The organism is Vibrio hepatarius (genome assembly GCF_001274785.1).
Taxonomy (GTDB): Bacteria; Pseudomonadota; Gammaproteobacteria; order Enterobacterales; family Vibrionaceae; genus Vibrio; species Vibrio hepatarius.
The window spans coordinates 1-57,671 of sequence record NZ_LHPI01000035.1 but is presented as its reverse complement, the minus strand read 5'-3'; the positions used below and the strand labels follow the sequence as shown (position 1 = coordinate 57,671).

The window sequence follows — 57,671 nt, the reverse complement described above, 5'->3', positions numbered from 1 at the left end:
GATACTCAACATTACTTTGAAGATAAGCGTCGTGCGTATCTTCAGTGCTTGCAGTGTGAGCTAGTATTCGTCAGTCCAGACCAAAGACTGGATGCGACGGAGGAAAAAGCGCACTACGACATGCACGAAAATGATCCAAATGACGAGGGCTATCGACGCTTTTTATCGCGGGTGGCTGACCCCATATTAGAGCGTATTGAACCTGCATCTCACGGGATAGATTTCGGTTGTGGTCCGGGACCAACGTTATCCATAATGTTGGAAGAGCAGGGTCACACAATGAGTTTGTACGATATCTACTATCATCCTGATAAGAAGGTGTTAGAAAGAGAGTACGACTTTATGACGTCCACAGAGGTTATCGAGCATCTTTATGATCCTGATAGCGTGTGGCAACAATGGTTAAATTTGGTTAAGCCAGGTGGCTGGATTGGTCTGATGACCAAACTGGTTATCAATGTCGAAGCGTTTGCCAATTGGCACTACAAGAATGACCCGACGCACGTGGTGTTCTTTAGCCGAAACACGTTTCAGTACTTGGCGGAGCGGGATCAGCTCGAGCTTGAATTTATTGGTAATGATGTAATTTTACTGAGGAAGCCCCAGTAATGAGCCGTAGTAAGAAAGCAAGATCAGGCGGTAACGGCGACGTAGTCGTTGTTCGTAACCGTACACAGTCAGACGTTGAAGGACGTCTGCGTAAAAGAGAGAAAAAGCGTAAAGGTCTAAAGACAGGTACGCGTAACTCAGAAGAAAAAGCGCAGAAGCAGCGCAGTGCTGCTCAAAAGCTAGACCCGCGTTTAGGTAGCAAGAAGAAAATTCCTCTCGTGGTTGAAGCTGCGAAGAAGCCAAACAAGGCTGAGCGCCGCGTAAACGCGGAGAAAGAGCTAGAGATGCTAGAGAACGACGCGCAACTAAACGTATTGCTTGACCGTCTAGACAACGGTGAAAGCTTAGGTGCTGGTCTACAAAAATATGTCGACGAGAAGCTTGAGCGCATCGAAGTTCTGATGAAGCAGTTAGGTCTTTACGAAGAGCCTGCGGAAGAAGAGTTTGAAGAAGAAGTCGTTGTAGAGCCAACCGTGAAAAAAGCGAGCAAAAAAGCCGCGACGGATGATGACCTACTATCGCAATTTGAAGACTTGGATCTGAACCAATTTAAAGGATAAGAGCCCGTTATGAACGTAACCGTGTTAGCCATTGCTGGTGGAATCATTATTCTCGGCTTAGCGTCTTATGCAGGTTACCTTCTGCTCCAGCTGAAAAAGCAAAAGGAGTTGCAAGAGCAGCATAAGCAATTAGCGATCGAAAAACGCAACGCGAACATCTTCGAGAGCGTTCATGTGTTGTGTCTCGCGGGCATTCAAGGTCAATGTGACTTATCAGAGATCAGCATTCGTCTATATAACATCATGGATTATGTCCAAGGTGACGACCGAGTGGATTTCGATAAAGAGTACCCAGCGACAGCTGAACTGTTTCATATCGTAAAAGACATGGCGCGCGGCGAAGACCGTCAGCAGCTAGTGAAAAAAGAACGCATGAAGCAGACTCTGGAGCGTCAAAAGGCAGAATCTCGCCTGCAAGACGCGATCATTGAAGAGCTTACGCAGCTACAAAAAAAGGTTCAGCCTTTAAATAATCAGATCAACATTCAAATGATCTAGCGAAACCCCGATTACTTCCTATGATCAGTAAGTGATCGGGTTATCAATTCCGAGCATTGTTACTCAAAAAGCGAACTGTCTGGCAACGAGCGCCATTTTGCTGTGGCAAAATACGCGGCGATACGTAAGGCTTAGCCGCCAGACAATTATTACAGCCCAAATGGAAAAGCATCATGTCGCAGCAAGTTGTCGCCAGTCAGCAAATAGTGTGGGACCAAGCAGTTCTCGATAAATACAACTACTCAGGCCCTCGTTATACCTCGTACCCAACCGCGTTGGAGTTTCACGAGGCGTTTACTATTGCCGATTACGATATGGCGTGCACGGAATACCCAGAGAGACCACTGTCTCTGTATATCCACATTCCATTCTGCCACAAGCTTTGCTACTACTGCGGCTGTAATAAAGTCATCACTCGTCATTCGCACAAGGCGGATGAGTACTTAGATGTATTGGAACTTGAGATCCGTACGCGCGCAGCGCTGTTGCACGGTCGTAAAGTGACACAATTACATTTTGGCGGTGGCACACCTACTTTTCTGAGTAAGCAGCAAATTAGCCGTTTGATGGCGATTTTGCGCGGTGAATTCGCTTTTGAACCGGATTCTGAAATCAGTATTGAAGTTGACCCGCGTGAAATCGAGCTGGATATGCTCGACCATTTGCGCAGCGAAGGCTTTAATCGCCTCAGTATCGGTGTGCAGGACTTCAACAAAGAAGTGCAGAAGCTGGTCAACCGTGAGCAAGACGAAGAGTTCATTTTCGCTATGGTTGCGCGTGCTAAGCAGCTCGGTTTCCGCTCGACAAACCTCGATTTGATTTACGGTCTGCCTAAGCAAACCAAAGAGTCGTTCGCCAAGACGTTAAGCCAAGTGCTGGAAATGCAGCCAGGTCGTTTGTCGGTGTTTAACTACGCCCACATGCCACAACTCTTCGCTGCCCAGCGCAAAATCAAAGATGAAGATTTGCCTCAAGCGGAAGAGAAAATGGCGATCCTGCAAGACACCATCAGCACGCTGACTGGCGCAGGTTATCAGTTTATCGGTATGGACCACTTTGCTATGCCGGACGATGAGTTGGCAGTGGCGCAGCGTAATGGCGTTTTACACCGCAACTTCCAGGGTTACACCACACAAGGTGAGTGTGACTTGGTTGGCTTTGGCGTCTCGGCGATTTCTATGATCGGTAACGCGTACGCGCAAAACCAGAAAGAGCTGAAGAAGTACTATGCACAGGTTGGTGAACAGCGCCACGCTTTATGGAAAGGTGTTGCACTTGATAGTGATGACTTACTTCGTCGCGAAGTTATCAAACAATTGATCTGTAACTTTAAGCTGGATAAAACCGCGATTGAAGCTGGTTTTAACGTCGAATTTAACCACTACTTCAAAGAAGATTTAGGCTTGCTACAAACCTTTATCGACGACCAGTTGGTCGAAGTGGATGAAAATGAAATCCGCGTGACGCTGCGTGGTCGACTGCTGATCCGCAACATCTGTATGTGTTTTGACAAATACCTTCGTGCCAAAGCGCGTCAGCAACAGTTCTCTCGCGTCATTTAACCGAACGCCAAATTGAAAAAGCCACCGATAAGGTGGCTTTTTGCGTTAAGGGGCAATGTAAGTCGATTGGGCAACTTGCCACAGCGCTTTGACGAGTGGGTTATCGAGCTGAGCACGTTTGCAGCAAACCCCAAGCTTAAACGGGCGAATCGACGCGACTTTAAGGCGTTGTATTTTCTCTTTGACCGGACTGTTGTTGATCACCACATCCGGCGCGATACCCACCCCGCAACCGAGCGCCACCATACTGACAATCGCTTCGTGCCCAGACACTTGGGCGTAAATATTCGGTTTAATCTTCATTTTCTTAAACCAAGTATTCGCACGTTCTCGCGCGGTGCCAGATTCCGGGACGATAAACGGAATATTTGACCAATCCGGCTTTTCTTTTTGCAGCTCTTCGACAAAGTTACTGACGCCAACGGGCGCGATCACTGACAGTGGAATTTCACTGATGGTTTCGAATTCGATGCGTGAAGGCAGTTGCTCGGGCAGGGCAGAGATTGCTACGTCCACATCGTCGGCCAACACTCGCTCAATCGCGGTTGCTGGATCGCCAGTCTGTAGTTTGAATTCGATAAATGGATGCTGAATGCGGAATTCGGTCAACAACTCGGGTAAATGGCTATAACTCGCGGTGACCGAACAGAACAGGCGAATTTCCCCTTTCAGCTCCTCTTCTATTCCTTTGAGTTGCGCGTTGTAGCTCTGCCATTCACCCAGGATACGCAATGCCACTGGCAACAGCTTCTTTGCTGCGGGAGTCAGTTCGACGCTGCGATTATCGCGAACAAACAAACCTTGCCCAGTCTCGGCTTCCAGCTTCTGGATTTGGCGGCTCAGCGCCGACGGGCTGATGTGCATTGCTGAGGCCGTTTTGGCAAAGCTCTTACTATCACACAGGTGAATAAATACCTGCAGACTTTTAATGTTCATGAAAGCGTCATTTCCTTGTTGCACTTTTTGCAATAACTAATTGTGAATATATCACTTTAAGCAACCTGATGTCTGTTTTAGTATCAGTTCATTCGATAGAGAAATATCGACCAGATGGAAAAATTCTTATAAGGAGAGCCCTGCTATGGCTAACTATTTCAATACCTTAAACCTACGTGAGCAACTAGACCAATTAGGTCGTTGTCGTTTTATGGACCGCAGCGAATTCGCAACAGAAGCCGATTACCTAAAAGGTAAGAAAGTGGTTATCGTAGGTTGTGGCGCGCAAGGTCTTAACCAAGGTTTAAACATGCGTGACTCTGGTCTTGATGTGGCATACGCACTTCGCCAAGCAGCGATCGACGAGCAGCGTCAATCTTACAAGAACGCAAAAGAAAACGGTTTTGAAGTAGGCAGCTACGAGACACTCATCCCTCAAGCAGACCTAGTGGTTAACCTAACTCCGGACAAACAGCACACCAACGTAGTAGAAACTGTCATGCCGCTAATGAAAGAAGGCGCGGCTCTAGGTTACTCTCACGGCTTCAACGTGGTTGAAGAAGGTATGCAAATCCGTAAAGACCTAACAGTAGTCATGGTTGCACCTAAGTGTCCGGGTACCGAAGTACGTGAAGAGTACAAACGTGGTTTCGGTGTACCAACGCTAATCGCAGTTCACCCAGAAAACGATCCTAAAGGTGAAGGTTGGGATATCGCGAAAGCATGGGCAGCAGCAACAGGTGGCCACCGTGCAGGTTGTCTAGAGTCTTCATTTGTAGCAGAAGTTAAATCTGACCTTATGGGCGAGCAAACTATCCTATGTGGCATGCTGCAAGCGGGTTCTATCGTATGTTACGAGAAGATGGTTGCAGAAGGCATCGACCCAGGTTACGCAGGTAAGCTACTTCAGTACGGTTGGGAAACAGTGACAGAAGCACTGAAATTTGGTGGCATCACGCACATGATGGATCGCCTATCAAACCCAGCGAAAGTGAAAGCATTTGAGCTTTCTGAAGAGCTGAAAGAACTGATGCGTCCGCTTTACAACAAGCACATGGATGACATCATCGAAGGCGAATTCTCTAGCACTATGATGGCTGACTGGGCAAACGACGACGTGAACCTACTAGGCTGGCGTGAAGAAACAGGCCAAACGGCGTTTGAAAACTACCCAGCGTCTGACGTAGAAATCCCAGAGCAAGAGTACTTTGACAACGGTATCCTAATGATCGCGATGGTGCGTGCAGGTGTTGAGCTAGCGTTCGAAGCAATGACAGCGTCAGGCATCATTGATGAGTCAGCGTACTACGAATCACTACACGAGCTACCGCTAATCGCAAACACTATCGCTCGTAAGCGTCTATACGAGATGAACGTAGTAATCTCTGATACAGCAGAATACGGTAACTACCTATTCGCTAACGTAGCAACACCACTATTACGCGAGAAGTTCATGCCGAAAGTAGGCACTGACGTTATCGGTAAAGGCCTAGGCGAAACGTCTAACCAAGTAGATAACGCGCGTCTAATCGAAGTGAACGATGCTATCCGTAACCACCCAGTTGAGTACATCGGTGAAGAGTTGCGTGGGTATATGACGGATATGAAGCGCATCGCGGTAGGCGGCTAATTTTCTTCGCTGTAGAGCTTAATCTCTTTGTCGGAAATACTCATTTGCTAGCGCAAACTCCGTGTTTCCTCCGCGACCTTAAGCTTTACAGCATTGAAAACGTAAAATGAACTCCAGGCAGACTGGAGTGATAAATACAAAATAATACCAATCACAGTAAGTAAATGGTCAGAAATAGCGTAGGAAAAATGCTTGAGAACAAGGCAAGATTTTTCGGTAAGTAGTTATTCTACAATCAAAAATTTTAACGCAGTTATCGAGTATTTTAACAAGCTAGAATGAGCAGTTATTTACTACGATTGGTATAAACACAACATCTAATTAAAAGGCTTGGTCTCCGTTGACCAAGCCTTTTTGTTTTTAGTGTGTTTGGCTTTAGAAGAGAAATAAAAAAGGCTGTCACCTAAGTGTCAGCCTTTTGAGTCTTGTCGAAGTTGATGCTTACTTGTCGGCTAGCTTCGCTTCAAGTTCTGCCAGTTTTGCTTCCATTTCAGTTAGCTTTTGGCGAGTGCGCAGTAGCACTTGTGTTTGTACGTCAAACTCTTCGCGGCTTACCACGTCCAGCTTGTTTAGCTGGCCTTGGATGACTTGGCGAACTTTTTGGTCGACGTCTGCACCCAGCTCTTTTACAGGTGCTGGCATAGAGTCGTGAATTTGTTTAGCGATTTGCTCTAGTTTCTTTGGGTCAAACATGGTGACTAAAACTCCTGTCTCTTTGGCTACATTCTATGTAATTGATACGGGAAAGTCGCTAGTTAGATAGCAAAAAATCGAGCCAGGCACGCCTGACGCCAGGCAATAAAAAAGGCCACCGAAGTGGCCTTTTGCGTTTTTAACTCTTAGTGATTGTCAGCGAGTTCGCGTTGAGCGGCTTTTGCCTCATCAACGCGTGCCAACTTTTCCAGGTCTTTGTCCTCGACAAAAACAGGCAGTGGCTTGTGCTTCTCAGCTAAGTAGCTGTAGATCACTGGTAGTACGAATAGGGTAAACAGAGTACCAATCGCTAGACCAGCAACGATTACGATACCGATACTAAAGCGCTGAGCCGCACCTGCACCTGTCGCATACATCAGTGGGACAAGACCCGCGATCATCGCTGCTGTTGTCATTAGGATAGGGCGCAGACGAACTTTCGCCGCTTCCATTACCGCTTCTGTCTTACCAAGTTTGTTGTGCAGTTGCTCTTCTTTCGCCACTTCACAGATCAAGATACCGTGCTTGGTAATCAGACCGACTAGAGTGATCAGACCAACCTGTGAGTAGATGTTCATCGACGCGGCACCCCACGCCAGAGCGATTAACGCACCACATACTGCCAGTGGAACCGACACCATGATCACGATTGGGTCTTTCAGAGATTCAAACTGAATCGCCAGAACCAAGAAGATGATCGCCAATGCTAGACCAAACGTTGCGTACAGTGCGCTACCTTCGGTAACAAACTGACGCGCTTCACCCATGTAGTCATGGTTGTAGCCGCTTGGCAGTTTCGTTTCAGCGATGTTCTCGAACCAGTTAATCGCATCACCCATTGCCGTGCCCGGTGCTGGTACCGCACCGATAGTTGCTGAGTTCAGCTGGTTGAAGTGAGGCAATGAGCGTGGCTCAGCAATCACGTCAATCTTAACTAGGTTGCTCAGTGGAACCGCGTTGCCGTCTGCAGCACGCACGTAGTAGTTGTTCATCGACTCAGGGTTTAGACGCCATTTACGCTCTACCTGAGGGATAACTTCGTACGAACGGCCATTCAGGTCGATACGGTTAACGTAGCCATCCGCCATCATCGTACCCAGCGTCACACCGATGTCTTGCATCGTAACGCCGTATGCACCCGCTTTGTCTTTGTCGATGTTGATTTTCATCGTCGCCGAGTCGTAGTTCAGGTCTAGGTCTGAGTATACGAACATCGGGTTAGACTTCACTTCGGTCAATACGTCCGTTGCGATAGCAAATAAGCTTTCAAACGCGTTTGGCGTAGTGAGAACAAACTGAATTGGCAGACCACTACCTGCACCTGGTAGTTCAGGCATTTGGAACGCCGTTACCGCCATTCCCGGTACGTCTGCAACCAATCCACCCACACGACCTGTTACGTCTGCTTGGCTTGCTTCACGCTCACTCCAAGGAACCATCGAAGCGATACCGAATGCTTGGTTTGAGTTAGGCACACCTGAGAACACCTGAGCGAATTGCACTTCTGGTTGCTCAGAAAGGATGCGGTTTACGTCACCCATAGTGTTCTGGATAAAGTCTAAGTTTGTGTTTGATGGCGCTGTACCCATCAGTACCACTACACCTTTATCTTCAGACGGAGCCAGTTCGCTCGGGATGAATTTGAACAGCATTGGTAGGCTGGCAAATACAATCAAAGCAAAACCGATAACCACTGGGCGATGTTGCATTACTGCACCCAGCATCTTCTCGTAACGACCCGTCATGCGGTCTAACACGCTATGCACTTTTTGCTCAAACTTGCTCGGCTCTTGGTGAGCTTTCAGCATTTTTGAACACATCATTGGTGATAGGGTCAGCGCGACGATACCCGATACGAATACCGCACCTGCTAGGGTTAACGCGAACTCTTTAAATAGCGAGCCAGTGATACCACCCATCAGCGCGATCGGCGCGTATACCGCACCCAGCGTCAGTGTCATCGCGATAACCGGTACCGCAATTTCACGTGTACCAATGATCGCCGCACGGAACGGAGATTCTCCGAGTTTGATGTGTCGGTCGACGTTCTCCAGTACAACGATCGCATCGTCCACCACCAGACCGATTGCCAGTACCATCGCCAGTAGCGTCATTAGGTTCCAAGAGAAGCCCATTGACTGCATCACCATCGCTACACCAATCAAAGAGAGTGGGATAGTGACGATCGGGATGATTACCGCGCGGAATGAACCGAGGAACAGTGTGATTACTACTAGTACGATGATCGCCGCTTCAACGATAGTTTTGATTACTTCGCTAATCGATTCGTTGATCGCAATGGTTGAGTCGTACAGCACGTCCATTTTGATCGTGCTTGGCAGGTTGCGTTCTAGTTGTGGCAACAAGTCTAGGACATCTGCGGCGATGTTGATCGGGTTAGCACTCGGCGCTGCGTTGATTGCTGCTACCACCGCTTCCTGACCATTCGCACTTGCACGGTACAAGTCGTGGCTCTTCTCTAGCGTCACTTTTGCAATGTCGCTTAGACGAGTCACGTTACCGTCATCAGTGCTGACAACTAGGTTCTTCAGCTCATCAACGTTTGATACCTGCGTATCGGCGCTGCCGTTGTAAAGTACGAACTCACCGATAGCCTGACCCGTTGCAGACTGGTAGTTGTTGGCACTTAGTACGCCCATTACGTCTGTCGCGGTCAGGTTAAACGCTGCCATTTTCGCTGGGTCTAGCCATACGCGTAGTGCGTATTTCATACCACCATACAGGTCAACTTTCGACACACCGTTAACGGTAAACAACTGCGGGTTGATTACGCGTTCTAGGTAGTCGGTGATCTGACTTGAAGACAGCTCGTCACTGGTGAAACCAATGTACAGTACCGCGGTTGTCGAACCGGTCGACATGGTTACTGTCGGGTCTTCCGCTTCTTTAGGAAGCTGAGAGCGAACCGAGTTGGTTTTAGCCAGTACGTCTGACAGTGCCGCGTTCGGGTCAGTGTTCAACTTCATTTTTACCGTGATAGTTGAGCTACCGAGTACCGATTGAGACGTCATGTAGTCGATATTGTCTGCCTGCGCGACGGCTTGCTCCAATGGCTGAGTAATAAAGCCTTGGATAAGGTCGGCACTGGCGCCGTAGTAACTGGTTGAAACCGTTACTTCCGTATTCGTCATTTCAGGGTATTCACGGACCTGCATTTTGAAGATTGCTTGTAGACCAAGCAACGCGATCAAAAAGCTGATCGATACCGCTAAAACTGGACGTTTAATAAAAACATCAGTAAAGCGCATGAAGCCTCCGGTTACAGCATTGGTGTTTCAGCTGGTGGAGTAGTTGCATTGCTTTCTACTACACGAACTTTGGCGTGGTTACTTAAACGAACTTGGCCCGACGTTACAACCACATCACCAGGCTTAACGCCTTCAAGGATGTGTGCGATGTCTTTAGTACGTTCACCCACTTTAACCACTTGCTGTGTTACACGCTTTTCACCATCTTCTTCAGATACGATGTAAATGTTGTCACCGTATAGCGTGAAGGTAATGGCGGTTTGTGGAAGAGTGACTTGGTTTTCAAGTTTTGGCAGGATGATGTTCGCACGTGCAAACATACCGCTACGAAGTTTACCGTCGCTGTTCGGGATATCTGCTTGAACTTGAATCAAACCACTTTGAACATTAACCGCAGGTTCGATTGCTGTGATTGAGCCTTTGAACGCCATCTCTGGGTAAGCATCAACAAAAATGTCGACTTCTTGATCCATATGGATACGAGAGATATCGGTTTGCGGCACGGTGAAACGTAGACGCATCACGCTAGTATCTTCAAGGCGTACAATGTCTGTACCCGCTTGTAGGTACTGACCTAGGTAAACGTTACGGATACCAACCACACCTGAGAATGGTGCTTTGATTTCACGACGGTCAATCGCTGCTTTCAAGCTCTCGATATCTGCGCGAAGAGAGAAGTAGTTCGCTTCTGCTTCATCGTAAGATTCTTTAGAGATAGAGCCTTTTTTGTACAGGCCTTGGTAACGCTTGTACTTCGCTTCTGCTGCAGGCAGTTTTGCTTGCGCGCTCTTTAGGTTAGCTTTTTCGACTGCTGAGTCCAGAAGCACTAAGTCTTGACCTTCTTTCACTTGAGTCCCTGACTCGAATGCGATCTTGTCAATCACGCCACTGGTTTCGTTAGCAACAGTGACACCTTGGTTTGGCTCGATAAAACCAATCGCCTCAATCACAGGCACCCAGTCCACCGCTTTAACTTCAGTGACGGTAACTGGGAACTCAGCTTCTGGACGATTCGCCATATACTCGGCAATCTTCTGTTGTTTGAAAAGATTGAAACCTATCACGCTGCCGAACAGCAGTATCGCGATAAGTAACATAAAGAAGGTCCACTTTTTCATTCTGGTCAGAACTCCAATTAGTGTTGAATGATTGCGTCCCAACTGGCTTCAATCGCAGCTTCTATGGCTGCTTCGTCCAGTTGATAAAATCCCATGGCATGGCTTCGAGCGAGCGCAACGGTCGCTTCGAAACTTAGCCCGGAAAGAATTCGGTTATCGAGTGGTTTAAACACCCCTTGCTCTTTGCCTTGAGTAAATAGTCTCTCTACTTGGTCAAACATTTTCCGCTCGAGTTCCAGCGTTGTTCTATTGTTTGCACATGGCAGAGATTCATATTGAACGCGATTGTGCAAGGTGTCTACATTTGAACCAGCTAAACGCCAAATGTTGAGCCACATTTTCCGGTAACGCGCTTTTAAAGGCATATCGTCGCTCACGCCTGCTTGAACTGCTGTCGCAATGCGCTTCGCTACGTTCAATCTCACTTCGTCTAACAAGTGGTCTTTATCTGTGAAATAACGATAGATGGTTCCCGTTGCAACATCGGCTTCGTTGGCCAGTTTTTGCATCGAAAAACCTTGAAGTCCCAGTTCTGCGATAAGCCTTTCGGCGGCACAGAGTATCTGCTCTTTCTTATCTAAAGCTGGATTAATAGACATAGTTACACTCTAAGTGAATGAACGTTCATTCATTATAGACTGAAAGCTGCACAGGTGTGCAATAAAAATTTTGGCTATTTTAAAATTTCTTGGAAAGAAGACTAAAGCGCGCGGATGACAGGAGAATGATAAACGTGGTAATCGCCCCAACTCGCCATTATTATAAGCGCCACCCTTTTTTTGCTTAGAGACACGTATGAAGCTGAACCCAAGACAAGATGAAGCCGTTAAGTATGTATCGGGACCTTGCCTCGTATTGGCCGGTGCTGGTTCAGGTAAAACACGTGTTATCACCAATAAAATTGCGTATTTGGTTCAGCAGTGTGGCTACAAAGCACGCAATATCGCCGCGGTGACGTTTACCAACAAAGCTGCGCGAGAAATGAAAGAGCGTGTGGGTCAGACGCTTGGCAAAAATGAATCCAAAGGTTTGATGGTGTCGACGTTTCATACCCTCGGCCTCAATATCATCAAACGCGAGTACAAAGCGCTGGGATTAAAAGCGGGTTTTTCACTGTTTGATGACCAAGACCAGATGGCGCTGCTGAAAGAGCTGACAGAAAAGCAGCTCGACGGTGATAAAGACCTACTCAAGCAACTGTTGAGTACGATCTCTAACTGGAAAAACGACATGCTGTCGCCAGAGCAAGCCAAAGCCGCGGCAAAAGGTGAACAGCAACAGTTATTTGCTTTCTGCTTTGAGATGTACCAAAAGCAGATGAAAGCGTACAACGCGCTCGATTTTGACGATCTAATCCTGATGCCAGTACTGCTCCTGCGTAATAATGAGGAAGTGCGTCAACGTTGGCAAAATCGCATCCGCTACTTGCTGGTGGATGAGTACCAAGATACCAACACCAGTCAATACGAGCTGGTAAAGCTAATTGTGGGTGAACGTGGGCGTTTGACCGTAGTAGGTGACGACGACCAATCCATCTACTCATGGCGTGGCGCGAAACCCCAGAACTTGGTGCTGCTAGGTGAGGACTACCCAAATCTACGGCTAATTAAGCTTGAGCAGAATTATCGCTCGACCAGCCGAATTTTGCGTGCGGCGAACATCCTGATCGCCAACAACCCACACGTGTATGAGAAATCACTGTTCTCAGAAATTCCGGATGGGGAAAAGCTCAAAGTATTGATGGCGAAAAATGAAGACCATGAAGCGGAGCGCGTGACTGGTGAATTGATCGCCCATAAGTTCCTTAACCGTACCGACTATAAAGACTACGCGATTTTGTATCGTGGTAACCATCAGTCGCGTTTGATTGAAAAGTCGCTGATGCAAAACCGAGTGCCTTATAAGCTCTCTGGCGGCACGTCCTTTTTTGCTCGCGCTGAAATCAAAGACATCATGGCTTATTTACGTGTGTTGGTGAACCCAGACGACGACAATGCCTTCTTACGTATTGTGAATACGCCGCGCCGTGAGATTGGTCCGGTAACGTTAGAAAAACTGGGTAGTTATGCCAATATGCGTAGCAAAAGTCTGTTTGAAGCCAGCTTTGAAATGGGGCTTGAGCAACACCTGACAGGCCGCGGATTGGAAAACTTACGACGTTTCACCTCTTGGTTGGTGAAGATTGCAGACCAAGCAGAACGTGGTGATACGGTTGAAGCGGTACGTTCATTAGTACGCGACATTAACTATGAAGATTGGTTATACGAAACGTCGCCGAGCCCGAAAGCGGCTGAGATGCGAATGAAGAACGTCTCTGACCTTTACTCTTGGATTGTCTCTGACCTAGAAGGGGACAATTACGACCAAGAAGAAAAGACGCTTAAAGAAGTAGTTCAAAGACTGACGCTACGAGACATGATGGAACGTGGTGAAGAAGATGACGACAGCGACGCGGTCCAGTTGATGACGTTGCACGCATCAAAAGGTTTGGAATTTCCTTACGTCTATTTGATCGGTTCTGAAGAAGGGATCTTGCCGCACCAAACCAGTATCGATGAAGATAATGTCGAAGAAGAGCGACGCCTAATGTACGTGGGTATCACTCGTGCCCAGCGAGAGCTGACGTTCACTATGTGTAGAGAGCGCCGTCAGTTTGGCGAATTGATTAAGCCAACTCAAAGTCGTTTTCTTGATGAGCTGCCTTTTGACGATGTTGAATGGGAAGTGAAGAAAAAGCCGCAGAGCCAAGAAGAGCGGATGGCAAAAGGGCAGGCGCACATCGCAAACCTTCGCGCGATGTTCAACAAAAAATAAAAAAAAAGGGCTTGGTGATGTTACCAAGCCCTTCTTGTAATCTGTATTATTCTGCGGTTACAGACCAGCGATCATGTGCTCAATAGCGGCAACGATTTCATCGTCTGAACAATCCATACATGAACCACGCGCTGGCATCGCGTTGAAGCCGTTGATAGCGTGGTCTTTTAGTACGTCTTTACCTTGTGCAATACGAGGACCCCAGTCGTCAGCGTTACCAGTTTTAGGCGCGCCACTTACACCAGATGCGTGACAAGCAATACAGAAAGTACCGTATACTGTCGCACCATCGCGTGGGCCTGTTGGTTCAGCTGCAACTGGCTCAGAACCTGCTAGGTATACATCACCGACAGGTTGAATACGTTTTGCAATCGCGTCATGTTCTTCTTGGCTAATATTGGCTGCAAAAGAAGCGCTAGAAAAAGTAATTGCAGCGACCAAAGCGGTTAAGATTTTTCGAGACATATCCATTAAACTCACTTTACATTCCTGAAGGTAAGTTCGTGCTTACCTTTTATTAGAGTGTGGCGTTGATGAAACAGGCGACTTCCTGTTAAATCAATGTAAATAATGGGTGATTATATCCTGATAACTTGTTGCAATAAACAGCAAGATACCCCCTTCATATCAGTTATCTAATGGGAAATAGGGGTTTATCACACTTTAATTGCCCAAAAAGGCGCCAAACGATAAAAAAAGTTGAAAAAGTACTAGACGACCTAGTGTGATATACGTATTATTCCACTCCGCCGATAGGGCATGCGCCCGTAGCTCAGTTGGATAGAGCGTTGGCCTCCGGAGCCAAAGGTCGAAGGTTCGAATCCTTTCGGGCGTACCATTCCCCGGAGGATAAGTCGGTAAAACTCAGTGGTGGCTATAGCTCAGTTGGTAGAGCCCCGGATTGTGATTCCGGTTGTCGCGAGTTCAAGTCTCGTTAGCCACCCCATTCTTTTGGTAGCTTTGCTTCCAATCTTGATGAAAATCGAGATAAAACATAAGTCGGTGAATACTACGTTTGGTAGAGCATCGAGGTCTTGGAATCGCGGGACCAGAGGGTTACTCTCAGGTAAAGCTAGTAAAAGACTAAATATCGTCGGTGAATAGCGCAGTTTGGTAGCGCATCTGGTTTGGGACCAGAGGGTCGGGGGTTCGAATCCCTCTTCACCGACCACTATTTCGTTTCTCGCTCAAAGCGGTAAACAACAAAATTTGATGGTGGCTATAGCTCAGTTGGTAGAGCCCCGGATTGTGATTCCGGTTGTCGCGAGTTCAAGTCTCGTTAGCCACCCCATTCTTTATTAAAGAATATGCTCGGTGAATAGCGCAGTTTGGTAGCGCATCTGGTTTGGGACCAGAGGGTCGGGGGTTCGAATCCCTCTTCACCGACCACTATTAAAGCCTCAGTCGAAAGACTGGGGCTTTTTTACATTCTGAGTTTATCAATTTAACTCTTTTAGGGTCGGGGGTTCGCCTGATATTCAAGATCTGGCTCTTCACCGACCACTATTAAAGCCTCAGTCGAAAGACTGGGGCTTTTTTATATTCTGCATTTATAGATTTAACTCTGTTTATGGTCGGGGTTCGCCTGATGTTCAAAATCTGGCTCTTCACCGACAACCATTGAAGCTTCAGTCGAAAGGCTGGGTCTTTTTTACATCCTAAAATTATCGATTTATCCCAATACTAAATGTCGATCTTCTTCGATAGTGAATCACTAATCGCCGCTTCTTGTTACTTCATTTTTCTTTTATGCCTTAGAGCAAATTTGCCGAATTTTCGTGAGTTGTGAGCGTTATTGCTTCTCGAGTTTCCGGCCTCTCATTGACTCACATTAAGACCATTTTCATTCGGTAGTCAGCAAGGACTTTTCGGTCTAGTGGCACATTAGGTTTGTGGTTGAAGCGGATGGTGAAATGCTAGCCGCGAGCTTGTAGCTAAAAAATTTTTGAACAGCACCAGATTCTTGGTCTATACATAAATGTATAGACAGATAATAACTCTAAGGTAATGGTTGTTTTCTGGTTGTATGTTTTGCAATTTCACTTTAAATATAGGTTTTTGTTTTATTTTTGTTAATTAAAATTTCGTTTGTGACTTGAATACTTATGCTTTTTCTTTTGGATGATCTATATAACTTGTAGCGCTAATTAATAACGCTTTATTCGGTATTTAGGCGATATTGCAAAGTGGTCTGATCAATTTTTACTTTCGCGTAATTGCATATTTATTTTGTTAAGGTGCTTGCTTTTTGCCCGATATCGAATTTTTATCCTATCTTTGTTGCTTTTTTGTGAATTATTTGCCAAATTGATGAGCTTATAAATTGTCAGGTAATAGACTGACTCGAATGGATTCACTTTTCAGACAGGGCAGAAAACTGCCGAAGCAGTAGAGGTCTGGTTAATGTCACTTTTAGAAGTTAAAAATCTTCGTATTGAGTACCCGTCTCGCCACGGTGTGCATGCTGCAGTTAAATCTCTATCGTTCAATATTGAGCGAGGAGAGATCGTCGGTGTGGTCGGCGAATCAGGTGCGGGTAAGTCAACCGTTGGTAACGCAGTTATTGATCTGCTTAGCCCTCCAGGGCGCATTGCGAGCGGCGATGTGTATCTAGATGGAGAGCTGATTTCAGGCTTGTCTCCTGAAAAGATGCGCAAAGTTCGCGGCTCGAAGATTGGTTTTATTTTCCAAGACCCGATGACGTCTCTTAATCCACTGTTCACCGTTGAACAGCAACTAAAAGAGACCATTCACGCCAATATGAACGTTTCTGATGAAGAAGCGTACAAACGTTCTCTTGCGCTGATGCAGCAAGTGGGGATTCCACAACCAGAGAACCGTTTAAAACAATATCCACACCAGTTTTCTGGTGGTATGCGCCAACGTGTGGTGATTGCTATCGCCCTCGCGGGTGAGCCAGACCTAATTATCGCCGATGAGCCGACGACGGCGCTCGACGTCTCTATCCAAGACCAAATCCTGCAATTAATTCGCGACTTGTGTATCAAGAACAATGTCGGCTGTATGTTGGTGACCCATGACATGGGTGTGGTATCCAATGTGACCGACCGTGTGGCGGTTATGTACCGCGGTGATTTGGTGGAATTTGGTCCAACTCAGAAAGTGCTGGGTACGCCAGAACACCCTTACACCCATAGCTTGATCTCTGCGGTACCGCGCTCAGACGTCAAACTCGATCGTTTCCCATTGGTGAGTTACATCGAAGAAGCAACCGAGATGGAACCGCTGGATGTAAAAAACCACTGGCTGGGTCAAAGCCAAGATCAGCGCAGTTACACAGGTGCTTTGCTTAACGTTGAAAACGTCAACCTGCGTTTTACCACTAAAGACTCTCTGTTTGAGAGCCGCCGCGAATACGTGCAGGCGTCAAATAACGTCAGCTTTGAAGTGTTTGAAGGTGAAACCTTCGGTTTGGTGGGTGAGTCAGGTTCAGGTAAGTCGACGATTGCTCGTGTTATCGCTGGTCTGTATCAGCCTAACTCTGGCCGCGTGACATTTGAAGGTATTGACCTAACCGCGCTGAAATCTGAAAAAGAGCGTCGCCCGATGCGCCGTCAAATGCAGATGGTATTCCAAAACCCTTATTCATCAATGAACCCGCGAATGAAGATTGCTGACATCATTGCCGAGCCAATTCGTTTCCACAAACTGACCAATAGCGAAGCCGAAACGAGACAGATCGTTAACGATCTACTTGATCACGTTGGTTTGGGTCGTATGGCAGGGGTGAAGTACCCGCACGAATTCTCTGGTGGTCAGCGTCAGCGTATCTCTATCGCTCGAGCTCTGGCAACGCGTCCGCGTCTGCTGATTTGTGATGAGCCTACTTCGGCACTGGACGTATCGGTTCAGGCGCAGATTCTGAACCTGTTGAAAGATCTCCAAGACGAGCTGAACCTAACCATGCTGTTTATCAGTCACGATTTACCGGTTATCCGCCAAATGTGTGACCGAGTCGGTGTGATGCAGATGGGCACACTGCTTGAAGTGGCGCCAACTGAGCAACTGTTTAAGTCACCTCAGCATGAGTACAGCAAGCAACTTATTTCGTTGATGCCTGAATTCACAGGCTTACGAGAAGAAGTAAAAACGGCGTAAGTCGTAACACTTTCCCAATGCTTGATTGGGGCAAAATAAACACAAGCAAATACAACAACTAGGGATAAATCCCGCATAAGGAGTTATGCAATGAAAACCATGAAAAGCAAACTAGCAGTGGCTTTAATGGCAGCAGGCTTAAGCTTTAGTGCAGCTGCAGCAGATATCACCATCGCGTATGATGCAGATCCAGTATCTCTTGACCCGCATGAGCAGCTATCTGGCGGCACACTGCAAATGTCTCACATGGTGTTTGATCCACTAGTGCGTTACACGCAAGATTTAGATTTTGAACCACGTCTAGCAGAGAAGTGGGAACGCGTTAACGACACTACTTTCCGTTTCCAACTACGTAAAGGCGTGAAGTTCCACTCTGGCAACGAAATGATGGCTGACGATGTGGTTTGGACATTTGACCGTCTAAAAGACTCGCCAGACTTTAAAGCTATCTTCGAACCGTACGAGAAGATGGTAAAAGTTGACGACTACACGGTTGAGCTAGTGTCAAAAGGCGCTTACCCGCTTGTTCTACAAACCGCGACTTACATCTTCCCAATGGACAGCAAGTTCTACTCAGGTACAACGGCTGACGGCAAAGATAAAGCGGAAGTTGTGAAGCACGGTAACTCTTTTGCTTCAACTAACGTTTCTGGTACTGGTCCATTTATCGTGACTGCGCGTGAGCAGGGCGTAAAAGTGGAATTTGAGCGTTTCGACGGTTACTGGGACAAAGACACAGGTAACGTTGATAAGCTAACACTCGTGCCAATCAAAGAAGACGCGACTCGTGTTGCTGCTCTTCTATCTGGTGACGTAGATATGATTGCTCCAGTAGCACCAAACGACCACCAGCGTGTAGAAAGCGCGAAAGGTGTGGATTTGGTAACGTTGCCTGGTACTCGTATCATCACGTTCCAAATGAACCAAAACAGCAACGAAGCTCTGAAAGATGTTCGCGTTCGTCAGGCGATTGTTCACGCAATCAACAACGAAGGTATCGTGAAGAAAATCATGAAAGGCTTCGCGACAGTTGCGGGTCAGCAAGGTCCTGAAGGTTACGCGGGTTACAACCCAGACCTAGTGCCACGCTACGATCTGAAGAAAGCAAAAGAGCTGATGAAAGAAGCGGGCTACGAGAAAGGCTTCACGCTGACTATGATGGCGCCAAACAACCGTTACGTGAACGATGCGAAAATCGCTCAAGCGGCGGCAGCAATGCTATCTAAGATTGGCATCAAAGTTGACCTGAAGACTATGCCGAAAGCTCAGTACTGGCCAGAGTTCGATAAGTGTGCAGCAGACATGCTTATGATTGGTTGGCACTCAGATACTGAAGATTCAGCGAACTTTACTGAATTCCTAACCATGACTCGTAACGAAGAGACAGGTAAAGGTCAGTACAACTGTGGTCACTACTCTAATGCAGAAGTGGACAAGCTAATCGAGCAGTCAAACGTAGAAACGGATCCAGCAAAACGTGCAGCGATGCTACAGAAAGTAGAAACTACGCTGTACAACGACGCGGCATTTGTTCCTCTACACTGGCAAAACCTAGCGTGGGGCGCGAAATCTAACGTTGATATCGCACCGATCGTTAACGCGATGAACTTCCCATACCTAGGTGACCTAGTTGTTAAATAACAATTAGTTAAAAATGTAATACTGGCATCCGCCCGATGCGGATGCCAGCCTCATTTTTGGTGCTTAACTTTGTTTCAGTCGGGTTAGGTGCCATTTTTAAGACTGAATATGCAATTTGAGAATCTCTCAGTTGCAGGCTGAAAACTATGGAAAGTTAAGGGGCAAGGAATGTTTTCGTTTCTGGTCAAGCGCCTGTTTCAGGCACTGATAGTGATGTTTGTGATCAGTTTAGTGGCGTTTGCCATTCAGGATAACCTGGGTGACCCGCTGCGTGAGCTTGTTGGTCAGTCTGTTTCTGAAGCGGAGCGTCAAGCTTTGCGTGATGAACTGGGCCTAAATGATCCCTTTATTGCTAAATACACTCGCTTTGTAGGCGCTGCGCTACAAGGTGACCTTGGTACATCATACTTCTTCAAACGTCCAGCGGTTGAAGTTATCTTAGACAAATTGGTCGCGACACTGGAACTGGTGTTTGGCGCTACCATCATCATTATCTTTCTCTCTATCCCACTTGGTGTCTACTCTGCGATTCATCCAAAAAGTTTCTTTACCAAAGTGGTCATGGCACTGAGTAGTGTCGGTATTTCTATCCCCGTATTCTTAACCGCCATCATGCTGATGTATGTGTTCTCGATCGAACTCGGCTGGCTGCCGTCTTATGGACGAGGGGAAACCGCCAACTGGTTGGGTTGGGAGTCGGGCTTCTTTACCCTCGATGGCTTAGCGCACCTGATCCTACCGTGTGTGGCTCTTGCTTCTATTATGTTGCCGTTGTTCATCCGTCTGGTTCGTTCTGAGATGCTGGAAGTGCTGAGCTCGGAATACATCAAATTCGCTAAAGCGAAAGGTTTGGCGCTAAACAAAATCTATTACCAACATGCACTGAAGAACACCATGCTGCCGGTACTTACCGTCGGTGGTGTACAGATCGGTACAATGGTGGCTTACACCATCCTGACTGAAACGGTATTCCAGTGGCCAGGTACTGGTTTCCTTTTCCTTGAAGCGATCAACCGCGTTGATACGCCTTTGATTACCGCTTACGTTATTTTCGTTGGCCTTATCTTCGTGGTTACCAACACGATTGTTGACTTGCTATACGGATTGATTAACCCAACGGTGAACCTAACAGGAAAAGGAGCATAACCATGAGCCAATTAGCTGCAGCTCCTTCTCGTTGGGAGCGTTTTAAACAATCAGATTTTCTTTACTACTTTAAGCGCGATAAAGTCGCGATGGCGAGTTTTAGCATCTTTATGATGTTCTTGGTGATGGCGTTAGCCGCGCCTCTCATCGCACCGACTGACCCGTATGATCTGGTTTCTATCGATATTATGGATTCTGAGCTGCCACCATCTTGGATGGAAGGCGGTGACGAACGCTTTGTACTAGGTACCGATGAGCAAGGTCGTGACATTCTTTCGACGATTCTTTATGGCTCACGCCTGTCACTGACGATTGGCTTCTTAGCGGTAGGTCTACAACTGCTGTTAGGTATCGTGATCGGTCTGTCGGCGGGTTACTTTGGTGGCCGTATCGATAGCTTCCTAATGCGCTTTGCCGATGTTCAGCTATCGTTCTCAACCATGATGGTCGCGATCATTGTATCGGCTATCTTTAAAGCGAGCTTCGGTAGTGATTTCTACAGTCAGTACGCGGTGGTGATGTTGGTGGTGATCATCGGTGTGGCTGAATGGCCGCAATACGCGCGTACTATTCGTGCGTCCGTATTGGCTGAGAAGAAGAAAGAATATGTAGAAGCGGCGCGAGTAATGGGCTTTAAAGCTCCGCGCATCATGTTCCGCCATATTCTGCCAAACTGTTTATCACCGATCTTGGTTATCTCAACCGTTCAGGTAGCAAACGCGATCATGTCAGAAGCGGCACTTTCTTTCCTCGGTTTGGGCTTGCCAGTTGACCAGCCTTCGCTAGGTGCCCTGATCAGTATCGGCTTTAACTACATCTTCTCTGGTGCTTGGTGGATTACCGCTTTCCCTGGTGTTGTTCTTGTGACACTGGTATTGGTGATCAACTTGCTTGGTGACTGGCTACGCGATGTATTTAACCCGAAAATCTACAAAGGGTGATCTAAGCCTAAGATTTAGTTGCAAAAACCTTTCTACACTAAGAGCCGTAACTTATTACGGCTCTTTTTTTGCATTCTAATTATTGCAGCGGAGCCGATAAATCCACGACAATATCGAAACGCTCGAATACCTAAACAGGACTGAGTAAGGACTAGGGAAACGAAAATGACGATGCGAAAGCGACCTTTAGTGAACATCTTGAGTATTTCGACACTGTTGATGGTGATGACACCTGCGCCGACGTTGGCAAAAGAATTCTTGTGCGATGCGACTCAAGCATCGACGACGCAGTTACCTCAGTTAGATAAAAGCTGTCCAATTGGTAAAGGTTTATGGGGCAAGCAGAAGCCAAAGCATCAAGACTCACAATTTTGGATTCAGTGCGGCATCTACAATAAGCCACTGGCTCTTGATAAGGCGAAAAAACTTTATCAACGTATTTCCACCGACGTGTGGATGAAGCCGGAAGATAAAGGTTATCGCTGCCTAATTGGCCCATATGCCACGTTTGCCCAAGCAAAAAATGAGCTGGTTCAGGTAAAAAAACAACCGGGTTACAAAGAAGCGTTTATTCGTGAGGTATCGGGAAAAATCGAGCACAGTAAACCTGCTCGTCCGGCGAAAGAAAAGCGCCCACCAGCGAAGAAAGTCACGACGACTAAAATGGTGACTCAACCAGCGCGTAAGACAACGTCAACACCTGCAAACGTCAAAACCGATATCTCTATCCGTTTGCAAACGTCACTCAACAATACCGAATACAAAGTCCCTTATATTTTGTTTAGTGATGACCTGTTCTACATGGAACACGAGTTACCGTGGAATCGTATGAGTTATGACGGCGCGTACAAAACCTGTCGACAGCTCGGCATGCGTTTAGCCAACCCGCAAGAATGGAAAGTGCTGTTGGATTCAAAAGTGATGGAAAAAGACAACTGGCCAATTCATCTGCCATATTGGGGCGCAGAACATACCGGACTATTTTATAACGGTAAGGTTAACCAGCTAAAAGGCAGTTCACGACTCAACGTCATGTGTGTGAAGTAGGCTGACTTTAATATTGAAACCAAGAAGATAAAATAAAGCCCCGCAATGCGGGGCTTTGTGTTTTATTTAGTCAGTGATTACTCGGTGTCACCAATGCCAGTCCATTCGATATTGAACTTGATGGCTTCAATGTATTCGCCTTGAGCGCCTTTCACTCTGCCAATGATGCTGTAAACGTTTCCTACCGTCAGCGCTGGTAGGTCAAAGTCAACCGCTGCATGTTTGATCATAGCGCCGTTAGGACCACTGTCTTCTTCACCAGTAAAGCACTCTATCGGGCTGCCGTCCCAATCTGTTGAAACTACTGTACCAATGTCTTTACCAGTAAATTCAAATTGATAGAAGAACTCTCTAACTTCGCTACAAGTAAAGTCCTTATTGTCGATATCAAAGAACACATTGGCATCCATTACGTTGTTATCGTGTGAAGCGACATAGTCTGTCATCGACACCGTGATTCTGCCCAGATCATAGTTAGGGTATTGCTCGGCTGGTAAGTACATACCAAAGCTACGACCGTCTGGGCCTACATCCGATTTGATAGTTAGGCGTTTATCTGCATCGGCTTTGTTGCTGAAGTAAGTGTAGCGCTCTCCGGAGCCGTCGTTTGTATCACGGTAAACAACGGTTTGTGCGCCAGAAGAAATAGCATCCGCAGAACCTTTTACTTCGATAGCTAGCGTTTCAGTAAAAGCTTGGCCATCTTCGAAACCATTGAAAGTCGCGACTAAGGTGCCATCTGTAATAACATAAGATGCCCCTTCCATTGGTGTTTCTGCAACAGAACATGAGGTTAGGTTGTCGATAGTACGTTGGTTGCCATAGATAACATTGTCTTCGAAGCGAATCGAATCACACCAAATGCTGCTGTAGCTATTCTCGCCATTACCGTCAGAGCTGCCATGGTCCAGTCGGTACCACGTTTTGCCTTCTAGAGGGTGAACTGGCTCTACTGGTGTGCCTTCGGCGATAGCAGGTAGTTCAAACATTACGTATGACTCACCTGCATTAACGCTGTCTTTGGCGTAAACGTATAGGTGTTCAGCCCCTGCTTCTGCTGAGTTAGGGACTGGACCATCGAATGAAACGCTGCCGTTGCCATCAACATGAACTTGGAAGCCTGTCTCTACACCACCGTTTTTGCTTAGAGAACTAAGTACTCGGTAAGTCAGAAGGTCTGAGTCTGCATCGTCAAATAGCGTTGAGATGTTTAATGTATCAACAGGTTGCTCACCCTCGACCCAGTGCCAAGCATCGACTTCGGCTTGTAGTTGAGCTTTTACATCTTCGTTGACCACTGGTGCTGTGTTTGGCGCTTCAACCGTTACTGTGAAGGTTAGTGGGTAAGAGCGCGCTTTATGCTCATCAGTCGCAAACACTTGGTAGGTAAATACGCCTGCAGATTCTGGAGTGCCGCTGATCGCGCCAGTTGTCGAGTTAATCGACAAACCATTTAGTCCATTCGCTAGTTTTAGCGCTTTTAACTCGTATGTTAGCGTGTCAGCGTCAATATCGGTAAATGATGCAGTGAATGATGTAATAGCATCGCCTAGCACGACTGTGATTGGCTCGATCGTCTGAGAACTTGTTGGGCGATGGTTTTTCTCAACTACAATAGGACTGTCATCTGTTGGTACGGTAATAACAGGTGCAAAATCGGTCATATCACCTTTGTTTTCGATAATATCGTTCGCTTCTTTCGCAACAAGATCGGCAACTTCAAGCTGCTTCTCAACATCGATATCAGCGTTATCAACCAGCGCTTCACCGATTGCATTTAGCGCTTGAGCTTCTTTCGATTCGTCTGCTTTTGCGATGTAGTCGCCAAAAATCATCGAAGCGTCTACGTTAAGGCCCGATTGAGTTAACTTGGCAACCACTTCTTCTTTTGCCGCTTTCTTCGCCGCTACAACGTCCAATGTTGGATCACTGGCTAGCTGCTTAGCAACCTTGCTAACCACCATGTTGGTCATTGGGTTCACAACGCTTGAACCTGACGTAGACGCTAACGAGAAGGTCTCTGTTACGATACCGCGCGTCGTATCTTCCGTTTGACCTGCGATTGCTTGAATAAAGACCGTTTGCGATTTGTACTCTTCAGGAAGGGTAAACTTGCCGTATTCGTTAGTCACCACATCCAGTTTCGTATCTTCACCGGTGTCTAGAACCAAGTTCTCGTTGGTATCTACCCATACTGCGGCATTTTTCAAGTAACCATCAATGGCAGTGATCTCTAGGCCACTTTGTGCTGTTGATGTGTTGTCGCTACCTGAACCACCGCCACAACCAGTAAGTGCTATAGCCACTGACGCTGCTAGCAAACTCATTTTTTTCATTCTGAATGTTCCTTTTTCAAAGGTTAGTTGTCTGTGTTTTGAACCGCCAAAACTAAAACGAAAGTTTAGTTAGCTGATAAATGAGTCACTTTGTAGGACTTTACGGAGGAGAAAACAAGGCACGAAAAACAGCGAAAAACCCGTAAAATTATTTGCATAAATTTGCTCGGATTTATTTCGCTGAATTATGCAACCATCTGAGAGGGCTGTGACGTGGCTAGCGGAGTCAGGTTAGTTTGGATGTGAGTAGATCAGGTTTAACTTAATTTCTTCTACGTGCTCGGCAAATTCAGGCTTCGGGCGCAAAATGTAACTGTATACCTCGCCCGAGAGTAGCTCATCGTATGGCGAGTAGTTAAGGTCAAACGCTAAGGATATTTGGCCTGTGGTTAAGTTGCTGGTGTACTCATGACAGTCGATATTGTAAGTCGGGTCGTAGGGATACGGAGAGGTGATGATATCGATCTGATAATCGCCCTGACCAGCGATGACATGGCTGTTGTACCAGAAGGCGACATCGACACAGCGCAGACTCTGTTGGTAAGTACGCAGATTGAGGTCGGAATCGATGGTCTCACCAAAAGGCCCCACAACCTCAGTATTGTGGTTGTAGATAAAGTTGCCGATTTCGCTCACCAGATACTCGCCGTTCCGTAGTGGCAGTAGGTAGTCAAAAAAGGCGATCTGGTACAGATATCGACCAGTAGGCGCGTTGATACGTTGCTCCATCGCTGAGCGACTCTTTTGCATGGTATAGCTTTCAAACTGCTTGCCGTCGTATACGCTGACAAAATAGTTTTCGACTTCCGGGTGTTTGATTGAGGCGTACTGTTTTTTTAGCGTCCAGGTTTGCTCTGCATCGAACGATGAGCGTCGGCTGGATACAATTAGGTCGTCTCCGTTCACTACGTAATTGCCAATCTTTTGCAAACGGTCTTCATTGGGGCATTGGGTTTTGTTGGTTGATGCGGCGTAATAAACGTCTTTCTGGATAAACTTGAATGCCTCGCAATACACCACTTCATAAGGAGTCGATTGCCCCGCTAAGTTGCTGGTGGTTTCAAGGCGGTAAACCGTTTCGCCTTCTAAAGGGTGACGAAAAAGCTGACTTGGGCTAATCAACGGCAGGTCAAAGTGTACCGACACCCATGCATCTTCTTCAACGCCGTGGTGGTCATCACGCGCGGAGATGGTCAGTTTTGGAACGACAGTGGCGGCGGGGATCCCTTTAAGCTCTAGCGTGGAGGTTCCCGTGAGTTTCACGCCCGAGAGAGTCAACTCAATGCGTTTGGATAAGAAGTCATGCTCAGGGTCATCGAACAAGTCTGCCGCCCATAAGCTTAGTTTGGTTGGTTTGCCTTCGATAAGCTCCCAACTCGATATCTCGCTCTCAATACGTAAATAGGCGTCTTGATTGAGGACCGGTTTGCTATTGTCATCCGCTGCAACCAGTTCGTTTGGTTTGGCCGTGATGGCGTGCGTCTGTGTGCGACTATCGATATGGTGCGGAGTGAGTGGTTCACCGGGTATTACATTGAACTCAGCCGGTTGCGTTGGCTCTGCCGCTGGCGTTATATCCTCTGCTACATCTAGCGTCAATTCTGGTGTGGCTGCCGAATGGGTAGAGTCATTGTAGAGTGGAAACGACGAAGAATGCTGACGGCTTTTATGTACATCGACCTCAGATAGCGGTTCTGTGTAGGGTGGTGTTGTGCCGCTGGTTGTTTCGGTCTGTAGCCAAGCGAATACGCCTAGTGTGATGGCTAGGCTGGTCAGGGTTCTTTTCTTCATCAGGATGCGATTCGAGACTGTAGCCAACTGCGCGAGAACTTCAGGTCTTTTTCAATCAGGCTGTTGCTGCATTCCAACAGGCGACTGATCTCCTGATTCTTGAGTCCCATTAGGTACTTCAGTTTCAGCGCGTTGGATTGCCTAGGATAGCGAACACTGAAGTTATCCAGCGCCTGATCGAGAGAAATCAACTGTTCGAATTTAGTGTCGTTGCTGGATTCTGTGGTTAATCGCTGCTGCCTTTTTTGTGCCTGATGTGCACGTGCGTTATCGATGAGGATTTGGCGCATGACTTTAGACGCCATCAAATAGAACTCCTTTTGGGAGCTTAGGTCGTTAAGCTCAGAGCCAGACATCTTGAGGTATGCTTCGTGGATCAGGGCCGTGGTGCTGTTGACGCTGTCAGCCAGTACTTTGTTTTCATCGCCGTATTTCTTCGCACTACGGGCTCGCTCTTGTTGGGCAATTTTCCTTAACTGTAAATACGCGAACTGATACAGCTGATTCTCCGCTTGTTTGTCGCCAGACTGCCATTGATTGATGATTTGGGTCAATGAGGTCAGAGGTTCCACTATATGTTCTCCTTAACTTTTACATATTCGGAAATGGCGTACGTGTTGAGTTGATCACTTCCATCCTGTGCTCGGGACAGGGTTTGTTGGTAGCGGTATAAAATACCTTTGTCCCAATGCTCTCCAGCAGGGAGGTATTCCCAAGTGGTGTACAACGGCTTGGGTTGTGGCGGTAAATACCAACGTACAACGATATTGAGTTGCTCGATAGAGGCGGTGCGAGAAGTGCTGTCGATCCACCACATATCGGCGTACTGCTGCGTCACATCCATGCTGTAGCGATTAGTATCGGTAGGGCATTGCTCTTGGGTGAGCTCCGCTTGTTTTACCGTGCTGTTTTCTATCAGTAAGCAGCTTTCTTGTATTTGCTTATCGGCGTAGTCAGTCTTTCGCCAGATACCTTGGTAAGCGAGCTGACTGCGCTTTTCTTCTGGGTAGGTGAACCAGATGTCTTCGCCTTTATTCGGGTGATGAACTTGGGGTTTTTTACCCAGGCCTTGCGACTTTTCCATCAACAGTTGTGCCGTTGGGTCAAAGTTGATCGCGATCGAGCGGTATTTCCAGTCTCCCTCATCGTCATAATTGTCGATTGAGAAACCATTTAGGTCATTACGGGTGCAGCCGCGGGAGGCACATTCAAAGGTGCCAAAATCATCTGGGAAATCAGACAGCTTAGTGGTGATCACTTGTGGGTTATCACTTGGACGAATCTGGCAACCAAAGAAATGGTCACCGATACTCGGATATTCGATGATTTCGCTTTCAGTTAATCGATAAGTCACTTCACCGATAGGCGGCTGATACCTTGGATGATTACGCAGTCTCAGGTCATAAGCGCAGATACGACCATTCACATCGCGCTTTTTGATCACCACGTTGGTCAATCTGCGGTTTAGCGGCTCAAAGATAACGTCGTCTGATTGGAAGTTATCTTGGATAAACTGCTGGCTCTCATTGAGGTGTGCGACCGCTTCTTCCATTGACGCCAGTGTACTTAGTCCGAGACGTTGCATGTCTTCTTCAAGTAGCTGGTTCAGGTCAAGAGTCTTCAGTCCAGATTGGAAAGTAGCGTCACTGAGTTGCGAGTCGAGCAGTAAGATTTCTTGGCGGTTTTCAGGTGTACTATCAAGTGAGAGCAACAAGCGCGTGATGTTAATGCTGCGACTTGGCTTGGTCGATATCATCGTTGGGGTGATGATTTCTTGTGCTGATACAGTCGAGAGTAAATAGCTGTTTTCATCTTTGCCAAGGAAAAAACTGATCACATCACCAGAGCGGTATTGAAACGCGCCTTTGTCCGTTTTCCCCGATAGCTCGGAGCTGGTTTTGTAATACAAGCCAGAGACGGGGGAATCGATGAAATAGCCCGTATGAACCTCCGCGTTGTTTGCGTAGGCAAGGGTAGAGAGTAGTAAGCCGACAAGCGGCAGAGTTCGAAGTGGCTTCATAAATTACGACTGACTTGTTGAAGAGTCTGCTGCTTTTTCTTCGATGGGCGTCATCATCACGAGCAGCAGTTTTTGCTTAATATGTCTAGGGATATCGGGATTCGATAAGATGCGTCTTCGGGTGGCATCGACCACCATATGCAGCGGCATGTTTTGTGCTGCTTGCGTTTTGGAATGAAACATCATGCTGGAGACTTCAAAAATCATGTTCTCAGCGACGAGTTTCTCCCTCTCTAGCTGACGATTTTTATTGACCAATGCGCTGGAGAAGAACATCCCAGAAACCGCAAGAGTGAGGCACAAAGTGCAAGTCAGTGGATGGCGTTGAAATAAACGCAGCGACGGATAAAAAGGGATATGTTGGCGCAAAGAAACGGGCCGCTTGGTCAACACAGCTTCGATGTCTCGGCGCATCAGTTTTACACACGAATAGCGGGCGACAATCTTGGTTTGGGTGGCTTTTCTCTGAATCGACAGTAAGTCAGAGAATCGCTTTTCCTCCGGGAACAACCAGGTCAGCAGTTTACCCAAGGAGTAAATATCGCTGGCTGCGCCAATACTGCATCCAGCTTGTTGCTCTGGACTGGCGTATTCTTTACTAAAAGCAAGCAAGCCTTCGCTCGCACTGCCGCTCTGTTCTGACGCTTTTTGAGTCAGGTTAAAATCAATCAGTTTTACGTGGTGCAACCCATCAATAAGGATGTTTTCTGGTTTTAGATCGCCGTGGACGACGCCTTGTTGATGAGCGTGTTCGATAGCACTACACAGCTGGACGAACAGACGCAACTTCTCGCGTTTGCTCAGTGAATGCGTCGCCAGGTAAGTATCGAGCGACTCGCCCTCAACTTGTTCCATCACAATGTAAACATCGTCGTTATGAATACCGCCATCAAAGACTTTAGCAATGTGTGGATGACTGAGTTTCGCCAGTAGCTGCGCTTCATCAAACAAGGCGCGGTTACCGAAGATTTGGCTGAGGTCTGATTGGAGGAATTTGATCGCCAGTTGTTGCTCGAAAGTCTGATCGGCGCGATAGGCTGCGTAAACGACACCTAATCCACCTCGGCCCAATTCGTGCAAAATATGGTATTTGTCGATGTGCTGACCGGAGTAGTCGCACTCTGCGAAAGCGCCGTTCAATAGAGAAAGCTGGAATATATCCTCAACGTATTCCGCATCTTCCGCGTCGACTAACGCCGAAACCTGTTTATATAAGTCAGGGGCGTTAATTTTCAGCTGTTTGAGGGCGTCGGATTTTTGCTTATCGTCGAGGTCTAATAACGAGTAGTAGATCTCGGTCTTTGTTGAATCTAGCTTCACTGCACTTTGGCTAATATTTATAATTCTTAGCGAAGTGTATTAAAAATTGGAATGAGAATCTCGGAATTTTCTTATTTTTGAGTTGGTTGCTGCAATTGGATACAAAAAAGCAGCCTAAGTTGGCTGCTTTTTAAACATAAGCGTAACGAACTATGAATGCGTTACTTAAGCGTATTGATATATCTATCGATTAACGCATCGTTACGAATTCTTCGCTGCCCGTTGGGTGGATAGCGACAACCGAATCGAAGTCCGCTTTGGTTGCGCCCATCTTCATCGCTACGCCAAAGCCTTGGATCATTTCATCGACAGTGAAACCGATGCCGTGTAGACCAACCACCGTTTCTTCTTCGCCTGCACAAACCAGTTTCATCTTACACGGTTGACGGTGTTTGGTGACTGCGGTGTACATCGCGGTGAAGCCTGAAGTGTAGACTTTGACGTTGTCTTTGCCGTACTTCTCTTCCGCTTCTTGAGTCGTTAGACCGATAGTGCCGATTGGTGGGTGGCTGAATACCACTGTTGGTACAAGGTCGTAGTCCATTTTCGCGTTTGGCTTGTTGTTGAACAGACGCTCAGACAGTTGACGACCCGCTTTTACCGCTACTGGAGTTAGCTCGATACCGCCTTCCATGATGTCGCCAACACAGTAGATGCCAGGTACGTTGGTTTGCTGGTATTCATCGACTTTGATGTAGCCTTTGTCGTTGGTTGCCACACCGGTTGATGCTAGGTTGATCGCGTCTGTTGCTGGGTGACGGCCGATCGCCCAGATTAACTGGTCAACGTTTTGGCTCTCACCGTTTTCTAGGTGCAGAGTCAGGCTGCCGTCTGCTTCTTTGATGATTTCTTTTGGTACAGAGTGGGTGTGCAGTTTTGGACCTTCAGCATCCATCACTTCAACCAACGTCTCGATGATCATTGGGTCAAAGCTGCGCAGTGGTGACTCTTTACGTACAAATAGGTGCGTTTCAGTGCCTAGTGCGTGCAGTACGCCAGCGATTTCTACCGCGATGTAACCTGCGCCAACAACGGCTACGCGTTTTGGTTGCTCTGCTAGGTCGAAGAAACCGTTTGAATCGATGCCGTATTCAGCGCCCGGAATGTTAGGGATAGTTGGACGACCACCAACGGCGATCAGGATATGATCCGCCGTGTAGTGTTCACCGTTTACTTCTACGGTTTTCTCGTCAACAAACTTAGCAAAGCCTTTGATAACGTTAACTTTGTTGTTGCCCAACACGCGGTCGTAAGATTGGTGGATGCGACCAATGTACGCCTGACGACTCTCAACCAGCTTGCTCCAGTCGAAGCCTTTTACGTCAACGTCAAAACCGTAGTCTTCTGCGTACAGGTTCATCGCTTCTGCGATTTGTGCGCCGTGCCACATCACTTTCTTAGGCACACAACCAACGTTTACGCACGTACCACCAAGGTCTTGAGCTTCGATAAGCGCTACTTTAGCACCGTACATTGCCGCGCGGTTTGCTGATGCGATACCGCCGCTGCCGCCGCCGATACAGATATAGTCAAAATGAGTCGCCATTACTTTCTCCGTTTATCTAGGGGCGAGGGCAGGGTTTCACTGTTGTGAGGCCGCAAGCTCCCTGAGAGTTTAAATGTGGTTTATCTTTTATATTGAGGATGAATCGGTTGAACTCAATCCATCCTGTGTAAATACTGCAGTTGCTGATTGTTACTCAGGAACAATCCAATCTACTTTCCAATGACCGGTTGCCGGCGCAATTGCTTCCTTAAGGAAAGGCAAAATTTCTTTCATTTGGCTTTCCAGCTTCCACGGTGGGTTGATGACTATCATGCCAGAAGCCGTCATGCCGTGCTCGTTGGTGTCCGGTGCAACGCCTAATTCAATTTGTAAGATTTTGCGAATGCCTAGGCCTTCCAGTCCTTCGATCATATCTTCGATATCGTGACGATTGACCACTGGATACCAAATCGCGTAGATGCCGGTTGCCCAGCGTTTGTGGCTTTGCCAGATCGCTTGCACGACATCGCGGTACTCTTTTGCCAGTTCGTACGGTGGGTCAATCAGCACCAAACCGCGGCGCTCTTGTGGTGGCAAGCTCGCTTTCAGGCGCTTAAAACCATCTTCTTTGTAAATGCTGACCTGGCGATCACGATGAAACTCTTGTTCGAGCAACGGGTAATCGCTTGGGTGCAATTCAGTCAACACCATGCGGTCTTGCTTACGGAGCTGCGCACGCGCGACACGCGGTGAGCCCGGGTAGTAACGCAGTTTGTCGCCGTTGTTGAGCGCTTTGATTGAATCTAGGTAGCTTTCAATTTCCGCTGGGATCTGTGTTTGCTCCCAAACACGCGCGATACCTTGCTTGTATTCGCCAGTTTTTTCTGACCATTCGTGAGTAAGATCGTATCGACCAACACCAGAATGGGTATCGTGGTAGACAAAAGGCTTATCTTTTTGTTTCAGGGCATCAAGGATAAGGCTTTGAACAATATGCTTTATTACGTCAGCGTGGTTACCCGCGTGAAAGCTGTGGCGATAACTTAACAAAATATTTCTCTCAGAATCGGTGCGAGGAGCATTATGAATAATTGGACCTTAGTATACGTTACTATTGAAAATTGCTGAACCTACCTATATTTACTATCTAAGATGAATAATTCATAACAGCGAGGATCGCTAGGATACCTCACTGAATCAAAAGGAATCTTATATGTCTAACCCACTACTGACTTTTACGGACCTGCCGCCGTTTTCTCAGATTAAACCCGAGCACGTAAAACCAGCGGTAGAGCAGGCGATTGCCGACTGTCGCGCTAAGATTGAGCAAGTGCTAGAAGGCAACACGTCGCCAAGCTGGGAAAACTTGGTTGCCCCAATCGAAGAGGTAGATGACCGTCTAAGCCGTATTTGGTCACCGGTGAGTCATATGAACTCGGTAGTGAACAGCGACGAGCTACGTGAAGCGTACGAAAGCTGTCTGCCACTGTTGTCAGAATACGGCACTTGGGTTGGACAACATAAGGGCTTGTTTGAAGCGTACAAAGCGCTGAAAGCGGATAAGTCTTACGAGTCGCTCTCTCAGGCGCAAAAGAAAACCATCACTGATGCGCTGCGTGACTTTGAATTGTCTGGCATCGGCTTACCGGCTGACCAGCAGCATCGCTACGGTGAAATCAGCAAGCGTATGTCGGAGCTAGGCTCTAAGTTCTCAAATAACGTGCTGGACGCGACCATGGGTTGGACCAAGCACATTCGCGATGAAAAAGAGTTGGCAGGTATGCCAGAATCGGCGCTGGCAGCAGCAAAAGCCGCTGCGGAAGCTAAAGAGCTGGACGGCTATTTACTAACGCTTGATATCCCGTCTTACCTTCCAGTCATGACTTACTGTGACAACCAAGAGCTGCGTAAAGAGCTATACGAAGCGTATGTGACGCGTGCCTCTGACCGTGGTCCGAATGCTGGTGAGTGGGACAACAGCGAAATCATCAACGAGCAATTGAAACTGCGCCATGAAATCGCGCGTATGCTCGGTTTTAACACCTTCAGTGAAAAGTCACTCGCGACCAAGATGGCAGAAAGCCCGTCTCAGGTATTGAGCTTCCTAAATGACTTGGCAAGCAAAGCAAAACCGCAAGGTGAGCGCGAAGTAGAAGAGTTGCGTCAGTTTGCCAAGAGCGAATGCGGCGTTGAAGAACTCAACCTATGGGACATCGCCTACTACAGCGAAAAGCAAAAGCAGAAGCTGTTCCAGATTTCAGACGAAGAGCTACGCCCTTACTTCCCAGAAGCGAAAGTCGTCAGTGGTTTGTTTGAAGTCTTGAAGCGCGTGTTTGGTATGTCGGTCAAAGAACGTGAAGGCGTTGATACTTGGCATGAATCGGTGCGCTTCTTCGATATCTTTGACGCGGACGGCAAATTGCGCGGTAGCTTCTACCTAGACCTCTACGCCCGTGAACACAAACGTGGCGGCGCGTGGATGGACGAATGTCGTGTGCGCCGCATCAATGCTGATGGCGAACTGCAGTCACCGGTTGCGTACCTAACCTGTAACTTCAACCGTCCGGTTGGCGACAAACCTGCGTTATTCACCCACGACGAAGTGGTGACGCTGTTCCACGAATTTGGTCACGGTATCCACCATATGTTGACTCAAGTTGAGACTGGTTCTGTCTCGGGCATTAACGGTGTTCCATGGGATGCGGTGGAGCTACCAAGTCAATTCCTTGAGAACTGGTGTTGGGAAGAAGACGCGCTGGCGTTTATCTCGGGCCATTACGAAACAGGTGAGCCGTTACCAAAAGAGATGCTAGACAAGATGCTAGCGGCGAAGAACTTCCAGTCGGCGATGTTTATTTTGCGTCAGCTTGAGTTCGGTCTGTTTGACTTTACCCTGCACACCGAGTTCGACCCAGAAGTCGGTCCGCGAGTACTGGAAACGCTGGCGGAAGTGAAGTCAAAAGTGGCGGTATTGCCAAGCCTAGAGTGGAATCGTTTCTCTCACAGCTTTAGCCACATTTTTGCTGGTGGTTACAGCGCGGGTTACTACAGCTACTTGTGGGCAGAAGTGCTGTCTTCAGATGCGTTCTCTCGCTTTGAAGAAGAAGGCATTTTCAACGCAGAAACCGGCAAGAGCTTCCTCAATAACATCCTGGAAATGGGTGGCAGTGAAGAGCCGATGGAGTTGTTCAAGCGCTTCCGTGGTCGCGAACCACAAATCGACGCTTTGCTGCGTCACGCTGGTATCAGCGCCTAACACCGATAAACAAAATAGCAATGCCCTCAATATCGAGGGCATTGTTTTATCTCATCGTTGGTAGGGTTAACGCGTGAGGCGTTTTTTCAACAGATGATCGATAGAGAAAGGTCCAGCTCCCCAGACAATCACCACTAACATCATCAACCCCCAAAGCTGGTGGTCATGGAATCCGCGCTCCCATAGCAGCGGGTATGACACTACCGCGATGATATTGAAGACGAATAAAATCGCGCTCATAGGGCGGGTCAATAATCCCAAAGCGACAAAGATGGGTAAGACTAACTCAGCGGCAGTACCGAGATAAGCGGCGAGCTGCCAAGGTAACAGCGGCACTTGGTATTCATACTCAAACAAAAACAGCGTGCTATCCCAAGTGGCGATCTTCGTCAGTCCAGAATTAAAAAACACATAAGCGACCCATAAGCGGCAAAACAGTAGCAACAAGGGAACAAAAAGGGTTTGAGCTTTGCCAATCAGCGAGTCGTAGCGGGCAATGGTGTTCTTGATGGCAGTCGACATAGTTGGCTCCTTAATCCATAAGTGAAAAGCCCGCCAGTAGACGGTGTTCGAGTAAAAAGTTCAGCTGCGCTAAGTGCTCGGCAGGGATGTCCCCCAAACGAGCTCCGTTCTCGATCGCTTGCAGCAATTGAAACTGCTCGTCGGTCAAAGCCAAGCTCCAGCTTTCTTCTTCGACCATATCTTCGCTTGCTAAGTGACAAACCACGCCACATTCGGCTTGGTTGAGGTCTAATCCCTCAAACTGATGGTTCTCGATAGCGCGTTGGAGTGAAAACACCGCAAACTTGGCAGCAAAAGGTAAGACGCCCGGTTGAAGGTGCAAGCGGACGAGCGGGTGCTTTTCTGCGGGTAGGTCATGAAGCAATGCCAGCGGCATCGACGCTTCTTGTAAACTCATGCTGTCGTGGTGTTGCTGGGCCAAGTCAATCTGCCACTCAAATTCGGCCACCGCTTTGAGATAAGGCGCGGCCTCAAGCACGGCAGGGAAATGCTCGAGAGTTTGCGCAAAGTGTTCACCATAATGACTGACATCGCCAGAGGTGAGAGGGTTGTTCAATACATGTTGTCGTGCGAGCTGGTCGAAACATTCATCACCAACCAACGCCAATACCATTGGGTAGCCTGCTTGTAGCACTTCGCTCAAACCGATGATGAAGTTGTTACGATAGATCTGCATGCGTTCGTCAGCGCTAAATACATCACTGGTGACGTCGCACTCTTCGCCTGTTGCGTCATAGTGCAGCGCGGCAGAAAATCGGTTTTGCAGAATCGCGAGAGATAAGCTCATGACGCTTTCCTCCCGTCGCTATCACACCAACTCGTCAATCGTTGACTAGCTTTGTCGGCTTCTGCCAATAAGATTTCGGGAGCGGGAATATCTAAATCCCATTCGATCAGGGTATGGCGCGCTCCGTGTTGTGCCAGCCAAGCATCAAACAACTGCCACACTTCGTCACAAACTGGTTTACTGTGGGTATCAATCCAAATTTCACTTTGTTCTAACTGCTTGATGGTAAATCCAGCCAAGTGAATTTCATCGACCGCGTCTGCTGGAATAGCGCTGAGGTAGGTCTCGGTGTCAAAACCGTGGTTAAACGCCGAAACGTAAACGTTGTTGAGGTCGAGCAACAGTCGGCACTCTGTGCGTCGCTGCACTTCGCTGAGGAATTCCCATTCTGAAATCGTCGAATGGTTAAACTTAAGATAGCTCGACGGGTTTTCTATCAGCATCGGACGCTGCAGATAATTTTGTACCTCGTCGACATTACGACAAAATACCTCTAAAGCCTCTTCGGTGTAGGGTAGCGGCAAAAGGTCATTAAAATAGTAGCCGCCATTCTCACTCCAGCTTAAATGGTCAGAGACCAAAAACGGCTGCAGTTCATCCACAAGATGTTTGAGTTGTTTAAGGTGGTTTTGATTCGGTCTCTCGACACTTCCCAGCGATAAGCCGATGCCATGACAACTGATTTGATAATCGTCGGCTAAACGGCGCAAGGTCTGACGGGCGGTTGAATACGGTTGAAAGTAGTTCTCGCTGTGGATTTCTAACCAGCCAAGTTGTGGTTTCTGGGTGGAAAAATAATCCAGATGTGGTGAGCGCAGTCCAACGCCGGTATAAGGGTGATAGTGCTTGTCAGTCACGGGCGAGTCCTTACTTTACGATAAAGTGTTGAGCAAGAAGAGTAAGAAAAATGGCGACCTAATGATGCTCGGTCGCCATACGATCGGCTTGCAATGGCAAAACGATTAAGAAGACTGGGTACTACCGCCAGCAAGCTTGTCACAAAGTCCTTTTGGTACTACAACGAAAGCGTCTGTTTGGCTGTCGTTTTTCGCAGTGCCTGCACAAGAACCGGTTTTGGTTGCACAATCGTTTTTACCTGCTTTGGCAACGCCGTAGCATTTTTCTTTCTCAGCAGCGACTGCGTGAGTGGCAGTGAGCATGGTGCCACCTAATGCAAGTAGACCTGTAACAGCAGCAGTAACGGCAAGATTTGACTTTTTCATAGTAGTTTCCTCTGACTTTATTTCTTTTTTCCTAGTTAAATAGCTTTTATAGCTACGCAAGTGGTTAAGCGTTATGTATGGTTTTTAACCAGCTTGCTTATTCAAAAAGAAAGAAGCGCGATAAAAAAACTTTCAGTCAATTAATGATAAATACGTAAATTATTGATGGGTTTTATTTAAGTGCTTGATAAGTCGTTGAAAATATTCGTTGAATTTTTTCTCGCTTTTCCCCTGAAATGGCATCGGTGTTTAGGTTATAATCGATTTTCATGTATAGATAACCAGTAGCTGAGCTCAGAATGGATCCTTCATTACTTCTCGACGGTCTCAATGACAAGCAGCGTGAAGCCGTTGCCGCCCCACTAGAAAACCTACTTGTCCTTGCTGGCGCAGGCAGTGGTAAAACGCGAGTGCTTGTACACCGTATCGCTTGGTTGATGTCGGTTGAACAAGCTTCACCGTTTTCGATTATGTCGGTGACGTTCACCAACAAAGCGGCGGCAGAGATGCGTGGTCGTATTGAAGAGTTGATGATGGGCAGCGCTTCTGGGATGTGGAACGGTACGTTCCATGGCATTTGTCACCGTATTCTTCGCGCGCATTATCTGGATGCCAAGCTGCCGGAAGATTTCCAAATCATCGATACCGATGATCAGCAGCGCTTGCTTAAGCGTTTGATCAAGGCGCAGAATCTCGATGATAAGCAGTGGCCAGCGCGTCAGGTCGCATGGTGGATCAACGGTAAAAAAGATGAAGGTTTGCGCCCAAGCCATATCGACGCTTATCACGATCCGGTGACCAAGACTTATCTGCAGCTGTACAGCGCTTACCAAGAAGCGTGTGACCGTGCGGGATTGGTCGACTTTGCTGAGATCTTGCTGAGAACACACGAGTTATTGCGCGATAAAAAGCACATTCGCGAACATTACCAAGCACGCTTTAAGCATATCTTGGTTGACGAATTCCAAGATACCAACAACATCCAATACGCTTGGCTTCGAATGATGGCAGGCCCAGATTCGCACGTAATGATCGTTGGTGACGATGACCAGTCAATATACGGTTGGCGCGGGGCGAAAATCGAGAATATCGAAAAATTCACTCAAGAGTTCCCGAGTGTAAACACCATCCGTTTGGAGCAAAACTACCGTTCAACGAAGACGATTCTCGAAGCGTCGAACGCGTTGATCGCCAATAACACCGAACGCATGGGTAAAGAGCTCTGGACTGAAGGCGCAGAAGGTGAGCCTATCTCAGTCTACTCGGCGTACAACGAGTTGGATGAAGCCCGCTTTGCGGTGAACAAGATTAAAGAGTGGCAGGAGAAAGGCGGAGCGCTGAACGATGCCGCGATGCTATACCGCAATAACGCCCAGTCACGTGTATTGGAAGAAGCGTTAATCCAAGCGGGTTTGCCTTATCGAATTTACGGCGGGATGCGATTCTTCGAACGCCAAGAGATCCGCGACGCGCTGGGTTATCTGCGTTTGATGTCGAACCGCAACGATGACGCGGCGTTTGAGCGTATTGTGAATACACCGACGCGTGGTCTTGGTGACAAGACGCTGGAAACGATCCGTTTTGCTGCGCGCGACCAAGGCAGCACCATGTGGCAGGCGAGTTTGCGCTTGTTGGAAGACAAAGTGTTGGCTGGCCGAGCAGCAAGCGCATTGGGTCGTTTTATCGAACTGATTAACGCGATGGAAGATGACACCTGCGAGTTACCATTGCACGAGCAAACCGACCATGTGATTAAGTACTCGGGCTTGTTCGCGATGTACGAGCAAGAAAAAGGCGAGAAGTCCAAGGCACGAATTGAGAACTTGGAAGAACTGGTCACCGCAACGCGCCAATTTGAGAAACCAGAAGAAGCAGATGAAATGCCGCTACTGACGGCGTTTTTAACCCACGCGGCATTAGAAGCGGGCGAAGGTCAGGCGGACGAATTTGAAGATGCAGTTCAGCTGATGACGCTGCACAGTGCGAAAGGTCTGGAATTCCCGTTGGTGTTTATGGTCGGTGTCGAAGAAGGCATGTTCCCAAGCCAAATGTCTGCAGAAGAAGCAGGGCGTTTGGAAGAAGAGCGCCGTCTCTGTTATGTGGGCATGACCCGTGCGATGGAAAAACTCTACATCACGTATGCAGAAATGCGCCGTTTGTACGGTCAGGATAAATACCATAAACCGTCGCGCTTTATTCGTGAATTACCAGAGACTTGTCTCGACGAAGTGCGCATGAAAGCGCAGGTGAGTCGTCCGGCTAGCTCGGGGCGCTTTAGCCAGACTGTGGTTAAAGAGAGCTTTAACGAAACGGGCTTTAGTCTCGGAGCGCGCGTGATGCACCCTAAGTTTGGTGAAGGGACCATCATCAACTTTGAAGGTAGTGGCCCACAAAGCCGGGTTCAGGTCGCGTTTAACGGTGAGGGCATCAAGTGGCTTGTGACCGCATACGCCAAGCTGGAAAAGCTATAACCAAACAGAGAAAGCGCTAACCGAGTTAGCGCTTTTTTATTATTTATAATGTGTAGTCATTGCGCTCATCTGCGTGCTCGGAAAGATACTCGACAAATTCAAATTGCAGATTATTGCCATCCAAGTAGTAAACGCTTTTACGATGTGGATGTTCACCACCTAAATGATCGAGTTCGTAACCGTGTTGACGTAAGCGTTCAATCACGTCTTCTAAGTTGGGGACTGCGATGCCGAGATGTTTGACGCCGGTCCATTTTAGCGTCCAGTCTTGCGCTGGGCCGTTTCCGCCAGATTGTACGGTGATGTATTGATTGTCGTCACCCACATGATACCAATCGACCGTTTGTCCGGTTGGTGAATCCCAATCACCACCGCCACGTACTCTCCAAGTTGGGATCGCGGCGAGTAAAAAATCGACAGTGGCTTGGGCATCATCAACGCTCAGATTAGCGTGTTCTAGGAAATAGCTCATGGTTTTACATCCTTGTTTTAAGTGGATTTTCGGTGTGGATGTAATGACTTTAAAACCTCAAGTTAAATAGAGGTCAACAGCAATGGCAAGATTTATTGAAAAATGAAGATGGGCGAAATTCAGATAAAGAAAAACCCCGAGGGCTTGCGCCCATCGGGGTTATAGTCTTACTCGCAGCAATCCGGCTACTAAAAGTGCTCCATGCATCAAATCCTTGATAGTATGCTGACTTCCTTCAGCTAATCCTTTCATCGCCTTCCTAGCGGTGTCCTTGACCCTATCCTGGTCTGCTAACAATCCTCGTTAGCTCACTTCGCTTGTTCCCTGAGCGGTGTCCCTTTCATCATCCTGATGATAAGTTCCTTTCCTCGTCCAGAGGTGTCCATTTCCCATCCCTAGTAGTAACCATCCTAGTTACTATTGCGTCCGTTCAATGTCCGATTTGCTATCCGTGCCGACTACTCATCCTGAGTAACCGTATCTTCTTCCTGAAGATTACCTAATCCTTGGTAATTTCCTGTTCCGTGTCAGTATCCTTCCGACAGGGTTCATATTAAGCCTTTGCTCGATTTCAGCAACGCTAAGAAAACGATTACATAGTGAAAATATTATTGAGAAATACATTAAGTTGTTTATTTTCAATGACTTATGTTTTCGTGGGGTACTTTGTCGTAGTGAAAAAGAGACTTTTGCTCACCCGTTTGTAAGAGATCTCGCACAAACGGGCGGGCAGATCGTCGCTATTTGCCGATTGCAGCACCTTCACGACGTGGGTCAGCGGCACCTTCTAAGCCATCTTTGGTGAATCGAATTGCATGTAAACCGGAATTTAAGTCACGAACATTGATTTTTAATCCAAGCTTTTCGAGCTCAGGTTGCGTCTTTTCGATGCTTGTTCCCTGCTCAATATCGACAGTTCCAAAACGATTGAGTAAATGTGGCTGATTAATCGCAGTTTGAATATCCATTCCCCATTGTGTATGAGCAATGATCGCTTGTGCGACATAGCCGATGATACGACTACCGCCCGGTGAACCAATCGCCATGTAAGGTTGATCGTCTTGCATCACAATCGTTGGTGCCATTGATGAGCGTGGACGTTTACCCGGTTCAAGTCGGTTGGCAATCGGTTTGCCATCACTGTGCGTGCGGAATGAAAAGTCAGTCAGTTCATTGTTGAGTAAGAATCCACGCACCATCAGTCTTGAGCCAAACGCGTTTTCAATCGTCGTGGTGATAGAGACAACGTTACCGTCACCATCAACGACGTTGAAATGGCTGGTGGACGGCAGTTCTATCGATTCATCCTGACTTTGTAATTGAGCGTAATCCCACGGTGGCGTGCCCGCCGAGACCGATTCCAAAGCTTTCCCCGGAGTGATTAAGCTCGCGCGTTGTTTCAGGTAATCCGCGTTGAGCAATCCGGCAGTTGGCATGGGAACAAAGTCTTCGTCAGCCATGTACATACCGCGGTCAGCAAACGCGAGTGCAGATGCATCGGCGATCACTTGCCAAGATCTCGCATCGCTTGCGCCCCAGCTTTTAAGGTCAAATTGTTCGGTCATCGCCAAGATTTGTCCGACCGTTAGAGCACCTGAACTCGGTGGACCCATGCCACATACGTCAAAGCTCTGGTAGGGCGCACAAACCGCATCGCGCTGTTTAATCTGATAGATATTCAGGTCTTGCTCGGCCAAAACACCCGGATTACCGGCAGCGGTTTGTACCGTATTGACGATAGCTTTGGCGATCTCACCTTGGTAGAAGCCGTCGGCACCTTGTTTAGCAATCGTGGTTAAAGTTGCGGCGTATTCTGGGTTCTTGAGTAGTGTGCCTGCGGATTTTGGTGAGCCATCGGGATTGAAGAAGTAGGCTTTTGTGGCTGGGAAACGGCTTAAACGTTCGGCATCGCCCGCAATCAGGCTGGCTAAACGAGGGCTGATCTCGAAACCTTGCTGCGCCAGTTTGATCACTGGCTCTATCAATTTTTTCCATTCAAGTTTGCCGTATTTCTGGTGGGTTTCCCACATCAGCTTAACGGTGCCTGGTGTACCGACAGAACGCCCGCCAACTACCGCATCATAGAACTCAAGCGGTTCACCTTTGTCGTTTTGGAACAGGGTTGGCGTCGCGGCGAGTGGTGCGGTTTCTCGCCCGTCATAAGTCGTGAGCTTTTTCTCTTTGGCATCCCAAAATACCAGAAATGCACCACCACCAATGCCAGACGATTGGGGTTCAACCAGACCCAGCATCAGTTGGGTTGTCACCATGGCATCAATCGCGTTACCGCCTTGCGCGAGAATATCTGCGCCCGCTTGGGTCGCAATTGGGTTTGCCGCGGTGACCATCCAGTCTTTTGCGGTTACTAAGCGTTTTTGTTCGACGCCAGTACTCTGCTCGGGCGCGACAGAGTCCGCCGCTTGGTCAGCCCATCCCGACGTTGAAGCAAGCAAGAGGGAAGTGGTGAGAAGTTTCAATGTCCACTGCATTTGTTGTTCTCCTTGTTGTGAATGCTTAACAAGATTGGCAGTGGATATTGAACGCGTCTATAAGATTGTTAGCAAAATGTAACTTGGAGTCAGATCTTAGACACGAGTGTTGAGGCATTTATGAGAGTGACATGACAGACTGCCAAAGGATGCTGACACCGATAATGGTAAAGATGAGTCCGCATAGACCATCGATATACACCGCCAGTGATTTCAACTTTGCTTGTAGGCGTTCCGTCGAGAGTGCCCAAGCAAGAAACGAAAACCACGCCAACGATAAGCTCCAGAGAATAACCAGCGCGATCCCTTTGCCTGTGAGCGACATGCTGGCAGGAACCAGGGTCGACATCAGACTGATAAAAAACACCAGTGCTTTCGGGTTGAGGATATTGGTGGCAAAGCCGCGCGAGAACGCTTGGCGCTTGTTACTCAATAGTAAATCAGGGCTGGATTGCTGCTCTGAAACGACGTTTTTTGAGCTTAGGGTTTGCCATGTGCCTTTTAGTGCGCCAAAGCCTAAGTAGAGCAGGTAGCTGCCGCCGGCAATCTGTACTAAAGCAAACAAGGTGGGTTGTTGATGCACTAAATAGCTGACGCCGGTGAGGCTTAAAATGGCATGCAGCAAGATACCAAACGAGAGTCCTAGCGCGATATACACGCCGGTTTGTCTGCCGTAGCGGGTCGCGTTTTGTACCACCAGCGCGAAGTCGGGACCCGGGCTCATCAGGGCGATAAAGTGGACGGTCGCTAAGGTGATTAAGATGGAAAATTCGTTCATTACATGGTGCCAACACAATCAAAACAGGGTGCTATTGTGCCCCAACGTTATTGAGTGCGATTGTAAAAAACTGACACTAACTGATTTGTGAAGGGGAAACGCCATAAGTGGCTTTGAACGCTTTACTGAAATGGGCTTGGTCGTAAAAACCGATTTGATGAGCGACTTCCGTGCCGCCTACCCCTGACTTTAAAAGCTTCATCCCTTGCTCCAAGCGTAAGCGACTTAGCCAAGCATACGGCGTGAGGCCGACCTTGGCTTTAAAGTGACGTTGAAATTGGGTTGGGCTGAGCTGGCAAAGCTCAGACAATTGCTCTAGTCGTACCGGCTGATCTAGGTTGGCCATTAAGTACTCTTTGAGCGTATTCACCGACTGTTGTCCGAGTGGGATCGCGGTCTTTTGTCCTAGAGCACCGTAGCGGGTAAACAGTTGGTTGAAGCCTTCATAAGGTAAGCAGTCTTTGGCGAGCTGGCTGAGATTGTCTTCTGCAAGCGAGTGGTGCAACTGAGCCAACGGTTTGAAGACGCTTGAATCGTGGACGATCAACTGATTGAAGCTAATGGTATTGCCTGGGCGTTTTAGCTCGGCTAAATCACTGAGCCATTGTGGGTCGACGGAAAAGACTTTGACTTGATAACCGGAGTCGAGCAGTGAGTGGCCATCGTGCAGTTCATCGGGCGGCATCACCACGATCTGACCTGCGCCTACTTGGTACGACGCACCTTGATAGTGAAATTTCTGCTGTCCGTTGGTGATAAGACCAATGTGAAAATCAAGATGATAGTGGCGCTGAAAGGCGAATGTCTGGTAGTTCGCGTCTATCAGGCTTATCTCTTGGTTTTGCGTTTTATGGTAGTTGACCTTATCCATGGAACAAAAAAGCTTGGTGAAATATTCACCAAGCTTATAGTGCTGAAGCTAATTTGTCTTGTAAAAAACGATCACTTCACCAGCGCGGAATTTCTCGTTTGTTTGTTGGTTTTTAGACCGTCGAAACTGAATACCAGTAGCGCTCCCCAGATAAAGGCAAAGGTAATCGCTTTGTCTGACGTGAAGGCTTCGCCGTAAACCAGCACAGCGAGCAAAAACATCAGGCTAGGACCGATGTATTGGAAGAAGCCTAGCGTTGAGAGTTTGAGTCGGGTCGCGGCACCAGTAAAGCAAAGCAGTGGTAGGGTTGTGATCACCCCAGCGGCAATAAGCAATATGTTTAGGTTTAGTGGATTTTCCGCCATGTTGGACGTTGGCGAGTTAGCAAACCATAACAGGTACACCGCCGCTGCAGGCAGCAGAACCAGTGTTTCAATAAAGAGACCGGTTTGTGCGTCCAAGCTGACCTTTTTGCGCAATAGGCCGTAAAAACCAAAACTGAATGCGAGAGCAATCGCCACCACCGGGACAGAGCCAAACGCGACCAACTGGACGATAACGCCACAAGCCGCTAGGGCAACCGCGAACCATTGCATCTTACGCAGTCTTTCGCCGAGGAAAATCATCCCAAGCACAACGTTGATCAAAGGGTTAATGTAGTAGCCCAAGCTGGCATCAAGCATATGATTAGCGTTGACCGCCCAGATAAAAATCAGCCAGTTCGCCGCGATGATAACTGACGTAGAAAGCAGATAAGCCATCTTTTTCTTGGACTTGAAGACGTCAACTACGCTGCGCCAGCGACGACCGATATGAAGTAACAACGCGAGTAGGAAGAAGGACCAAATGACACGGTGGCTAAGGATCTCAAGCGGTGATACATCACTAATGGCTTTGAAATAGATCGGTGCGATGCCCCACATGGTGTAGGCGCCAATCGCGAGCAAGACCCCTTGCTTCGCTCTTTGTTGTTCTTCTGGTGTCATTGGATGATCTCAACACTACTTTTACAATTTGAAACATCCAGTATACGAATGGTGATACAAATCACCTAGCGTTTTACGGCACTATTAACAAGATTGCCGGAACAAATGCACCTTGGACAATTGGCCTCAGCCGTAGCATCCGAAGGGGACTTGGGTATACAATGTGCGCTTCGCTTTCTGCACTTCTGCGTTCTATCCCTGTTGAGATATAAATGACTGCCACACTGTTAGCTGAACAATCCGATTCAATGGTGACTCCTCAAAGCGTGCTTGAGGAGGTATTTGGATACCAAGAATTCCGTGATGGTCAGTTAGAGGCGATCGAATACGCAGTGAAAGGTCAGGACAGCTTGGTGATCATGCCAACAGGCGGCGGCAAGTCGCTCTGCTACCAAATTCCAGCCTTGGTGCGTAGTGGACTGACATTGGTGATCTCTCCGCTTATTTCCCTGATGAAAGACCAAGTTGACCAGCTTAAAGCCAACGGTGTCGCGGCAGAATGTGTGAACTCAACCTTGTCGCGTGAAGAGCTGATATCGGTCTATAACCGCATGCACTCCGGCGCGTTAAAGTTGGTCTATGTATCGCCTGAACGAGTGCTGATGCGTGATTTCATTGAGCGCTTGGAAAGCTTGCCGCTTTCTATGATTGCGGTCGATGAGGCGCACTGTATTTCTCAGTGGGGACACGATTTTAGACCAGAGTATGCCTCACTTGGCCAGCTCAAGCAGTACTTTCCGCACGTGCCAGTGATGGCGCTAACGGCCACCGCCGATGACGCGACCCGCAAAGACATTACCCATCGTCTGCAACTCGATAACCCGCATGTGTATTTGGGCAGCTTTGACCGGCCGAATATCAGCTATACCTTGGTCGAAAAACACAAGCCAGTCTCTCAGGTGATTCGTTTTCTTGAAAACCAGCGCGGCCAATGCGGCATCATTTATTGTGGTAGCCGTAAGAAAGTCGAAATGTTGACCGAAAAACTGTGCAACAACGGCTTACGTGCAGCGAGTTATCATGCTGGTTTAGAGGTTGATGAACGGGCTTACGTCCAAGACGCATTCCAGCGTGACGATATCCAAATTGTGGTGGCGACGGTGGCGTTTGGTATGGGCATTAATAAGCCCAACGTTCGCTTTGTGGTTCACTTTGATATTCCGCGCAACATCGAGTCTTACTATCAGGAGACTGGCCGCGCCGGACGTGATGGCCTGCCAGCCGAAGCAATGATGCTGTATGACCCGGCGGATATCAGTTGGCTGCGTCGTATGTTGGATGAAAAAGATGACGGTCCACAAAAGCAGGTAGAAGCGCATAAACTCAACGCGATGAGTGCGTTTGCCGAAGCGCAAACCTGTCGCCGACAAGTGTTACTCAACTATTTTGGTGAATACCGCGAAAAGCCGTGTGGCAACTGCGATATTTGCCTCGACCCACCGAAGCATTTTGACGCAACAGAGCAGGCGCAAAAAGCGCTCTCGTGTGTCTACCGTGTCAACCAGAGCTTTGGTATGGGTTATGTGGTAGAAGTATTACGCGGTATGCAGAATATCCGTATCCGCGAAAACGGCCACGATAAACTCTCGACTTACGGCTTGGGGCGCGAGAATAGTCACGATTACTGGGTGAGTATCTTCCGTCAGCTGATTCACAAAGGTCTGCTGTCACAGAACATTACCCGCAACTCAACGCTACAACTGACTGAAGAGGCGCGTCCGCTGCTGCGTGGCGAGATGTCACTCGAGTTAGCAGTGCCGCGTTTAGACACCGCAGCGCGTGCGGCTAAGTCTGACAAATTGTCGAACAAACACTACGACAAGAAACTGTTTGCCAAGCTGCGTAAGCTACGTAAAGCGATTGCCGACGAAGACGGGTTGCCGCCATATGTGGTATTCAGCGACGCGACGTTGATCGACATGGCGGAAATACTGCCAACTTCTTACGGAGAAATGCTGGCAGTTAACGGTGTCGGACAGCGTAAATTGGAAAAATACGCCGACCCATTCTTAGATTTAATTCAGGAGCACTTAACCAACCATGGCTGAGCAACAAACGGAATTTGGCCTGCAAGAATATCAGGCAGAAGAAGGTCGTATCATTATTCGCACCCCGCGCTTTGATTTTGATTCCTTCCCTGAGCTCGGGGAGCGATTGGTTTCGTTGTTGTCCGCACGCGTCATAGAAAAGCAATGGGATGCGGATATTCACTCTTGGCTGGTCGATTTTGAAGGCTGCCAACTGTTTCTCAAAGCTGAACACTACAGTGAATGTGTGTGGTTCGAAGCGCTTGCCGTTGATGATTCAAAAGAAGAACTCGCCTTCTTAGCCAGCCTGTTTCAGCGCGGATTTTAGTGCGTTAACGATTGCGTAATCACTCAGGCTTGCGGCTAAAATTGGTTAATGTATAATCGCCCGCCGCGATGTTCGCAGAGGCGAATATTAGAGTATTTACATTGTTGGTAAGAGTCATTCCAAATAGTTGGAATGGATTCGATTTGGGTTCCCTCACCCCCAAACCAAACTAAAAAGGTATCGCATGAGTAACTTTACCCCTGCGCAGCAGCGCAAAGCCCTTTTCTTTTTGACCCTGTTTCACCTGATCATTATTGCATCCAGCAATTATCTGGTTCAGTTGCCGTTTACCATTTTTGGTTTCCACACCACTTGGGGCGCATTCACTTTCCCATTTATCTTCTTGGCGACGGATTTAACAGTACGTATCTTTGGTGCGCAATTAGCGCGTCGCATCATCTTCTTAGTCATGTTGCCAGCGTTAGCCGTCTCTTACGCGCTGTCGGTGTTGTTTTACGAAGGCCAGTTTCAGGGTTTTGCTCAACTGAGCGAATTTAACCTGTTTGTTGCACGTATCGCCGCGGCAAGCTTTATGGCGTATTTGCTAGGACAGATTCTCGACGTGCACGTATTCAATCGCCTACGTCAGTTAAAACAGTGGTGGGTAGCCCCAACTTGTTCGACACTGTTTGGTAATGCGATTGACACTATCGCTTTCTTTGCGATTGCTTTCTACCAAAGCCCAGACCCATTTATGGCTGAGCACTGGACAGAAATTGCTTTAGTCGATTACGGCTTTAAGTTGGTGATCAGCCTAGGCCTGTTTGTGCCTATGTATGGTGTGCTACTTAACTACCTAGTGAAGAAACTGACCGCAGTGAATCCAGAGTTCAAGATGGTTGGTGCCAACTAAGCCATACCGGCATCGGAGATAAAAAAGCCCGAGTGAGAACATCACTCGGGCTTTTTATTATCTTTCACTTCGCTATTTAGCAATCACGCTCAGTGGCCAGCCAATATCGGTTTGTCGGTTGGCTTCGATTTCTAGCTCAGCCGCGGTCAGTGGGTTTTGTTCTAACCACTGGCTGTCGAGCGTCAATGTCAGCTTGTCACCGTCTGATTCTAAGCGGAAGTTAGGCTCTAGGGCTGGATTACGACGATGCGATAACAGTACTGCTAAACGCAACAAACGCAATACGCGTTTGGCACTGGTGCCGGAAATCGCGTGCTGTTCTGGCAATGACGTCAGTTGCTCACGATAGCGGCGTGCAAGCTCACCCAACAGGTGTTTTTGCGCGCGCGTAAAACCTGGTAAGTCGAGGCTTTGTAATAAGTAAGCACTGTGCTCGCCACCTTTTTTGAAATCAATCGTTAAGCCGATTTCATGTAGCTTCGCAGCGGTATCGAGTAGGACGTGACCTTGTTCTTCGCTGATCCACTCAGACTGGCATTGTCCTAACAGCTTGGAGGCTAGCGCAGCAACTTGCTCACCGTAACTGATATCGATTTGATAACGGCTTTGTACACTGGCAATGGTACGGGCGCGGATGTCGTCTTGCTTGAGTTCATCAACCATTTCATAAACTAAGCCTTCACGCAGCGCGCCGCCAGCGAGCGTCATTGAGTCAATTTCTAGCAGCTCAAAGATCGCGATCAAAATCGACAGGCCGCTTGGGAACACTAACGCGCGTTCTAGAGTCAGCCCTTCGATTTCCAGCTCTTCAAGATGGTCTGCACGCATCGCCTGTTTTTGTAGGCGCTTAAGCTTGGAGTGAGTGATGACCTCGTCCATGCCTTGTGCCAGCATGATTTCTTGCAGCGCTTGTACTGTACCCGAAGCGCCGACACACACATCCCAACCAATCTGCGTGTACTGCTCTAGCATCGGCTGGAGCGTATCTTTTGCCGCTTGAATCGCGTTGTTGAAGTTGCTTGCCGTGAGTTGTCGGTCTTTGAAGTGACGTTCCAACCAGGTGACACAGCCCATTTTTAGGCTGGTTAGTGCTTTGGCTTCAAAACCTTCACCGATAATTAGCTCGGTACTTGCGCCACCGATATCGACCACCAGACGGCGGCCACTGCCGCCAGAAGTATGCGCCACACCTTTATAGATAGTCGCTGCTTCTTCTTCACCACTGATCACTTCGATGTCATGACCTAGGATCTGGTTAGCTTTGGCCAGAAATTCATCCACATTGATCGCGGTGCGCAGCGTGGCGGTACCCACAATGCGGATGTTTTCTTTGGGGATATCTTGCAGTCGTTCTGCGAATAGGCTCAGGCAGTCCCAACCGCGCTGCATGGCTTCCAGACTAAGGGCATTGTGTTCATCTAACCCAGCGGCAAGACGCACTTTGCGTTTGATCTTAGCCATAGTTTGAACGCTGCCATCAATGTGACGCACAACGAGCATATGAAAACTGTTCGACCCGAGGTCGATGGCTGCGTATAGCGGAGAAGAAACTGCTTGGCTCATAGACGACTTACGAATCCTTTTGTTGGCGCGGACGAGAGCGAGTGTTTTGACGGCGGTTGTTTGAACGTGAACCACCCGTGTTAGTACGACGCTGTTGCGGACGATTAGAACGCATGCGGATTGGAGCTGGTAGATCTTCAATCAACGCGCTTGGGTCATAGTCAGAAACAGGGATCGTGTGTTCAATGTATTCTTCAATCGCAGGAAGGTTAATCGCGTAATCTTCACATGCAAAGCTGATTGAATGACCGCTTGCACCAGCACGGCCTGTACGGCCAATACGGTGTACATAATCTTCGCAGTCGTCCGGTAAGTCGTAGTTAAATACGTGCGTTACTTGTGGAATGTGTAGACCACGCGCTGCAACGTCGGTTGCAACCAGAATGTCCACTTCACCTTTAGTGAATTGCTCTAGAATGCGCTCACGTTTCTTCTGCGGTACATCACCCGTTAGTAGACCAACACGATGACCATCCGCGGCTAGATGTCCCCAAACCGAGTCACATTTGTGTTTGGTGTTAGCGAAAATAATCGCACGGTCTGGCCATTCTTCTTCAATGAGAGTTTGAAGTAGCGCCATTTTGTGTTCGTTTGATGGGTAGAACAGCTCTTCTTGGATGCGGTGACCCGTTTTCTGTTCTGGCTCAACCACCACGTGCTCAGGATTGTGCATGTGCTCGAACGCCAGCTCTTGTACGCGGTAAGACAGCGTCGCAGAAAACAACATATTCAAACGCTCTTTTGGCTCAGGCATACGGCGGAATAGGAAACGAATGTCCTTAATAAAGCCAAGGTCAAACATGCGGTCCGCTTCATCCAGTACAACCGCTTGGATGTTATTAAGGTTGAACACGCGCTGCTTGTAGAAGTCGATGATACGACCTGTGGTACCGATTAGGATATCCACGCCTTGCTCTAGCTTAGCAAGTTGCTTGTCGTAGCTCTCGCCACCGTAAGCTAACGCTGCTTTGATACCAGTGCTTTCGATCAGCGGTGCTGCATCGTTGTAGATCTGAATCGCCAGTTCACGTGTTGGCGCCATGATAATCGCACGCGGTTGTGTTGGCTTACGACCTTCATGTTCAGGTGTATTCAATAGATGGTTAAAAGTAGCAGCCAAGAAAGCCAGGGTTTTACCTGTCCCTGTCTGAGCTTGACCTGCAATGTCTTGGCCGGTGAGCAGTACCGGCAACGCCAAGGCTTGAATCGGGGTACAAAAATCGAACCCTTTTTTACTCAAACCTTCGATAACTTGAGGGTGTAATCCCAAATCGGCGAACTTTTGCTCTGTGATATGCGTCTTTTTCATGGGTATAGAATATCAGCTTAAGCTTGCAATACGAAAGTAAATACATTCCAATAGGGCATCTTAATACTGGTTATCATCCAACCAGTTCTGAAAAACACATTGGAGTGGAAGATGAGTGATAAGATTTTGCAGCTGACTGATGACGGTTTTGAAAACGATGTAATCAATGCTGCAGGCCCGGTTCTTGTTGATTTTTGGGCAGAGTGGTGTGGTCCTTGTAAGATGATCGCTCCTATCCTGGACGAAGTCGCGGAAGAGTACGAAGGCAAACTCACTATCGGTAAACTAAATATCGACCAAAACGCAGGTACACCACCTAAGTTTGGTATCCGTGGTATTCCAACGTTACTTCTATTCAAAGACGGTAGCGTAGCAGCGACTAAAGTAGGCGCGCTGTCTAAGACTCAACTGAAAGAGTTTCTAGACGCAAACCTATAATAGTTCGATGAGACCGTGCATTTTATGGAGTGCACGGTTTTGTTTTTGAAGACCAACAAAATCTAGACTAGGCTAGTATTTAGTGCTAATTTATCGCACGTTAATTAAACAAGTTTCTCTTCTTGGTCGATCCTGTGACCAAATCCATCTAACTAAATAACAGATCCTATTTTGACTAAACAAGTATCCACCACCATGAATCTAACAGAACTGAAGAACAGACCTGTGTCTGATCTTGTCAAACTTGGCGAAAGCCTAGGCCTTGAGAACCTAGCTCGTCTAAGAAAACAAGACATCATCTTCGCCATCCTAAAAGCGCATGCTAAAAGTGGTGAAGATATTTTTGGCGACGGGGTTCTGGAAATACTTCAAGACGGGTTTGGTTTCCTGCGTAGTGCTGACAGTTCATACCTAGCTGGTCCAGATGACATCTATGTATCGCCAAGTCAGATTCGTCGTTTTAACCTGCGTACTGGTGACTCAATTGCCGGTAAAATTCGTCCACCAAAAGACGGTGAACGTTACTTCGCACTACTAAAAGTTAATACAGTTAACCACGACAAGCCTGACAACGCGCGTAACAAGATTCTATTTGAGAACTTAACGCCGCTACACGCAAATGAGCGCATGGTGATGGAACGCGGTAATGGCTCGACTGAAGACATTACGGCACGTGTATTGGATTTGGCTTCACCAATCGGTAAAGGTCAGCGTGGTCTGATTGTTGCTCCGCCTAAAGCGGGTAAAACAATGCTACTGCAGAACATCGCGCAGAGTATCGCTTACAACCACCCAGAGTGTGAGTTGATGGTACTGCTTATTGATGAGCGTCCGGAAGAAGTTACGGAAATGCAGCGCCTAGTTAAAGGTGAAGTGATCGCTTCTACGTTTGATGAGCCAGCGTCTCGTCACGTACAAGTCGCAGAGATGGTTATTGAGAAAGCGAAACGTCTTGTTGAACACAAGAAAGATGTAGTAATCCTGCTTGACTCTATTACTCGTCTAGCTCGTGCTTACAACACCGTAGTGCCTTCATCAGGTAAAGTACTGACAGGTGGTGTGGACGCGAACGCTCTACATCGTCCTAAGCGTTTCTTCGGTGCGGCGCGTAATGTAGAAGAGGGCGGTAGCCTGACTATCATCGCAACCGCGCTAGTGGATACTGGTTCGAAGATGGATGAAGTTATCTACGAAGAATTTAAAGGTACAGGTAACATGGAATTGCACCTGAACCGTAAGATTGCTGAGAAACGTGTCTTCCCTGCGATTGACTTTAACCGCAGTGGTACTCGTCGTGAAGAGCTGCTAACTAAAGCGGACGAGCTACAGAAGATGTGGATCCTGCGTAAGATTGTTCACCCAATGGGCGAAATCGACGCGATGGAATTCTTAATCGATAAGCTGGCAATGACCAAAACTAACGATGAATTCTTTGACGCGATGCGTCGTCAGTAACATCTGACAAAATATTAAGAAAACGCCTCCGCATTGCGGGGGCGTTTTTGTTTGCATTCTAAAGGCAGAGCAAGCAAAATGGTTTAAATGTTACAAGGAGGTTAACATGCAACAAGGAATGTTGTCGTCGGTTCTCCTGTCTGCTTCTTTGCTAATTGGAGTTCCTGTCGTTTCTGCGACAGAAATGGCACCTGCCAAGGTGGAGCATTTGCTTGAGGATGAGCAAATTCACCATAAAGTGGCAGAGCTACTGCAATATGTAGTGGAAGACAATACTGACTCGCTTAACTTTGCGCTCGAGAGACTCTCTCTGCCGCAGCAAGAAGTGGTGCGCTTTCTGCTTTTGAGTAAATTTGAACAGCAGGACATCATCTTGACACCGAAAATGGCGCTGTTTGTCGAGAGTCAGAAATCAATGGTGCCGACTTATCAGATCCTCGAAAAAGGAGATGGCTATGAATTCTCTGTCCCTGCCTTTAATTATCCCGCAATCGCTAGCCGCCTCCTTAAACGATGGCAGCAAGATCAATCGACACTCGATTTTGTCCTCAAAGCCGAGCGAGGGGAGCTAAACCTCAAGCAATGGTTAAGTGGCAGTGACTACATGGTGCAGATGCGTGAGTCATTACTCATTCGCGAGTTAGACAGCCTCTCTCCTAAAGCGCTGGATTACCTTTCTACTCAGTTAACTGGAGAAGCGGTCACGAGTTGGTTGCCTTCTTCGGCTGTTATGGTGAGGTTAGCTCAGGTCAGTGAAGATTCGGATGTCTACAAACTGCTGTGGCTGATGCGTGCGGACTTCAACAGTTATCAAGAGCTTTCTAGACTGGCTAAAGTTGCTGACGCGTTTTCGATCGAGCAACTGATGCTTGCGACGCAAAACCCAAGTTTGAAAGAACAAGCGCTGCAAGAGCTAACGCGGATTAAGCCACTGAACGACGATATCAAAACGTTTCTTGTCGATAAGATGAAGCAAAGGGACGATGCCTCGATAGTAGCCAACGCTTTGGCGCGTCAGGGCTATCAATCTTGGCTACGAGAATTGGCGCTCGATAACAATAAAATCCGTACTAACGCCATTACTAATGCACTCGCGCAATAGCGCCACAGCTTAGAAATAACCACATGAAAAAGAGGGGTCGAATGATTCCTCTTTTTGTTATACTGCGTGCAGTTTAACCAGCCATCAGAAGGCCTATGAGTTTTAAGGATTTACGCGATTTTATTGCTCACCTTGAACAACAAGGTAAGTTGAAACGCATTTCTCATCCCGTCGACCCACATTACGAAATGACGGAAATCAGTGACCGCGCGCTGCGTGCAGGTGGTCCGGCGTTGTTATTCGAAAACCCAATCGGTTATGACATGCCCGTGTTAACCAACTTGTTTGGTACACCAGAGCGTGTCGCGATCGGTATGGGACGCAGTGACGTGAAAGAATTGCGTGAAGTGGGTAAGTTGCTCGCGTATCTCAAAGAACCAGAGCCGCCGCGCGGATTCAAAGATGCGTTGGAAAAAATTCCCGTGTTTAAGCAAGTCTTAAACATGCCAGCAAAAAGACTGCGTAAAGCGCCGTGTCAGGAAATCGTCTGGCAAGGTGACGAAGTCGATTTGGATAAAGTGCCAGTCATGAGCTGCTGGCAGGATGATGTCGCTCCTCTATTAACGTGGGGACTGACGGTAACTCGTGGTCCGCATAAGAAGCGCCAAAACTTAGGTATCTACCGCCAGCAAAAAATTGGTAAGAATAAAATTATCATGCGTTGGTTGGCTCACCGTGGTGGTGCCCTCGATCTGCGTGACTGGATGGAAACCAATCCGGGTAAACCATTCCCAGTTTCTGTGGCATTTGGTGCTGACCCGGCCACTATTCTTGGTGCTGTGACTCCAGTACCGGATACCTTGTCGGAATATGCGTTTGCAGGTCTGCTACGCGGCAGTAAAACTGAAGTCGTGAAATCCATTAGTAACGATTTAGAAGTGCCTGCGAGTGCAGAGATTGTCATGGAAGGCTACATCGACCCGAACGAGTTTGCTGACGAAGGGCCGTATGGTGACCACACGGGGTACTATAACGAGAAAGAAAAGCACCACGTGTTTACGATTACGCATATCACCATGCGCAAAGACCCGATTTACCACAGCACGTATACCGGTCGTCCACCTGATGAGCCAGCGGTTTTGGGTGTGGCACTAAATGAAGTATTCGTGCCTATCTTGCAAAAGCAGTTCCCAGAGATCGAAGACTTCTATCTTCCACCGGAAGGGTGTTCGTACCGAATGGCAGTGGTGACGATGAAGAAACAATACCCAGGGCATGCTAAGCGAGTCATGTTAGGAGTATGGTCTTTCTTGCGTCAGTTTATGTACACCAAGTTTGTTGTCGTATGCGATGAGAGTGTCAATGCACGTAGTTGGGACGATGTCGTCAAAGCGATGGTAGACAACATGGAGCCAGTACGCGATACCTTGATGATCGAGAACACACCAATCGACTCATTGGACTTTGCTTCTCCGGTTGTTGGTCTAGGTTCCAAGATGGGGATGGACGCAACGATAAAATGGGATGCGGAAAACGCAACCGCACCAGAGCTAAATCACTTTGCCGCAAGCAAGGTTGGCGAAGCGCAGTTAGTTGAGCTCAAATCCCAGTATCCGGAAATCATCGACGTTGCGCTGCCGGCGTCGGCGGGTAATGATCGCTTTGCGATTGTCTCTATGCACAAGACTCAAGCACACCAGTCGAAACAAGTATTGAACGGCATATGGGAATTCTTGGCCCAGTTTACCGATGCTAAGTTTGTCATTCTCTGTGATGAAGACGTCAATGTGCATGACTGGAATGATGTGATTTGGGCGATGACCACACGAATGGACCCTGCAAGAGACACACTACAAATTGCCGCGAAAGATGGAAGAAGCTCGAAACTTGGTTTGGATGCAACCAACAAATTGGCGGGTGAAGTTCAACGCGAGTGGGGTATTCCGATTAAGAAAGATCCGCAGCTAGTCGCGCAGGTAGACGCGAAATGGAGTAAGCTGGGAATATCATGAGTAAAACAGTCATCTTGTCGCCACAGAACATTCAATTTGAAGTACAAGATGGGCAAACCGTGTTGGAAGCCGCGCTCAACAATAATATTGGCTTTCCGCACCGTTGCCAGGTTGGGGCGTGCGCAGCTTGCCTGTGCCGCAAAATCGAAGGAACAGTAAGTTACCACCTTGAACCAATGTTGACCGAGAAAGAGCAGCAACAAGGTTGGATCTTTGCTTGTCAGGCTTTTGCCGAAAGTAATTTAGTACTTACTTTTGAGGAGTAAGTAAGAGGAACACCATGACCATCCAATGTAAAGTAAAGTCTATTAAGCCGTTAGCTTGTAATACTTATCAAATTCTTCTTCACCCTGAAACGCCAGTGAGCTTCAAAGCTGGCCAGTACCTGATGGTTGTGATGGGTGAAAAAGACAAGCGTCCTTTCTCTATTGCGAGCAGCCCATGTCGCCACGAAGGTGAGTTAGAACTGCACATCGGTGCAGCAGAGCACAATGCTTACGCACTGGAAGTTGTCGAAGCAATGAAACTGGCATTAGAAAAAGACGGCGAGATCGTGATTGATGCGCCACATGGTGATGCTTGGGTTCAAGAAGAGAGTGAACGTCCACTGCTTCTTATTGCTGGTGGTACAGGATTCAGCTACGTACGTTCAATTCTGGATCACTGCGTGGCACAGAATAAAGAGAACGACATCTACCTATACTGGGGAGCACGTGACGAATGCCAGCTATACGCGAAAGATGAGCTCATCGAAATCGCAGCCCAAAACGGTAATGTTCACTTTATCCCTGTTATCGAGCAAAAAGCAGATGAATGGCAAGGTAAAGTGGGTAATGTACTTCAAGCAGTGAGCGAAGACTTTGACTCTCTGGCGGAATATGACATCTATATCGCTGGACGCTTTGAAATGGCAGGCGCTGCGCGTGAACAGTTTACGCAGAACAAAGGTGCTAGCAGCGACCGTATGTTTGCAGATGCCTACGCTTTTATTTAAAAGCCCAGCCAATCAGGATAAAAAGAGAGCAAAATGCTCTCTTTTTTTGTGCTTTTGAATACAAATTCAACGAACGATAACTTTTTTCAATATTTTTTGAAAAAGGGGTTGCGCTATCGAATCAACTCCCTATAATGCGCATCCACTGACACGGCAGACGCCACAAGGCTTCAGCGGTGTTAGAGAGGTGAAAACTTCTTGAGAAAATAAATTTGAAAAAGTGTTTGACTCTTCAAAATATCTCGCTAGAATGCACCTC

The 57,671-nt window shown here is 47.8% G+C and carries 46 protein-coding genes and 5 tRNA genes (1 of these 51 running past the window's edge); 27 read left to right on the top strand and 24 right to left on the bottom strand.

Annotated elements, in window-relative coordinates:
• From AKJ31_RS21105 to hemN, 4 genes are all read left to right on the top strand, one after another.
• On the top strand, nt 1–609 hold the 3' portion of the coding sequence (locus tag AKJ31_RS21105; RefSeq protein WP_053411001.1) for a class I SAM-dependent methyltransferase. The gene continues 30 nt to the left of window position 1, outside the view; only the last 609 of its 639 coding nucleotides appear in the window; its start codon lies beyond the left edge, outside the window; the stop codon is at nt 607–609.
• Complete coding sequence (gene yihI / locus AKJ31_RS21100) at nt 609–1,169, top strand: Der GTPase-activating protein YihI (protein WP_053411000.1); 561 nt, start codon at nt 609–611, stop codon at nt 1,167–1,169. The genes AKJ31_RS21105 and yihI overlap by 1 nt, the downstream gene beginning before the upstream one ends.
• A 9-nt stretch (nt 1,170–1,178) precedes the next feature.
• Nucleotides 1,179–1,667, top strand: coding sequence for a DUF2489 domain-containing protein (locus AKJ31_RS21095; protein WP_053410999.1), 489 nt, complete (start codon nt 1,179–1,181; stop codon nt 1,665–1,667).
• A 173-nt stretch (nt 1,668–1,840) separates the two neighbouring features.
• A complete protein-coding gene (hemN, locus tag AKJ31_RS21090; protein WP_053410998.1) occupies nt 1,841–3,229 on the top strand; it encodes an oxygen-independent coproporphyrinogen III oxidase in 1,389 nt (462 codons plus the stop codon).
• A 45-nt stretch (nt 3,230–3,274) separates the two neighbouring features.
• Here hemN and ilvY read toward each other — a convergent pair whose 3' ends face one another.
• Nucleotides 3,275–4,165, bottom strand: a complete 891-nt coding sequence (ilvY, locus tag AKJ31_RS21085; RefSeq protein WP_053410997.1) for an HTH-type transcriptional activator IlvY — start codon at nt 4,163–4,165, stop codon at nt 3,275–3,277.
• Between the two features lie 145 nt (nt 4,166–4,310).
• On the opposite strand from ilvY, the gene ilvC reads away from it, so the two are divergent.
• Nucleotides 4,311–5,795, top strand: a complete 1,485-nt coding sequence (ilvC, locus tag AKJ31_RS21080) for a ketol-acid reductoisomerase (RefSeq protein WP_053410996.1) — start codon at nt 4,311–4,313, stop codon at nt 5,793–5,795.
• A 441-nt stretch (nt 5,796–6,236) separates the two neighbouring features.
• On the opposite strand, the gene ubiK is transcribed toward ilvC, so the two are convergent.
• From ubiK to AKJ31_RS21060, 4 genes are all read right to left on the bottom strand, one after another.
• The gene (gene ubiK, locus AKJ31_RS21075) at nt 6,237–6,488 is read right to left on the bottom strand and encodes a ubiquinone biosynthesis accessory factor UbiK (protein ID WP_014230445.1); all 252 of its coding nucleotides are present in this window, start codon (nt 6,486–6,488) and stop codon (nt 6,237–6,239) included.
• Between the two features lie 146 nt (nt 6,489–6,634).
• Nucleotides 6,635–9,757: a multidrug efflux RND transporter permease subunit gene (locus tag AKJ31_RS21070; RefSeq protein ID WP_053410995.1), complete on the bottom strand. Its 3,123-nt coding sequence runs from the start codon at nt 9,755–9,757 to the stop codon at nt 6,635–6,637.
• Between the two features lie 11 nt (nt 9,758–9,768).
• Nucleotides 9,769–10,875 (bottom strand): efflux RND transporter periplasmic adaptor subunit, encoded by a 1,107-nt coding sequence (locus tag AKJ31_RS21065; RefSeq protein ID WP_053410994.1) that lies wholly within the window; start codon nt 10,873–10,875, stop codon nt 9,769–9,771.
• A 17-nt stretch (nt 10,876–10,892) separates the two neighbouring features.
• Nucleotides 10,893–11,474, bottom strand: a complete 582-nt coding sequence (locus AKJ31_RS21060; protein WP_053410993.1) for a TetR/AcrR family transcriptional regulator — start codon at nt 11,472–11,474, stop codon at nt 10,893–10,895.
• Nucleotides 11,475–11,670: 196 nt separating this feature from the next.
• On the opposite strand from AKJ31_RS21060, the gene rep reads away from it, so the two are divergent.
• On the top strand, nt 11,671–13,689 hold the full coding sequence (gene rep / locus AKJ31_RS21055) for a DNA helicase Rep (protein ID WP_053410992.1): 2,019 nt from the start codon (nt 11,671–11,673) through the stop codon (nt 13,687–13,689).
• 57 nt (nt 13,690–13,746) lie between these two features.
• On the opposite strand, the gene AKJ31_RS21050 is transcribed toward rep, so the two are convergent.
• A complete protein-coding gene (locus AKJ31_RS21050) occupies nt 13,747–14,160 on the bottom strand; it encodes a c-type cytochrome (RefSeq protein ID WP_053410991.1) in 414 nt (137 codons plus the stop codon).
• A gap of 290 nt (nt 14,161–14,450) precedes the next feature.
• On the opposite strand from AKJ31_RS21050, the gene AKJ31_RS21045 reads away from it, so the two are divergent.
• The 10 genes from AKJ31_RS21045 (at nt 14,451) to AKJ31_RS21000 (ending at nt 22,583) form a co-directional block, all read left to right on the top strand.
• Nucleotides 14,451–14,527, top strand: a tRNA-Arg gene (locus tag AKJ31_RS21045).
• A gap of 32 nt (nt 14,528–14,559) precedes the next feature.
• A tRNA-His gene (locus AKJ31_RS21040) sits at nt 14,560–14,635 on the top strand.
• Between the two features lie 148 nt (nt 14,636–14,783).
• Nucleotides 14,784–14,860: transfer RNA gene (locus AKJ31_RS21035), tRNA-Pro, on the top strand.
• A gap of 44 nt (nt 14,861–14,904) precedes the next feature.
• Nucleotides 14,905–14,980, top strand: a tRNA-His gene (locus tag AKJ31_RS21030).
• A gap of 21 nt (nt 14,981–15,001) precedes the next feature.
• Nucleotides 15,002–15,078: transfer RNA gene (locus tag AKJ31_RS21025), tRNA-Pro, on the top strand.
• A 1,014-nt stretch (nt 15,079–16,092) separates the two neighbouring features.
• Nucleotides 16,093–17,808 carry a dipeptide ABC transporter ATP-binding protein gene (locus AKJ31_RS21020; RefSeq protein ID WP_053410990.1) on the top strand — a complete coding sequence of 572 codons (1,716 nt, stop codon included), beginning with the start codon at nt 16,093–16,095 and terminating at the stop codon, nt 17,806–17,808.
• A gap of 90 nt (nt 17,809–17,898) precedes the next feature.
• Nucleotides 17,899–19,449 (top strand): ABC transporter substrate-binding protein, encoded by a 1,551-nt coding sequence (locus AKJ31_RS21015; protein ID WP_053410989.1) that lies wholly within the window; start codon nt 17,899–17,901, stop codon nt 19,447–19,449.
• A gap of 168 nt (nt 19,450–19,617) precedes the next feature.
• Nucleotides 19,618–20,595, top strand: a complete 978-nt coding sequence (locus AKJ31_RS21010) for an ABC transporter permease (RefSeq protein WP_053410988.1) — start codon at nt 19,618–19,620, stop codon at nt 20,593–20,595.
• Between the two features lie 2 nt (nt 20,596–20,597).
• Nucleotides 20,598–21,536 carry an ABC transporter permease gene (locus AKJ31_RS21005; RefSeq protein WP_053410987.1) on the top strand — a complete coding sequence of 313 codons (939 nt, stop codon included), beginning with the start codon at nt 20,598–20,600 and terminating at the stop codon, nt 21,534–21,536.
• A gap of 171 nt (nt 21,537–21,707) precedes the next feature.
• Nucleotides 21,708–22,583: an SPOR domain-containing protein gene (locus AKJ31_RS21000; protein WP_416340954.1), complete on the top strand. Its 876-nt coding sequence runs from the start codon at nt 21,708–21,710 to the stop codon at nt 22,581–22,583.
• Between the two features lie 77 nt (nt 22,584–22,660).
• Here AKJ31_RS21000 and AKJ31_RS20995 read toward each other — a convergent pair whose 3' ends face one another.
• The 7 genes from AKJ31_RS20995 to AKJ31_RS20965 all read right to left on the bottom strand — a co-directional run bounded on the left by AKJ31_RS20995 (nt 22,661) and on the right by AKJ31_RS20965 (nt 32,586).
• The gene (locus AKJ31_RS20995; RefSeq protein ID WP_053410985.1) at nt 22,661–24,919 is read right to left on the bottom strand and encodes a putative Ig domain-containing protein; all 2,259 of its coding nucleotides are present in this window, start codon (nt 24,917–24,919) and stop codon (nt 22,661–22,663) included.
• Between the two features lie 231 nt (nt 24,920–25,150).
• Nucleotides 25,151–26,710: a hypothetical protein gene (locus tag AKJ31_RS20990; protein WP_053410984.1), complete on the bottom strand. Its 1,560-nt coding sequence runs from the start codon at nt 26,708–26,710 to the stop codon at nt 25,151–25,153.
• Nucleotides 26,710–27,282 carry an ECF-type sigma factor gene (locus AKJ31_RS20985; RefSeq protein ID WP_053410983.1) on the bottom strand — a complete coding sequence of 191 codons (573 nt, stop codon included), beginning with the start codon at nt 27,280–27,282 and terminating at the stop codon, nt 26,710–26,712. The genes AKJ31_RS20990 and AKJ31_RS20985 overlap by 1 nt, the downstream gene beginning before the upstream one ends.
• Nucleotides 27,282–28,730 (bottom strand): hypothetical protein, encoded by a 1,449-nt coding sequence (locus AKJ31_RS20980; protein WP_053410982.1) that lies wholly within the window; start codon nt 28,728–28,730, stop codon nt 27,282–27,284. The genes AKJ31_RS20985 and AKJ31_RS20980 overlap by 1 nt, the downstream gene beginning before the upstream one ends.
• 3 nt (nt 28,731–28,733) lie before the next feature.
• Nucleotides 28,734–30,050 (bottom strand): serine/threonine protein kinase, encoded by a 1,317-nt coding sequence (locus AKJ31_RS20975; RefSeq protein ID WP_053410981.1) that lies wholly within the window; start codon nt 30,048–30,050, stop codon nt 28,734–28,736.
• A 190-nt stretch (nt 30,051–30,240) separates the two neighbouring features.
• Nucleotides 30,241–31,596, bottom strand: coding sequence for a glutathione-disulfide reductase (gene gorA / locus AKJ31_RS20970; RefSeq protein ID WP_053410980.1), 1,356 nt, complete (start codon nt 31,594–31,596; stop codon nt 30,241–30,243).
• Between the two features lie 150 nt (nt 31,597–31,746).
• Nucleotides 31,747–32,586: a 23S rRNA (adenine(2030)-N(6))-methyltransferase RlmJ gene (locus AKJ31_RS20965; protein ID WP_053410979.1), complete on the bottom strand. Its 840-nt coding sequence runs from the start codon at nt 32,584–32,586 to the stop codon at nt 31,747–31,749.
• A gap of 163 nt (nt 32,587–32,749) precedes the next feature.
• Here AKJ31_RS20965 and prlC point away from each other — a divergent pair, with 163 nt between their 5' ends.
• A complete protein-coding gene (gene prlC / locus AKJ31_RS20960) occupies nt 32,750–34,792 on the top strand; it encodes an oligopeptidase A (RefSeq protein WP_053410978.1) in 2,043 nt (680 codons plus the stop codon).
• Nucleotides 34,793–34,858: 66 nt separating this feature from the next.
• Here the strand turns inward: prlC and AKJ31_RS20955 are convergent, their stop codons facing one another.
• The 4 genes from AKJ31_RS20955 to AKJ31_RS20940 form a co-directional block, all read right to left on the bottom strand.
• A complete protein-coding gene (locus AKJ31_RS20955) occupies nt 34,859–35,314 on the bottom strand; it encodes a DoxX family protein (protein ID WP_053410977.1) in 456 nt (151 codons plus the stop codon).
• Nucleotides 35,315–35,324: 10 nt separating this feature from the next.
• On the bottom strand, nt 35,325–36,101 hold the full coding sequence (locus AKJ31_RS20950) for an HvfC/BufC N-terminal domain-containing protein (protein WP_053410976.1): 777 nt from the start codon (nt 36,099–36,101) through the stop codon (nt 35,325–35,327).
• Nucleotides 36,098–36,958 carry an MNIO family bufferin maturase gene (bufB, locus tag AKJ31_RS20945; protein WP_053410975.1) on the bottom strand — a complete coding sequence of 287 codons (861 nt, stop codon included), beginning with the start codon at nt 36,956–36,958 and terminating at the stop codon, nt 36,098–36,100. The genes AKJ31_RS20950 and bufB overlap by 4 nt, the downstream gene beginning before the upstream one ends.
• A 105-nt stretch (nt 36,959–37,063) precedes the next feature.
• Entirely contained in the window at nt 37,064–37,324 is a 261-nt protein-coding gene (locus tag AKJ31_RS20940) for a BufA1 family periplasmic bufferin-type metallophore (protein WP_053410974.1), read from the bottom strand.
• Nucleotides 37,325–37,623: 299 nt separating this feature from the next.
• Here AKJ31_RS20940 and uvrD point away from each other — a divergent pair, with 299 nt between their 5' ends.
• A complete protein-coding gene (uvrD, locus tag AKJ31_RS20935; RefSeq protein WP_053410973.1) occupies nt 37,624–39,795 on the top strand; it encodes a DNA helicase II in 2,172 nt (723 codons plus the stop codon).
• Between the two features lie 43 nt (nt 39,796–39,838).
• On the opposite strand, the gene AKJ31_RS20930 is transcribed toward uvrD, so the two are convergent.
• From AKJ31_RS20930 to rarD, 5 genes are all read right to left on the bottom strand, one after another.
• Nucleotides 39,839–40,267, bottom strand: a complete 429-nt coding sequence (locus AKJ31_RS20930; RefSeq protein ID WP_053410972.1) for a VOC family protein — start codon at nt 40,265–40,267, stop codon at nt 39,839–39,841.
• 740 nt (nt 40,268–41,007) lie between these two features.
• Nucleotides 41,008–42,756: a gamma-glutamyltransferase gene (ggt, locus tag AKJ31_RS20925; RefSeq protein ID WP_053410971.1), complete on the bottom strand. Its 1,749-nt coding sequence runs from the start codon at nt 42,754–42,756 to the stop codon at nt 41,008–41,010.
• A gap of 118 nt (nt 42,757–42,874) precedes the next feature.
• Nucleotides 42,875–43,534 (bottom strand): LysE family translocator, encoded by a 660-nt coding sequence (locus AKJ31_RS20920; RefSeq protein WP_053410970.1) that lies wholly within the window; start codon nt 43,532–43,534, stop codon nt 42,875–42,877.
• Nucleotides 43,535–43,610: 76 nt separating this feature from the next.
• A complete protein-coding gene (locus tag AKJ31_RS20915) occupies nt 43,611–44,405 on the bottom strand; it encodes an AraC family transcriptional regulator (RefSeq protein ID WP_053410969.1) in 795 nt (264 codons plus the stop codon).
• Nucleotides 44,406–44,476: 71 nt separating this feature from the next.
• Complete coding sequence (gene rarD / locus AKJ31_RS20910) at nt 44,477–45,391, bottom strand: EamA family transporter RarD (RefSeq protein ID WP_053410968.1); 915 nt, start codon at nt 45,389–45,391, stop codon at nt 44,477–44,479.
• Nucleotides 45,392–45,603: 212 nt separating this feature from the next.
• Here rarD and recQ point away from each other — a divergent pair, with 212 nt between their 5' ends.
• The 3 genes from recQ to AKJ31_RS20895 all read left to right on the top strand — a co-directional run bounded on the left by recQ (nt 45,604) and on the right by AKJ31_RS20895 (nt 48,599).
• Entirely contained in the window at nt 45,604–47,439 is a 1,836-nt protein-coding gene (recQ, locus tag AKJ31_RS20905; protein WP_053410967.1) for an ATP-dependent DNA helicase RecQ, read from the top strand.
• Nucleotides 47,432–47,746, top strand: a complete 315-nt coding sequence (locus AKJ31_RS20900; RefSeq protein WP_053410966.1) for a DUF3630 family protein — start codon at nt 47,432–47,434, stop codon at nt 47,744–47,746. The genes recQ and AKJ31_RS20900 overlap by 8 nt, the downstream gene beginning before the upstream one ends.
• Nucleotides 47,747–47,930: 184 nt before the next feature.
• Nucleotides 47,931–48,599, top strand: a complete 669-nt coding sequence (locus tag AKJ31_RS20895) for a 7-cyano-7-deazaguanine/7-aminomethyl-7-deazaguanine transporter (RefSeq protein WP_053410965.1) — start codon at nt 47,931–47,933, stop codon at nt 48,597–48,599.
• A gap of 72 nt (nt 48,600–48,671) precedes the next feature.
• On the opposite strand, the gene gppA is transcribed toward AKJ31_RS20895, so the two are convergent.
• Both gppA and rhlB read right to left on the bottom strand, forming a co-directional pair.
• Nucleotides 48,672–50,162, bottom strand: a complete 1,491-nt coding sequence (gppA, locus tag AKJ31_RS20890; protein WP_053410964.1) for a guanosine-5'-triphosphate,3'-diphosphate diphosphatase — start codon at nt 50,160–50,162, stop codon at nt 48,672–48,674.
• Between the two features lie 7 nt (nt 50,163–50,169).
• Complete coding sequence (gene rhlB, locus AKJ31_RS20885) at nt 50,170–51,471, bottom strand: ATP-dependent RNA helicase RhlB (RefSeq protein ID WP_053410963.1); 1,302 nt, start codon at nt 51,469–51,471, stop codon at nt 50,170–50,172.
• 111 nt (nt 51,472–51,582) lie between these two features.
• Between rhlB and trxA the strand changes: the two genes are divergently transcribed.
• The 6 genes from trxA to fre all read left to right on the top strand — a co-directional run bounded on the left by trxA (nt 51,583) and on the right by fre (nt 57,412).
• Entirely contained in the window at nt 51,583–51,909 is a 327-nt protein-coding gene (trxA, locus tag AKJ31_RS20880) for a thioredoxin TrxA (RefSeq protein WP_053410962.1), read from the top strand.
• A gap of 195 nt (nt 51,910–52,104) precedes the next feature.
• On the top strand, nt 52,105–53,364 hold the full coding sequence (rho, locus tag AKJ31_RS20875; RefSeq protein WP_053410961.1) for a transcription termination factor Rho: 1,260 nt from the start codon (nt 52,105–52,107) through the stop codon (nt 53,362–53,364).
• Nucleotides 53,365–53,470: 106 nt separating this feature from the next.
• Nucleotides 53,471–54,466: a hypothetical protein gene (locus tag AKJ31_RS20870; RefSeq protein WP_053410960.1), complete on the top strand. Its 996-nt coding sequence runs from the start codon at nt 53,471–53,473 to the stop codon at nt 54,464–54,466.
• A gap of 95 nt (nt 54,467–54,561) precedes the next feature.
• Entirely contained in the window at nt 54,562–56,418 is a 1,857-nt protein-coding gene (gene ubiD / locus AKJ31_RS20865; RefSeq protein ID WP_053410959.1) for a 4-hydroxy-3-polyprenylbenzoate decarboxylase, read from the top strand.
• Nucleotides 56,415–56,684: a 2Fe-2S iron-sulfur cluster-binding protein gene (locus AKJ31_RS20860; protein WP_053410958.1), complete on the top strand. Its 270-nt coding sequence runs from the start codon at nt 56,415–56,417 to the stop codon at nt 56,682–56,684. Before ubiD ends, AKJ31_RS20860 begins: the two co-directional genes overlap by 4 nt.
• A gap of 14 nt (nt 56,685–56,698) precedes the next feature.
• Nucleotides 56,699–57,412, top strand: coding sequence for an NAD(P)H-flavin reductase (gene fre, locus AKJ31_RS20855; RefSeq protein WP_053410957.1), 714 nt, complete (start codon nt 56,699–56,701; stop codon nt 57,410–57,412).
• Nucleotides 57,413–57,671 lie beyond the last annotated feature (259 nt).

Coding starts and splice junctions, on each gene's coding strand:
- fre (WP_053410957.1), top strand. CDS start 56,699: ATGACCATCCAATGTAAAGTAAAGTCTATTAAGCCGTTAGCTTGTAAT.
- AKJ31_RS21065 (WP_053410994.1), bottom strand. CDS start 10,875: ATGAAAAAGTGGACCTTCTTTATGTTACTTATCGCGATACTGCTGTTC.
- AKJ31_RS21010 (WP_053410988.1), top strand. CDS start 19,618: ATGTTTTCGTTTCTGGTCAAGCGCCTGTTTCAGGCACTGATAGTGATG.
- AKJ31_RS21005 (WP_053410987.1), top strand. CDS start 20,598: ATGAGCCAATTAGCTGCAGCTCCTTCTCGTTGGGAGCGTTTTAAACAA.
- AKJ31_RS20980 (WP_053410982.1), bottom strand. CDS start 28,730: ATGAAGCCACTTCGAACTCTGCCGCTTGTCGGCTTACTACTCTCTACC.
- ilvC (WP_053410996.1), top strand. CDS start 4,311: ATGGCTAACTATTTCAATACCTTAAACCTACGTGAGCAACTAGACCAA.
- AKJ31_RS20930 (WP_053410972.1), bottom strand. CDS start 40,267: ATGAGCTATTTCCTAGAACACGCTAATCTGAGCGTTGATGATGCCCAA.
- AKJ31_RS20995 (WP_053410985.1), bottom strand. CDS start 24,919: ATGAAAAAAATGAGTTTGCTAGCAGCGTCAGTGGCTATAGCACTTACT.
- gppA (WP_053410964.1), bottom strand. CDS start 50,162: ATGAGCCAAGCAGTTTCTTCTCCGCTATACGCAGCCATCGACCTCGGG.
- rho (WP_053410961.1), top strand. CDS start 52,105: ATGAATCTAACAGAACTGAAGAACAGACCTGTGTCTGATCTTGTCAAA.
- AKJ31_RS21095 (WP_053410999.1), top strand. CDS start 1,179: ATGAACGTAACCGTGTTAGCCATTGCTGGTGGAATCATTATTCTCGGC.
- rarD (WP_053410968.1), bottom strand. CDS start 45,391: ATGACACCAGAAGAACAACAAAGAGCGAAGCAAGGGGTCTTGCTCGCG.
- AKJ31_RS20990 (WP_053410984.1), bottom strand. CDS start 26,710: ATGAAGAAAAGAACCCTGACCAGCCTAGCCATCACACTAGGCGTATTC.
- AKJ31_RS20895 (WP_053410965.1), top strand. CDS start 47,931: ATGAGTAACTTTACCCCTGCGCAGCAGCGCAAAGCCCTTTTCTTTTTG.
- AKJ31_RS20900 (WP_053410966.1), top strand. CDS start 47,432: ATGGCTGAGCAACAAACGGAATTTGGCCTGCAAGAATATCAGGCAGAA.
- AKJ31_RS20940 (WP_053410974.1), bottom strand. CDS start 37,324: ATGAAAAAGTCAAATCTTGCCGTTACTGCTGCTGTTACAGGTCTACTT.
- AKJ31_RS21060 (WP_053410993.1), bottom strand. CDS start 11,474: ATGTCTATTAATCCAGCTTTAGATAAGAAAGAGCAGATACTCTGTGCC.
- ubiK (WP_014230445.1), bottom strand. CDS start 6,488: ATGTTTGACCCAAAGAAACTAGAGCAAATCGCTAAACAAATTCACGAC.
- recQ (WP_053410967.1), top strand. CDS start 45,604: ATGACTGCCACACTGTTAGCTGAACAATCCGATTCAATGGTGACTCCT.
- AKJ31_RS20870 (WP_053410960.1), top strand. CDS start 53,471: ATGCAACAAGGAATGTTGTCGTCGGTTCTCCTGTCTGCTTCTTTGCTA.
- AKJ31_RS20920 (WP_053410970.1), bottom strand. CDS start 43,534: ATGAACGAATTTTCCATCTTAATCACCTTAGCGACCGTCCACTTTATC.
- AKJ31_RS20950 (WP_053410976.1), bottom strand. CDS start 36,101: ATGAGCTTATCTCTCGCGATTCTGCAAAACCGATTTTCTGCCGCGCTG.
- AKJ31_RS20915 (WP_053410969.1), bottom strand. CDS start 44,405: ATGGATAAGGTCAACTACCATAAAACGCAAAACCAAGAGATAAGCCTG.
- AKJ31_RS21050 (WP_053410991.1), bottom strand. CDS start 14,160: ATGGATATGTCTCGAAAAATCTTAACCGCTTTGGTCGCTGCAATTACT.
- uvrD (WP_053410973.1), top strand. CDS start 37,624: ATGGATCCTTCATTACTTCTCGACGGTCTCAATGACAAGCAGCGTGAA.
- ggt (WP_053410971.1), bottom strand. CDS start 42,756: ATGCAGTGGACATTGAAACTTCTCACCACTTCCCTCTTGCTTGCTTCA.
- AKJ31_RS20955 (WP_053410977.1), bottom strand. CDS start 35,314: ATGTCGACTGCCATCAAGAACACCATTGCCCGCTACGACTCGCTGATT.
- AKJ31_RS21020 (WP_053410990.1), top strand. CDS start 16,093: ATGTCACTTTTAGAAGTTAAAAATCTTCGTATTGAGTACCCGTCTCGC.
- hemN (WP_053410998.1), top strand. CDS start 1,841: ATGTCGCAGCAAGTTGTCGCCAGTCAGCAAATAGTGTGGGACCAAGCA.
- gorA (WP_053410980.1), bottom strand. CDS start 31,596: ATGGCGACTCATTTTGACTATATCTGTATCGGCGGCGGCAGCGGCGGT.
- trxA (WP_053410962.1), top strand. CDS start 51,583: ATGAGTGATAAGATTTTGCAGCTGACTGATGACGGTTTTGAAAACGAT.
- ilvY (WP_053410997.1), bottom strand. CDS start 4,165: ATGAACATTAAAAGTCTGCAGGTATTTATTCACCTGTGTGATAGTAAG.
- AKJ31_RS21000 (WP_416340954.1), top strand. CDS start 21,708: ATGCGAAAGCGACCTTTAGTGAACATCTTGAGTATTTCGACACTGTTG.
- AKJ31_RS21070 (WP_053410995.1), bottom strand. CDS start 9,757: ATGCGCTTTACTGATGTTTTTATTAAACGTCCAGTTTTAGCGGTATCG.
- ubiD (WP_053410959.1), top strand. CDS start 54,562: ATGAGTTTTAAGGATTTACGCGATTTTATTGCTCACCTTGAACAACAA.
- rep (WP_053410992.1), top strand. CDS start 11,671: ATGAAGCTGAACCCAAGACAAGATGAAGCCGTTAAGTATGTATCGGGA.
- yihI (WP_053411000.1), top strand. CDS start 609: ATGAGCCGTAGTAAGAAAGCAAGATCAGGCGGTAACGGCGACGTAGTC.
- prlC (WP_053410978.1), top strand. CDS start 32,750: ATGTCTAACCCACTACTGACTTTTACGGACCTGCCGCCGTTTTCTCAG.
- AKJ31_RS20860 (WP_053410958.1), top strand. CDS start 56,415: ATGAGTAAAACAGTCATCTTGTCGCCACAGAACATTCAATTTGAAGTA.
- AKJ31_RS21015 (WP_053410989.1), top strand. CDS start 17,899: ATGAAAACCATGAAAAGCAAACTAGCAGTGGCTTTAATGGCAGCAGGC.
- rhlB (WP_053410963.1), bottom strand. CDS start 51,471: ATGAAAAAGACGCATATCACAGAGCAAAAGTTCGCCGATTTGGGATTA.